At 66.6% G+C, this 56009-nt stretch carries 51 protein-coding genes and 1 riboswitch; of the genes, 23 read left to right on the top strand and 28 right to left on the bottom strand.

Annotation, left to right across the window (positions count from 1 at the left end; genetic code table 11):
• On the top strand, window positions 1-855 hold the full coding sequence (locus CBM2594_RS20250; RefSeq protein ID WP_116358578.1) for a mechanosensitive ion channel family protein: 855 nt from the start codon (window positions 1-3) through the stop codon (window positions 853-855).
• 20 nt (window positions 856-875) lie between these two features.
• Here the strand turns inward: CBM2594_RS20250 and CBM2594_RS20245 are convergent, their stop codons facing one another.
• The gene (locus CBM2594_RS20245) at window positions 876-2099 is read right to left on the bottom strand and encodes a Bcr/CflA family multidrug efflux MFS transporter (protein WP_116358577.1); all 1224 of its coding nucleotides are present in this window, start codon (window positions 2097-2099) and stop codon (window positions 876-878) included.
• A gap of 388 nt (window positions 2100-2487) precedes the next feature.
• Here CBM2594_RS20245 and CBM2594_RS20240 point away from each other — a divergent pair, with 388 nt between their 5' ends.
• Window positions 2488-3075, top strand: a complete 588-nt coding sequence (locus CBM2594_RS20240) for a hypothetical protein (RefSeq protein WP_116358576.1) — start codon at window positions 2488-2490, stop codon at window positions 3073-3075.
• 109 nt (window positions 3076-3184) lie between these two features.
• Here the strand turns inward: CBM2594_RS20240 and mdoH are convergent, their stop codons facing one another.
• The 3 genes from mdoH to CBM2594_RS20225 all read right to left on the bottom strand — a co-directional run bounded on the left by mdoH (window position 3185) and on the right by CBM2594_RS20225 (window position 8122).
• Window positions 3185-5812, bottom strand: a complete 2628-nt coding sequence (mdoH, locus tag CBM2594_RS20235; protein WP_116358575.1) for a glucans biosynthesis glucosyltransferase MdoH — start codon at window positions 5810-5812, stop codon at window positions 3185-3187.
• Window positions 5785-7383, bottom strand: a complete 1599-nt coding sequence (locus CBM2594_RS20230) for a glucan biosynthesis protein G (RefSeq protein WP_116358574.1) — start codon at window positions 7381-7383, stop codon at window positions 5785-5787. The genes mdoH and CBM2594_RS20230 overlap by 28 nt, the downstream gene beginning before the upstream one ends.
• 367 nt (window positions 7384-7750) lie before the next feature.
• The gene (locus tag CBM2594_RS20225) at window positions 7751-8122 is read right to left on the bottom strand and encodes a hypothetical protein (RefSeq protein WP_116358573.1); all 372 of its coding nucleotides are present in this window, start codon (window positions 8120-8122) and stop codon (window positions 7751-7753) included.
• 198 nt (window positions 8123-8320) lie between these two features.
• Between CBM2594_RS20225 and CBM2594_RS20220 the strand changes: the two genes are divergently transcribed.
• Window positions 8321-8749, top strand: a complete 429-nt coding sequence (locus CBM2594_RS20220) for an RT0821/Lpp0805 family surface protein (protein ID WP_116358572.1) — start codon at window positions 8321-8323, stop codon at window positions 8747-8749.
• A 35-nt stretch (window positions 8750-8784) separates the two neighbouring features.
• Here CBM2594_RS20220 and CBM2594_RS20215 read toward each other — a convergent pair whose 3' ends face one another.
• Window positions 8785-9354: a surface-adhesin E family protein gene (locus CBM2594_RS20215; protein WP_116358571.1), complete on the bottom strand. Its 570-nt coding sequence runs from the start codon at window positions 9352-9354 to the stop codon at window positions 8785-8787.
• 104 nt (window positions 9355-9458) lie between these two features.
• Window positions 9459-10166 (bottom strand): 3,4-dihydroxy-2-butanone-4-phosphate synthase, encoded by a 708-nt coding sequence (gene ribB, locus CBM2594_RS20210; RefSeq protein ID WP_147310438.1) that lies wholly within the window; start codon window positions 10164-10166, stop codon window positions 9459-9461.
• 174 nt (window positions 10167-10340) lie between these two features.
• A riboswitch (FMN riboswitch) is annotated at window positions 10341-10499 on the bottom strand.
• Window positions 10500-10751: 252 nt separating this feature from the next.
• Between ribB and CBM2594_RS20205 the strand changes: the two genes are divergently transcribed.
• Window positions 10752-11381, top strand: coding sequence for an acyloxyacyl hydrolase (locus CBM2594_RS20205; RefSeq protein ID WP_116358569.1), 630 nt, complete (start codon window positions 10752-10754; stop codon window positions 11379-11381).
• Here CBM2594_RS20205 and CBM2594_RS20200 read toward each other — a convergent pair.
• Window positions 11356-12249 carry a helix-turn-helix domain-containing protein gene (locus tag CBM2594_RS20200; protein ID WP_116358568.1) on the bottom strand — a complete coding sequence of 298 codons (894 nt, stop codon included), beginning with the start codon at window positions 12247-12249 and terminating at the stop codon, window positions 11356-11358. The two genes, CBM2594_RS20205 and CBM2594_RS20200, sit on opposite strands and share 26 nt — an antisense overlap.
• A 191-nt stretch (window positions 12250-12440) precedes the next feature.
• Here CBM2594_RS20200 and CBM2594_RS20195 point away from each other — a divergent pair, with 191 nt between their 5' ends.
• The 3 genes from CBM2594_RS20195 (at window position 12441) to CBM2594_RS20185 (ending at window position 15658) form a co-directional block, all read left to right on the top strand.
• Window positions 12441-13754, top strand: coding sequence for a hemolysin family protein (locus CBM2594_RS20195; RefSeq protein ID WP_116358567.1), 1314 nt, complete (start codon window positions 12441-12443; stop codon window positions 13752-13754).
• 311 nt (window positions 13755-14065) lie between these two features.
• Complete coding sequence (locus CBM2594_RS20190; RefSeq protein WP_116358566.1) at window positions 14066-15382, top strand: GGDEF domain-containing protein; 1317 nt, start codon at window positions 14066-14068, stop codon at window positions 15380-15382.
• 144 nt (window positions 15383-15526) lie between these two features.
• On the top strand, window positions 15527-15658 hold the full coding sequence (locus CBM2594_RS20185) for an entericidin A/B family lipoprotein (RefSeq protein ID WP_010814145.1): 132 nt from the start codon (window positions 15527-15529) through the stop codon (window positions 15656-15658).
• Window positions 15659-15729: 71 nt separating this feature from the next.
• On the opposite strand, the gene CBM2594_RS20180 is transcribed toward CBM2594_RS20185, so the two are convergent.
• Genes CBM2594_RS20180 through CBM2594_RS26885 form a run of 4 tightly spaced genes read right to left on the bottom strand, consistent with a single transcriptional unit; the run spans window position 15730 to window position 18832 of the window.
• A complete protein-coding gene (locus tag CBM2594_RS20180; RefSeq protein WP_116358565.1) occupies window positions 15730-16374 on the bottom strand; it encodes a bifunctional 4-hydroxy-2-oxoglutarate aldolase/2-dehydro-3-deoxy-phosphogluconate aldolase in 645 nt (214 codons plus the stop codon).
• A gap of 46 nt (window positions 16375-16420) precedes the next feature.
• Window positions 16421-17356, bottom strand: coding sequence for a sugar kinase (locus CBM2594_RS20175; protein WP_116358564.1), 936 nt, complete (start codon window positions 17354-17356; stop codon window positions 16421-16423).
• Window positions 17357-17369: 13 nt separating this feature from the next.
• On the bottom strand, window positions 17370-18638 hold the full coding sequence (locus tag CBM2594_RS20170) for an alanine racemase (RefSeq protein ID WP_116358563.1): 1269 nt from the start codon (window positions 18636-18638) through the stop codon (window positions 17370-17372).
• 8 nt (window positions 18639-18646) lie between these two features.
• The gene (locus tag CBM2594_RS26885; protein WP_147310437.1) at window positions 18647-18832 is read right to left on the bottom strand and encodes a hypothetical protein; all 186 of its coding nucleotides are present in this window, start codon (window positions 18830-18832) and stop codon (window positions 18647-18649) included.
• A gap of 36 nt (window positions 18833-18868) precedes the next feature.
• Here CBM2594_RS26885 and CBM2594_RS20165 point away from each other — a divergent pair, with 36 nt between their 5' ends.
• From CBM2594_RS20165 to fghA, 10 genes are all read left to right on the top strand, one after another.
• Window positions 18869-19774, top strand: a complete 906-nt coding sequence (locus CBM2594_RS20165; protein WP_116358562.1) for a MurR/RpiR family transcriptional regulator — start codon at window positions 18869-18871, stop codon at window positions 19772-19774.
• Between the two features lie 2 nt (window positions 19775-19776).
• Window positions 19777-21231, top strand: coding sequence for an N-acyl-D-amino-acid deacylase family protein (locus CBM2594_RS20160; RefSeq protein ID WP_116358561.1), 1455 nt, complete (start codon window positions 19777-19779; stop codon window positions 21229-21231).
• A gap of 55 nt (window positions 21232-21286) precedes the next feature.
• On the top strand, window positions 21287-21679 hold the full coding sequence (locus tag CBM2594_RS20155) for a RidA family protein (RefSeq protein ID WP_012355941.1): 393 nt from the start codon (window positions 21287-21289) through the stop codon (window positions 21677-21679).
• 233 nt (window positions 21680-21912) lie between these two features.
• Window positions 21913-23274 (top strand): GntP family permease, encoded by a 1362-nt coding sequence (locus CBM2594_RS20150; RefSeq protein WP_116358560.1) that lies wholly within the window; start codon window positions 21913-21915, stop codon window positions 23272-23274.
• A gap of 218 nt (window positions 23275-23492) precedes the next feature.
• Window positions 23493-23699, top strand: a complete 207-nt coding sequence (locus CBM2594_RS20145) for a type II toxin-antitoxin system VapB family antitoxin (protein ID WP_116358559.1) — start codon at window positions 23493-23495, stop codon at window positions 23697-23699.
• Window positions 23696-24076 carry a type II toxin-antitoxin system VapC family toxin gene (locus CBM2594_RS20140; protein WP_116358558.1) on the top strand — a complete coding sequence of 127 codons (381 nt, stop codon included), beginning with the start codon at window positions 23696-23698 and terminating at the stop codon, window positions 24074-24076. Before CBM2594_RS20145 ends, CBM2594_RS20140 begins: the two co-directional genes overlap by 4 nt.
• Window positions 24077-24162: 86 nt before the next feature.
• On the top strand, window positions 24163-25080 hold the full coding sequence (locus CBM2594_RS20135; RefSeq protein ID WP_116358557.1) for an aldo/keto reductase: 918 nt from the start codon (window positions 24163-24165) through the stop codon (window positions 25078-25080).
• A 12-nt stretch (window positions 25081-25092) separates the two neighbouring features.
• The gene (locus tag CBM2594_RS20130) at window positions 25093-26475 is read left to right on the top strand and encodes an NTP/NDP exchange transporter (RefSeq protein ID WP_116358556.1); all 1383 of its coding nucleotides are present in this window, start codon (window positions 25093-25095) and stop codon (window positions 26473-26475) included.
• Window positions 26476-26629: 154 nt separating this feature from the next.
• Window positions 26630-27736, top strand: a complete 1107-nt coding sequence (locus tag CBM2594_RS20125) for an S-(hydroxymethyl)glutathione dehydrogenase/class III alcohol dehydrogenase (RefSeq protein ID WP_116358555.1) — start codon at window positions 26630-26632, stop codon at window positions 27734-27736.
• 13 nt (window positions 27737-27749) lie between these two features.
• Window positions 27750-28592 (top strand): S-formylglutathione hydrolase, encoded by an 843-nt coding sequence (gene fghA, locus CBM2594_RS20120; protein ID WP_116358554.1) that lies wholly within the window; start codon window positions 27750-27752, stop codon window positions 28590-28592.
• A gap of 8 nt (window positions 28593-28600) precedes the next feature.
• Here the strand turns inward: fghA and CBM2594_RS20115 are convergent, their stop codons facing one another.
• Window positions 28601-29614 carry an AraC family transcriptional regulator gene (locus CBM2594_RS20115; RefSeq protein ID WP_116358553.1) on the bottom strand — a complete coding sequence of 338 codons (1014 nt, stop codon included), beginning with the start codon at window positions 29612-29614 and terminating at the stop codon, window positions 28601-28603.
• Window positions 29615-29766: 152 nt separating this feature from the next.
• On the opposite strand from CBM2594_RS20115, the gene CBM2594_RS20110 reads away from it, so the two are divergent.
• The 6 genes from CBM2594_RS20110 to CBM2594_RS20085 all read left to right on the top strand — a co-directional run bounded on the left by CBM2594_RS20110 (window position 29767) and on the right by CBM2594_RS20085 (window position 36079).
• Complete coding sequence (locus tag CBM2594_RS20110) at window positions 29767-30900, top strand: acyl-CoA dehydrogenase family protein (RefSeq protein ID WP_116358552.1); 1134 nt, start codon at window positions 29767-29769, stop codon at window positions 30898-30900.
• Between the two features lie 40 nt (window positions 30901-30940).
• Window positions 30941-32464 carry a CoA-acylating methylmalonate-semialdehyde dehydrogenase gene (locus CBM2594_RS20105; protein WP_116358551.1) on the top strand — a complete coding sequence of 508 codons (1524 nt, stop codon included), beginning with the start codon at window positions 30941-30943 and terminating at the stop codon, window positions 32462-32464.
• Between the two features lie 119 nt (window positions 32465-32583).
• A complete protein-coding gene (gene mmsB, locus CBM2594_RS20100; protein WP_116358550.1) occupies window positions 32584-33489 on the top strand; it encodes a 3-hydroxyisobutyrate dehydrogenase in 906 nt (301 codons plus the stop codon).
• Window positions 33486-34256 (top strand): enoyl-CoA hydratase, encoded by a 771-nt coding sequence (locus tag CBM2594_RS20095; protein ID WP_116358549.1) that lies wholly within the window; start codon window positions 33486-33488, stop codon window positions 34254-34256. Before mmsB ends, CBM2594_RS20095 begins: the two co-directional genes overlap by 4 nt.
• Before the next feature lie 9 nt (window positions 34257-34265).
• Window positions 34266-35399: an enoyl-CoA hydratase/isomerase family protein gene (locus CBM2594_RS20090; protein WP_116358548.1), complete on the top strand. Its 1134-nt coding sequence runs from the start codon at window positions 34266-34268 to the stop codon at window positions 35397-35399.
• Window positions 35400-35413: 14 nt separating this feature from the next.
• Complete coding sequence (locus CBM2594_RS20085; RefSeq protein ID WP_116358547.1) at window positions 35414-36079, top strand: Crp/Fnr family transcriptional regulator; 666 nt, start codon at window positions 35414-35416, stop codon at window positions 36077-36079.
• Window positions 36080-36092: 13 nt separating this feature from the next.
• On the opposite strand, the gene alaC is transcribed toward CBM2594_RS20085, so the two are convergent.
• The 16 genes from alaC to hpaI form a co-directional block, all read right to left on the bottom strand.
• A complete protein-coding gene (gene alaC / locus CBM2594_RS20080; RefSeq protein WP_116358546.1) occupies window positions 36093-37322 on the bottom strand; it encodes an alanine transaminase in 1230 nt (409 codons plus the stop codon).
• A gap of 145 nt (window positions 37323-37467) precedes the next feature.
• Window positions 37468-37818, bottom strand: a complete 351-nt coding sequence (locus tag CBM2594_RS20075; protein WP_373457614.1) for a hypothetical protein — start codon at window positions 37816-37818, stop codon at window positions 37468-37470.
• Window positions 37819-37935: 117 nt separating this feature from the next.
• Window positions 37936-38763: an SIP domain-containing protein gene (locus CBM2594_RS20070; protein WP_198048177.1), complete on the bottom strand. Its 828-nt coding sequence runs from the start codon at window positions 38761-38763 to the stop codon at window positions 37936-37938.
• A 78-nt stretch (window positions 38764-38841) separates the two neighbouring features.
• Window positions 38842-39555 (bottom strand): PadR family transcriptional regulator, encoded by a 714-nt coding sequence (locus CBM2594_RS20065; protein ID WP_116358543.1) that lies wholly within the window; start codon window positions 39553-39555, stop codon window positions 38842-38844.
• Between the two features lie 125 nt (window positions 39556-39680).
• Window positions 39681-41042 (bottom strand): capsule biosynthesis protein, encoded by a 1362-nt coding sequence (locus CBM2594_RS20060; RefSeq protein ID WP_116358542.1) that lies wholly within the window; start codon window positions 41040-41042, stop codon window positions 39681-39683.
• Between the two features lie 134 nt (window positions 41043-41176).
• On the bottom strand, window positions 41177-43297 hold the full coding sequence (locus tag CBM2594_RS20055; protein ID WP_116358541.1) for a capsular polysaccharide biosynthesis protein: 2121 nt from the start codon (window positions 43295-43297) through the stop codon (window positions 41177-41179).
• Window positions 43281-44243, bottom strand: coding sequence for a KpsF/GutQ family sugar-phosphate isomerase (locus tag CBM2594_RS20050; RefSeq protein ID WP_116358540.1), 963 nt, complete (start codon window positions 44241-44243; stop codon window positions 43281-43283). Before CBM2594_RS20050 ends, CBM2594_RS20055 begins: the two co-directional genes overlap by 17 nt.
• A gap of 158 nt (window positions 44244-44401) precedes the next feature.
• On the bottom strand, window positions 44402-45010 hold the full coding sequence (locus tag CBM2594_RS20045) for an acyltransferase (RefSeq protein WP_116358539.1): 609 nt from the start codon (window positions 45008-45010) through the stop codon (window positions 44402-44404).
• Between the two features lie 13 nt (window positions 45011-45023).
• Window positions 45024-47264 carry a capsular polysaccharide export protein, LipB/KpsS family gene (locus CBM2594_RS20040; protein ID WP_116358538.1) on the bottom strand — a complete coding sequence of 747 codons (2241 nt, stop codon included), beginning with the start codon at window positions 47262-47264 and terminating at the stop codon, window positions 45024-45026.
• Between the two features lie 2 nt (window positions 47265-47266).
• Entirely contained in the window at window positions 47267-49021 is a 1755-nt protein-coding gene (locus CBM2594_RS20035) for a polysaccharide biosynthesis/export family protein (RefSeq protein WP_116358537.1), read from the bottom strand.
• A gap of 3 nt (window positions 49022-49024) precedes the next feature.
• The gene (locus CBM2594_RS20030) at window positions 49025-50158 is read right to left on the bottom strand and encodes a chain-length determining protein (RefSeq protein WP_111520271.1); all 1134 of its coding nucleotides are present in this window, start codon (window positions 50156-50158) and stop codon (window positions 49025-49027) included.
• Entirely contained in the window at window positions 50155-50817 is a 663-nt protein-coding gene (locus tag CBM2594_RS20025) for an ABC transporter ATP-binding protein (RefSeq protein WP_116358536.1), read from the bottom strand. The genes CBM2594_RS20030 and CBM2594_RS20025 overlap by 4 nt, the downstream gene beginning before the upstream one ends.
• Window positions 50814-51605: an ABC transporter permease gene (locus CBM2594_RS20020; protein WP_116358535.1), complete on the bottom strand. Its 792-nt coding sequence runs from the start codon at window positions 51603-51605 to the stop codon at window positions 50814-50816. The genes CBM2594_RS20025 and CBM2594_RS20020 overlap by 4 nt, the downstream gene beginning before the upstream one ends.
• Window positions 51606-52496: 891 nt before the next feature.
• On the bottom strand, window positions 52497-53585 hold the full coding sequence (locus CBM2594_RS20015; protein WP_116358534.1) for an MBL fold metallo-hydrolase: 1089 nt from the start codon (window positions 53583-53585) through the stop codon (window positions 52497-52499).
• 143 nt (window positions 53586-53728) lie between these two features.
• Window positions 53729-55174 carry an FAD-binding oxidoreductase gene (locus CBM2594_RS20010; protein WP_116358533.1) on the bottom strand — a complete coding sequence of 482 codons (1446 nt, stop codon included), beginning with the start codon at window positions 55172-55174 and terminating at the stop codon, window positions 53729-53731.
• A gap of 26 nt (window positions 55175-55200) precedes the next feature.
• Complete coding sequence (gene hpaI, locus CBM2594_RS20005) at window positions 55201-56007, bottom strand: 4-hydroxy-2-oxoheptanedioate aldolase (protein ID WP_116358532.1); 807 nt, start codon at window positions 56005-56007, stop codon at window positions 55201-55203.
• Window positions 56008-56009 lie beyond the last annotated feature (2 nt).

The raw sequence follows: 56009 nt of genomic DNA, 5'->3' as shown, positions 1-56009 counted from the left end.
ATGGACGCCTCTACCTTCGAAAACCTCAAAGCCCTGGTGGTCGCCTACGCCACCGAATTCGGCGTCAAGATCCTGGCGGCCCTCGCCTTCTGGGTGGTCGGCCGCTGGCTGATCCACGTTGTGGTGCGCATGGTGCAGAACGCGCTCGGCAAGCAGAAGGTCGATCCCACGCTGCTGCGCTATGTCGGTTCCATCGTCACGGTGACGCTGAACGTGGTGCTGGTGATCGGCATCCTCGGCTTCTTCGGCATCCAGACCACCACCTTTGCCGCGCTGATCGCCGCGGCCGGCGTGGCCATCGGCATGGCCTGGTCGGGGCTGATGGCAAACTTCGCCGCGGGCGCGTTCCTGGTGGTGCTGCGGCCGTTCAAGGTGGGCGACTTCGTCACCATTGGCGGCGTGACCGGGACGGTGCGCGAAATCGGCCTGTTCGCGACCACGCTGGACACGCCGGACAATGTGCAGACCGTGATCGGCAACAACAAGATCTTCAGCGACACCATCCAGAACTTCACCGCCAATGCGTTCCGGCGCGTCGAACTGAAAGCGCAGCTCGCCGGCAGCACCGACGTGGCCGACGCGGTCGCGCTGCTGAAGGCCCGCATCGCCGAGATCCCCAACGTGCTGGCCGAGCCGCCGGTCGACGTCGAAATCCTGGAGTTCACGCTGGTGGGCCCGGTGCTGGCGGTGCGGCCCTATTGCCACAACGACCATTACTGGCAAGTCTATTTCGACAGCAACCGCATCATCCGCGAGTGCTTCGGCCAGGCCGGCTACGCCGCGCCGATGCCGGCCCACATGGTGGTGGTGCAACAGGCCGCGGCGCAGCAAGCCGCCGCGCAGCAGGCCGCCTGAACTGCCGCGCCGCGGCGCTTTTAACGGGCGACCGGGCGCGCGCTTGCGCCCGAGCGCCCGTAATGGCGCATCAGCACCGCGCCGGCGCCGCACGCCGCCATCACCACGCCCAGCGGCAGCGCGCTGCCGTCGCGCCACACGCTGACCGCGGCGCCGCCGAGCGTGCCGAGCGAAAACTGCAGCGTGCCCATCAACGCCGAAGCCGTACCGGCACGATGCCCCTGGTGCGCGAGCGCCAGCGCCGAAGCATTCGGCGAGACGCAGCCCAGCGCGCCGATAAACACGAAGAAGCCTGCCAGCAGCACCGGCAGCACCGCCATCCCCGCCAGCGCGGCCACCGCCAGCACCACTCCCGCGGCAAGCGCCGCCAGCAGCGTGGCGCCCAGCACCTGGTCGAGCGAACGCCCGCGCACCAGCCGCGCATTGAGCTGAGACATCATGATCAGCCCCGCCGCATTGGCCCCGAACACCAGGCCATAGTGCGACGGCGCGATGCCGTGCAGTTCGATCAGCACGAACGGTGAACCCGAGATATACGCGAACATGCCCGCCGAGCCGAAGCCTGCCGACAGCGAGTATCCCAGGAACTCCCGGTCGCGCAGCAGTTCCGCATAGCTGCGCGCCACGGTGCCGAGCCGCAGCGGCGCCGCATGGCCGCGGTCCAGCGACTCTTCCATGCGCAGGTGGACCAGCAGCAGGATCAGCAGGCCGGCCACCGCCAGCACCCAGAAGATCGCGCGCCAGCCCGACACGGTCAGCACCGCGCCGCCGATGATCGGCGCCAGGATCGGCGCAACGCCCATCACCAGCATCAGCGACGAAAACGCCCGCGCCGATTCATGCGCCTCGAGCCGGTCGCGGATCACCGCCCGTGCCATCACCATGCCGGCGCAGCCCCCCAGTGCCTGCAGGAAGCGCCACAGCATCAGAGACTCCACGTTGCGCGCCAGCGCGCAGCCCACCGCGGCGATCACGTAGAGGCAAAGCCCGACATAGAGCGGCGGCTTGCGCCCGAAGCGGTCGCTGAACGGACCGTAGAAGGCCTGTCCCAGTGCCAACCCGACCAGGAAGGTGCCCAGCGTCAGCTGGACCCGGCCGATGTCGACGCCCAGGTCGCCCGCCAGTGTCGGGAAACTCGGCAGGTACATGTCGATCGACAGCGGCGCGATCGCCATCAGCGAGCCGCAGATCAGCAGCCAGGCAGGAAAACGCGGCGTCGAGGCGGCGCTTGGAGAGTGAGGCATGAGGGACGGTATCCGAGGGCAATGGCGCTGCCCTGCGCGGCCGTACCGCACGGGGAGCCCATGGAAAGACGCAATTGTTGCACAACATAACCAATACAGCCGGAGCCGGCGGAGCTGGCTGGCAGCAAGTCGCGCAGAAGAGCCGGGCTGCCAGATTTGTTCGCCGGAGTCGGCTCCGGCAGAGCTGGCAAACCTGGCGGGATTGGTGAATAGTGATGTCAGGCCCTGGTGTTCAAGGACCTTGCACGGCGGCAACGCGACCACGCTTGCGGAGCGCGGCTTTCATGCGCGCCGGGGTGGAGGGTACAATGCCAGCCTGTCGGCGTAAGACTCGCCGTCGGCCTCGCAGAGAGGGACGATAGTACAGGTCCCCGCAACATTAGCCTGCATGAGAATACGACAAACGCCGCTTTCCGCTTCGCTAGGCACCGCCGCTCTCGCGGCCGTGCTGCTGCTGCCGCTGCCGCTGATGGCCAGGGCGGCGCCGGCGCAGGTGCGCAATGCCAGCGTGCCGTTGCTGGTTCCCGCGGCCGATGACGCCGACCCGGTAGCGCGCATGCTCAAGGGTGCGGCCACCGGCCAGAACACCGGCGCCGCCGGCGTGCCCGAACTGCTGCGCAACGCCACCCGCCCCGACAACGTGCTGGCGCGCGCCTGCCGGCAGCTCAACGACGCCCTGCCGATCGAGATCGATGCCGAGACCCGCCTGCGCCGCTGCCAGTCGGTTCCGGGCAAACACGTATTGTTCCAGCTGGAACTGACCAACTATCGCGGGCCGATGCTGGACCTGGCCAGCTTCGAGGTCAACTACGCCGCGCCGCTGCAGCGCAATATCTGCGCGAACCGCGATGTCGAGATCCTGACCAAGCTGGGCGTCAGCATGTTGTTCCGCTACATGACCCGCAAGGACCGCGGCGAGCGCCGCATCGGCGACGTCTATATCAACGGCCCGATCTGCAGCGCGGCGCTGCGCTGAGTCACGCGCCAGTGCCAACAAGAACGGCCCGCTGATGCGGGCCGTTCTTCTTTCAAGTCAACGCGTTTCAGGCAACGCGTTTCAGGCAACGCGTTTCATGCAGCGCGTTTCATGCAGCGCGCGGGCGCAGCGGCACCACGTTGGCGGCGCGCCGTACCAGCACGCGCGTGTCCTTCCAGCCGGCGTCGGCCAGCGGCGAGCCCCACACCAGTTCATGCAGGCGCGCCAGCGCGATCGGATTGCCCAGCAGCACGTGCTTCTGCGCCGGCGTAAGTGCGCGCGGCCCGTGCGTCAGCGCATGCTCGACCAGGCTTTCGTGGCGCTTGCGCGCCGATTCCGGCTGCACCACGCGCGGCGTCGCGGTGGCGCACATCAGCGCATTGGTGACCGGGTCTACCACGGCGTCGACGAAGTTCGGCGTTTCGGCGGCGTTCTCGACATGCTGCTGCGTTTCGACGATCTCGCGCGGCACCAGCGTTTCCTCCGGGATCATGAACAGCCCCGCGTTGCGCGAAGCGCGCCCCAGCGACACCCGCGACAGCATCACCGACAGCGGGATCGACAGCGCCAGCGAACCGACGATCGGCAGCAGCCACAGCACATAGGACGGGTTCAGCCAGTACACCAGCCCGCCCCACGCCAGCCCCAGCGCGGTATGCCAGCCGTGGCGGCGGAACGCTTCGCCCCAGGTGGTCTCGGCATCTTCACGCGGCGGCGATTTCCACGAGATGCCCCAGCCGCTGTACGCCGCGACCACGAACTTGGTATGGAACAGCATGCGCGTCGGCGCCAGCAGCGCGGACAGCAGCACTTCGATCAGCATGCTGGCAAACAGCTGCACCGCGCCGCCGTAGCGCCGCGCCTGCTTCATCAGCAGCGCCACGCTGGCGAGCTTGGGCAGGAACAGCAGCGTGGCCGTGGCCGAGAACAGCGCCAGCGCCTTTTCCGGATGCCATTCGGGCCAGGTCGGGAACAGCTGGTATTGCTGCGTAAAGTACTCCGGCGGCACCAGCGCGTGCTTGGCCAGCATCGCCGTGGACAGCAGCAGGAACAGCAGCCACAGCGGCGCCGACAGGTACGCCATGATCCCGGTCAGGAACACCGCGCGGTGCACCACGTGGAAGCCCTGCTTCAGCCACAGCCGGAAGTTCATCAGATTGCCCTGGCACCAGCGGCGGTCGCGCTTGACCTCGTCGAGCAGGTTGGGCGGCAGTTCCTCGTACGATCCTTCCAGGTCGTAGGCAATCCAGACGCCCCAGCCGGCGCGCCGCATCAGCGCGGCCTCGACGAAGTCATGCGACAGGATCTCGCCCGACAGCGGACCGCGGCCGGGCAGCGGCGCCAGCGCGCAGTGTTCGATGAACGGCTTGACGCGGATGATGGCGTTGTGGCCCCAGTAGTGCGACTCGCCCAGCTGCCAGTAGTGCAGACCGGCGGTGAACAGCGGCCCGTACACGCGGGTGGCGAACTGCTGCACGCGCGCATACAGCGTTTCGCGGCCCACCGCCAGCGGCGCGGTCTGGATGATGCCGGCGCCGGGGTTGGCTTCCATCAGCCGCACGAGAGTGGCCAGGCAGTCGCCGCTCATCACGCTGTCGGCGTCGAGCACCACCATGTAGCGGTACTTGCTGCCCCAGCGGCGGCAGAAGTCGGCGACGTTGCCGGTCTTGCGCTTCACGCGGTGGCGGCGCCAGCGATAGAAGATGCGGCCGAAGCCGCCGACGGCGCGGCACAGTTCCATCCAGGCATCGTGCTCTGCGGTGCGCAGGTCCGGATTGCCGCTGTCCGACAGCACGATGAAGTCGAAATTGGACAGGTGCGGCGTGCGTGCCAGCGATTCGTAGGTGGCGCGCAAGCCCGCGAAGACGCGGGTCACGTCTTCATTGCAGATCGGCATGATGATCGCGGTGCGGGCCTCTGGGGCGATCGGCGCGTCGGGCCGGTCCGGCACCGCCGAGCGCGAGATCAGATGCTTGTCGCCGCCCTTGGCCAGCACCAGGAAGCCCATCATCGCGGTCCAGAAGCCGGCCGACACCCACGAGAACAGGATCGCGAACAGCACCAGGATGGCGATCTCGAGCGGATCGGCACCGTGGTACGGCAGCACGTTGGTCATGAAGTACGTGGCCAGCACGGTCTGGACGGCGACCAGTGCCAGCAGCACCCAGCGCCGGTGCGAGCCGGCGGGATGCCATGTGCCTTCGGCGTCGGGACCGTCGTGCAGGGTGTCCCAGGACTCGGGCACCGGCGGGCGGCCGAGCATGCGCCGCCACGTGTTGCGCAGCCAGCCGGTGACGATATGCGGCGGCCACTGGCGCGGCACCATCGAGCTGCGCTCGGGCGCGGGGCCGGTATCCACCTTCACGGTGCCGTCCTCGCGCCGCCGCAGCAGCGGCGCGCCGCCAACCTGCGGATTGCCGTAAGCCATGGTAAAGCGCCGCTGCACCGAGGCGTAGGCGCTGCTGCCGTATGCCGGCGGCGTGTCCTTGCCGGCCAGGCGCGACTGCAGGCGCGTGATGGCCTCCTGCGCGTCGCGGCCGTCGGTCGTGACCGGGATCACCGGCGTCACGGAAGCCAGCGGCGTGTGCGGTGCCGCCGCGGCGGCAGTCATGCCGGCGCTATCGGCCAGCAGTTCGCTGCGCGCTTCAGGCGATACCGGCAGGCGGTCGAGATAGCGCTCGCATGCCGCCGCCTGGGCCGGTCGCTGCTTTAGGCGGGGGGTAAGATGTAGCTCCACGTCTCGGACAGGGTTGTATTGCCGTTGCGAAGATAGCCGCGCAACTCTACCGGCTTGGTTTCGTCCTTGCGGCGCATCAGCATGGTCATGCGCCAGCCGCCGGTCGCGTCATTGCGCTGCACCGACGTCTTCAATAGCTCGCCGTTGGCATCGGCCGAAACCACCGGGTCGATGCGCACGTCCGCCGGCAGCCTGCGGAAGGCCGGGCCTTCGAAGTCCACCACCAGCGAAAAGCTCGTGTCCTCCTTGCTGCGGGTCTGGCCCTGGCCCAGCCGGGTCTGGGTCACCCACGACAGCGGCGGCTCCTGCTCGCCGTCCTTCTGCCACAGCAGGCGGTACTCGTAGTCGAAGGCTTGCTTGGGCTTGGGCGGGTTGTCCGGCACCCAGTACGCCACGATGTTGTCGTTGGTCTCGTCCGGCGTCGGGATCTGCACCAGCTCCACCCGGCCCGAGCCCCAGTTGCCGCGCGGCTGCACCCAGCCGCTGGGCCGGCGCTCATACCACGCGCCGATCTCCTGGTAGCTGTTGAAGCTGCGGTCGCGCTGCATCAGCCCGAACCCCTGCGGATTGGTCGCGGCGAACGACGTCACCAGCAGCCGCTTGGGATTGACCAGCGGACGCCAGACCCATTCGCCGGTGCCGAGGTGGATCGACAGGCCGTCCGAGTCATGCACCTCCGGGCGGAAATCCTGCGCGGGCGACGGCTGGTTCTCGCCGTACAAGTACATGCTGGTCAGCGGCGCGAGGCCAAGCTTGGTCACGTTCTCGCGCAGGTAGAGGCGCGACTTGACCTCCATCGCGGTCTCCGCGCCGGGCTTGATGGTGAAACGGTACGCCCCGCTCATGCGGCGCGAATCCATCAGCGCATAGATGGTGATTTCCTTGGCGTTGGCGCCCGGGCGTTCGATCCAGTATTCGACGAAGCGCGGGAATTCCTCGCCGGAGTTGAGCGCGGTATCCACCGCGAGGCCGCGGGCCGAGAGCCCGTACCACTGGTCCTTGCCGAGCGCGCGGAAGTAGCTGGCGCCAAGGAACGAGGCCAGCTCGTCCTTGCGCTTGCTCTGGTTCAGCGGATACAGGATGCGGAAGCCGGCGTAGCCCAGCCCCTTCAGCTTGGCGGCATCGACCTTGTGCGGGCCGTAGTTGAACGCGGAGGGGTCGAAGCGGAATTCCCGCACGCTGTTGCCCACCACTTCATGGATGCGCACGGGCTGGTCGAACACCATGCCCTCGTGGAAGAACGACAGCTCGAACGGCGAACGCGTGCCGCGCCAGGCGAAGCGCTCGGGCTTGTACTCGATCTCGCGGTAGCGTTCGTAGGTCAGTTCGCGCAACTCGCGCGGCAGGTTCTGCGCGGGCGCCTTGTAAGGCGAAGCCGCCAGCTGGCGCGCGCGTGCCGCGACGGTGTCGAAGTCGAATGCATGGGCCGCCATCGCGCACAACGCCAGCGCCCCGCCGCCGAGCCAGGCCGCGATCCGTGCGCCGGCCCGCGCTGCGCGGCGACGGGCACCCGGCCCGGCAGCGGGCAAGGTAAACGGTTGGGCTATGCGTGGCGCGGCGATCTGTGACATGTATGCCAGGGTGAGCGGTTGAATCGGAGCGGCCGGCATCGGCGGCCTGAACGAAGAAGGACACGGCAAGAGATGAGCCCGGCGCCGAGTGGCGAGGCCCTGACGCGGGGCAAGCTGCCCGCGGGGCACCGTGTCCGGTTTGTTGCGATGCGCAATAAACCATAGCAATTCGAGACGCAAAAGTCACGTTTCGATCACGCAAGGTTTGAAACAAAATGTTGGCGAGGTAGCCCGAAAGCCGCACCACGCGTGGCTTTGCGGGCGACGGGGTCACATCCGCGCAAGCGTCGGCCGTCGCGGCGACCCCCGGCGGCCGCGACCGCTCCCCGAGCCAGGCCGGAACATGCCCGGCCCGTTTAATACACTGTTACTTTTTGGCGCCTTCGCTGTAGGGATCGAACTTGCCGCTCTTGGCGCCTTCGGAATAGGGATCGAACTTGCCGCTGTTCATGCCGCCCTGGCTGAACGAGTCGAACGACTTCTGCGCCCCGCCCTGGATCGGTTCCATCTGGTCGGGCCTGGCGCCCGGGTTCAGCGCGGTCACGTTGTCGCTTTTCGCGCCGTCGGTGTACGGGCTGAACTTGTCCTGCTTGGCGCCGTCGGTGTAGGGATTGAACTTGTCCTGCTTGGCACCGTCGGTGTACGGATTGAATTGGTCAGCCTTGCCAGCGGTCTGGGCGTGCAGCGTGCCAAAGGCACAGGCGGCGGCCAGGCCGATTGTGAGATAGCGCAGCGTCATGGGGTCTCCTCTCGCAGGAATGGGCGCCCGTCGTGCGCGGCACGAGGGGGCAGAAATCAACGCTAGGTCAGCGGCAAGCACGTGTCAACCGCGGTCCGGTTGACGCGATTGGCGAGCCGCGCCGGCAAGGGCCATCATTGCCCCGCATTGCGCTTACAATGCCACTCGAACGCCACCATGAAGCCACAAGGAACCGTCATGCTGCCTCGGCCCACCACCCCCAACGCCGGCCTTGCCCGCCCTGCCCTGCGTGCCGCATTCGCAGGCGCGCTGGGCGCCGCGCTGCTGTTCGCCACCGCTCCGGCGCAGGCGTACTTCGACAACTACCTGAGCGGCACCATCATCGGCACGCTCAACGACAAGGAAGGCGCGTCGCTGGCCAAGTCGGTGCGTACGGCGCTGAACGATACGGCCGACGGCCAGTCCGTGGACTGGACCTATCCGGCCGCGGGACGGCGCCAGCAGATCGACGGCACCATCACCCCGATCGAAAGCAAGACCGACAAGGGCCAGCCTTGCCGGCGCCTGAAGTCAGACCTCAAGCGCGGCAGTGCCGAAGAACACTGGAGCGGCTGGTTCTGCAAGCAGTCCAACGGGCAATGGAAGTCGCGCCACGTGGGCGATTAAGCCAGCCGCAACAGACTGTGCCGCGCGGCGCCGGCTCAGCGGCATAGCTTGCGCAGCAGTTCCCCGGCGATGGTGCCGGGGCCGGCCACCTGGAAGGTGCCGGATTGCGGCGCGCGGATGGTGTAGAGCGATTCACCGCGCGCGAAGCGCTTGCTGTAGAGCGTCTGCTCGACCACCGCATACATCGACGTGGCGCAGTTCAGCACCATGCGCTTGAGCGAAGACCGGATCGGTTCGCCGCTGGCGGTGCGGATCACGCCTGACGGCGAATTGCGCATCACCACCACGCCAACCTGCGTGCCCTGGCGGCGCACCGCCGACTGGTCGAAATAGGAAATCACACCATTGGCGCCCATCAGCGGCAGCCAGCGCTGCGGATCGGGCGCGCCGGGATCGGGCGCGGCCACCATGCGGCAGCCTTCCTTGGGCGTCGAGCGGAACACGGTACCGGTGCCGGGAACCTGGCACTCGTAGAGGCCGGCGGCAGCGGCGGGCCGGGATGCGGAGGCCGGCGCGGCGCCGTCATCGGCATGCGCCTGCGGCAGGGCCAGCCCGAACACGCAGCCAGCCAGCGCGGCTGCGTGCCGAAACATGCGGAACATCATGGAATTACCCTCATGTAGACGGGAAAAATGCGATCCGCATTGTCGCACAGGATGCATGCATTGCGGCGCGCGGGCACGCCCTGATCCATGCATCCCGGTGGGCTTCAGCCGTGCCGGCGTCGCCAGGCGACCAGGTCCTCGATGGTCAGCACCGGCAACCGGTACATCTCGGCAAAGGCCAACGCTTCCGCGCGCCGCGCCATGGTGCCATCCGGATTCATCAGCTCGCACAGCACGGCGGCGGGCGACAGCCCGGCCATGCGCGCGAGGTCGACGGAACCTTCGGTATGGCCGCGGCGCTCGAGCACGCCGCCGTCGCGCGCCACCAGCGGGAACACATGGCCGGGGCTGACCACGGCTTCGGCGCCCGCGTCCTCGGCAATGGCCGCGCGGATGGTGGTGATCCGGTCGGCGGCGCTGACCCCCGTGCTGACGCCCTCGCGGGCTTCGATCGACACGGTGAAGGCGGTGCCGTACTGGCTGCGGTTGTGCTCGACCATCGGCCGCAGGCCCAGGCGCCGCACCTTGTCCGTCGGCAGGCACAGGCACACGATGCCGCTGCATTCGCGGATCATCATGGCCATGTTGGCCTGGGTCAGGCGCTCGGCGGCCAGGATCAGGTCGGCCTCGTTCTCGCGGTCGTCGTCATCGAGCAGCACCACGGGCCGGCCTTCGCGCATGGCCTCGAGGGCCTGCTCGATGCGCAAGTCCAGCGCGCGCGGGTCGGCGTCGGCCATCGTATCGATCGTGGCATTGACGAGGGAATCCGCGGACGCCGCGGGGGCAATGGCTTCGGTGGAAAAGCTAGACATGAAACGCTCCTGGTTCAGCATCAATGGGCGTTCCAGGGGAAGGGTCAACGGAACTGCAAGGCCCGCACGCCGTGCTGTCGGCACGCGCACGAGCCCGCCGCGCCCTGCGCGCGCGCGCAAGGCTCGGCAAACCACAGGGCGAGGCAGAGATGCCAGGCCACGCGGGCAAGCTCCGTTCATCTTCTTTCATCCGGACTATGACCGTCGGCCCTGGCCTCTCACCAGGTCTGCTGACCTCGCACGGGAATGCGAGCGCTCGCGGGCTCGCCGGACGCGCGCTGCGCGTCGCGGCATACCGCCGGTGGGGACTTCCACCCCGCCCTGAAGACGTAACGTAACCGGGCCGGCCTGGCGGCCGGCACCGGCCCGCGCATGTTAGCACGATTGTCCCGGGTCACTGCCAGCCCCGCGCGCAGCCCCTATCCTGGTGCGGCCCGCGCAGTGGTGCCGGTCACGTTCGGTCTCGGCAACGTGCCTTCCGGTGTACTACAAATAGGGTAAGGAGGCAGCGCCCGGGGAGCTGCAAGCAACCGTTCTCCCATGGCTTGCCTGACAACAACGCAGCATCTTTTCAGCGTGCTTCCCATGCTCCAGCCAGACCAAGAAGCCAGACGAGACAGCCATGCGAGTTGCATCCCTTTCCTTCCAATCTTCTCCGCGCGGCACTGGCGCCGGCCGCGCCGCGCCGCCCTTGCGGCGCTGCTTGCGCTTGCCGGATCCCTGAGCGCAGCCGCGCGCGCGGCGCCCGCGGTCCAGCTGGGCTACGGCTTCGACGACAGCCATCACGTGCAGAAGGCGGAGATCGCCATGCTGTGGGATTCGGGCCTGGCGTGGGGCAACCCGCAAGGCTGGCAGGTGGACCTGCAGTGGGAAATCAACGTGGCGCGCTGGCTCAGCGACAGCAACAACAATCCGAACGACCTGTGGGAGTTCGGCGCTTCACCGGTGGTGCGGATCGGATGGTGGCGGCACACGTGGGTGCCGTTCCTTGAGCTGTCGGTGGGTCCGCGGCTGCTGACCGGCACGAGGACCTCGGATGACCACGTCATTTCCACCGCGTTCCAGTTCTCCGAGTACGCGGGGCTTGGCGTGATGGTCGGCAAGGACCGCAACTTTACCGCGGGCTACCGCATCCAGCATCTGTCCAATGGCGGCATCAAGGAGCCCAATCCTGGCACCACCTTCCACGTCATTTACCTGCGCTACCGCTTCTGACGGACCGCTCATGCGCCCCGCCCTGCGTTTCAAACAGGCTGCGGGTGGCATCGTCGGCCGGGAAGAAGCATTCGATGCGCAGCTCCTGCAGCGTGACGTCCTGCGGAATGCCGAGCGTGGTCAGCGTCGAGAACAGCGACGCGCGGAACGCACCCGCATGCAGCACCACGGGGAGCAGCGGCGGCGGCGGGCCGTCGCTGCCGTCATCTTCGGGCAGCAGCACGCCGCCGGGGCCCACCATGTCCGGATGCCAGCCGGCGATGCGCGCGAACAGCGCGCGCGCGGTCTGGTCGTGCGCCTGCACCTGCAGCTCCTGCCAGACCCGCCGCAACAGGTAGCGGCCGACCTGGCGCGCATTCTCGATGACCGGCCACAGGCCGTCGGGATCGAACACGGTCAGCATCAGGTTGATCCGGTGCGGGTCGTCGTCAAGCGATGCCGGCGGGCGGCCGCCCAGCAAGGTATCGAACATGCGGCGGTACGCGGCATTGGCGTCGACCAGGTTCCAGAAGCGGTCCAGCACCACGGCCGGGTACGGCTCCTGCTTGGCCAGGATCAGTGCGATCGCCTGCTGCACCATTTGCAGCGGCGGCGCGCTCAGCGCGTGTTCGCTGTAGGCCGGGGCGAAGCCGCTGGCCAGCAGCAGCCGGTTGCGCTGGCGCAGCGGCACGCCCAGGCGCTCGGCCAGGGCCAGCACCATCTCGCGGCTGGGGCGGGCGCGCCCGGACTCGAGGAAGGAGATGTGGCGCTGCGACACGCCGGCGGCGAGCGACAGCGCCAGCTGGCTGTAGCCGCGCTTGCCGCGCCAGTAGCGCAGCAGTCCGGGGAAGTCGAGCGTGGACTCGGAGGCAGGGGTCAGCGTTTCCATGCCGGCTATTACAGCATGGCGGCGGCCGCGCTGCGAATACCTGGCAGGTAATCGCAGCGATGCAGGCCTTGGGCGTGCGTCAAAGAAAGCCGGCATTTGCGGCGGGCGCATCACAGCGGCGCCGTCGTGTAACAGGCGAATGGTATGCTTGATCTTTTCAGACACCCGGCGCGCAGAGGGCGCGCACCCTGATGGAAATTGCCATATTACTGGCGCTGATCCTGCTGAACGGCCTGTTTGCGATGTCCGAGATTGCACTCGTTACAGCCCGCAAGGCACGTCTGCAACGCCATATCGAGAACGGCGACCGCGGCGCCATCGCGGCGGTGAAGCTGGGCGAGGACCCCACCCGCTTTCTCTCGACCGTGCAGATCGGCATCACCTCGATCGGCGTGCTCAACGGCGTGGTCGGCGAATCGACGCTGGCGCAACCGCTGGGCCTGTGGCTGCAGGGTTTCGGCATCTCGGAAACCACCGCCGGCTATATGGCCACCGCGATCGTGGTGGCGGGCCTGACCTATTTTTCCATCGTGCTGGGCGAATTGGTGCCGAAGCGCCTGGGCCAGATGGCGCCCGAGCTGATCGCGCGGCTGGTGGCGCGCCCGATCGGCTGGCTGGCAGTGGCGTCGACCCCCTTCGTCAAGCTGCTGTCAAGCTCCACGCGGCTGGTGCTGCGCCTGCTTGGCACCAAGGTTGACCGCGGCCCCGGCGTGACCGAGGAAGAAATCCATGCGCTGCTGGTGGAAGGCTCCGAAGCCGGCGTGATCGAGCAGCATGAGCACACCATGGTGCGCAACGTGTTCCGGCTCGATGACCGCCAGCTGGCCTCGCTGATGGTGCCCCGCGGCGACGTGGTCTACCTGGACGTGGAAGCTACGCTGGACGAAAACCTGCGCCGCATCGAAGAATCCGACCATTCGCGCTTCCCGGTGGTGCGTGGCGGCATGCACGACATCATCGGCGTGGTCAGCGCGCGCCAGTTGCTGGCGCGCCGGCTGCGCGGCGAAGAGACCGACCTGCAGGCCGCGGTGCAGCCCGCGGTGTTCGTCCCCGAAAGCGTGACCGGCATGGAACTGCTGGAAAACTTCCGCGCCTCGGGCGGGCAGATCGCCTTTGTCATCGACGAGTACGGCGAGGTGCTGGGCCTGGTCACGCTGCAGGACCTGATCGAAGCCATCACCGGCGAATTCAAGGCCGAGGCCGCCGGCGAGGAGTGGGCGGTCCAGCGCGACGATGGCTCGTGGCTGCTCGACGGCCTGATCCCCATCCCCGAACTGAAGGATCGCATCGGCCTGCGCCAGGTGCCCGAGGAGGAAAAGGAGCGCTACCACACGCTGTCCGGCATGCTGCTGTTGCTGCTGGGGCGCCTGCCCCAGATTGCCGACACGGTGCAATGGGGCGACTGGCGCTTCGAGATTGTGGACATGGACGGCAAACGCATCGACAAGGTCCTGGCCGAGCGCCTGCCGCCGCAGGAGGGACCCGAGGAAGAAACCACCGGCTGAGGACCGGAGGCCGACGCCGCCGGCCGATCCGCGGCATCAACCGCGTCTTCCATTGGAAATTGGATGGCGCCGCATTGATCCAAATCAAATGCAGTTGCGACTGAATCACTTTGGCGCAATCTGCAACGCCCCTTCCCAATTCCCTTCGCTTATGATCGGGCTGCGCGGCCAGCATGCGGCCGCGCCACGCATGGCTGCACCAAGGGCACGGCTGCTACGGCACCGTTGCTGGCGGCCTGCCGAAGAACCATTTCAGACACGGGGAGACGCGTGCGCCGCAAGCCATTTCCCAGCGGCCCGCAAGATCATGCATGGATCATGATGCCGACGACATCGTCGCGCGCGCTGCCCGGGGCGGCGACGGCGCGATGCAACCGTCCGCGCTGGTGAGCGCGCTGAGCGCGCGCCGCGCCCAGCCCGGGAAGCCGGCCGCGATCCTGGCGATCCGGCTGGACCGCTTTGCCAGCGCCTGCGAAACGCTCGGGCCGCACCGCTCGGCCAGGCTGCGCGGCATCGTGCAGGCCCGCATCGCCTGCCTGCTGCCGCCGGGCGCGTTGATGCACTGGATTGCCGCTGCCGACCTGGCGGTCATCACCACGCTGCCCGCCGGCGTGCCGGATCCGGGCCAGATTGCCAGCCGCGTGGCCGATGACCTGTCCCGGCCGTTCGCACTCGATGGCTTCGAGCTGCATCTGTCGTGCAGCATCGGCGTGGCCAACGACCATGCCGACATCCCGGCCGAGCGCAGCCTGCAGCAGGCGTTCGACGCGATGCTGCGGGTCAACCGCCAGGGCGGCGCTGGCCTGGCGCGCGCCGACAAGCCGGCCCCGCCGCCCGCGGCCCCGTTGCTGGCGGCACTGCCCGACGCACTCGAGCGCGGCGAGCTGAGCCTGCAGCTGCAGCCGCGTGCCGACCTGGCCGGCGCCGCCGTCAGCGGCTATACGGTGCGGCTGCGCTGGCAGCATCCCGTGCTCGGCCGCGTGGCGCCGCAAGACTTCCTGCCCGGCGTCGAAACGCTCGGACTGGTCGGCCGCATCGGCAACTGGCTGCTGGAAAACGTGCTGCCGCTGGTGCGTGCGGCCGAGACCATCGCCCCGCTGCAATTCACCCTGCTGGCCTCGAGCGCGCAACTGCATCGCCCGCAGATGGTGGAGGCGCTGGCGCAGGCGCTCGATGCGGGCGGCATCGCGCCGGAGCACTTGTGCATCGAACTGCCGGCCAGCACGGTGCCGACCGACGACGACCTCATCGACCGCTTTGCCGCGCTGCGCCGGCGCGGGCTGCAGCTGGCGCTGGGCGATTTCGACGACAGCCCCGCCTGCCGCGAGGCGCTGGCGGCGCTGCAGCCCGACGCCGTCACGCTGGACGCACGCGGCCTGGGCCACGCGCGCGAGCTACGCAGCCGCACCGACAGCCTGCGCGAAGCCTGCCGCGCCGCGCGGCGCGCCGGCGCGTCGGTCTGCGCCAAGGGCATCGAAACCCGCCAGCAGCTCGATGCGGTGCGCGCCTGGGGCTGCCACAGCGTGCAGGGTTACCTGCTGGCGCAGCCGTTCCCGGCCGTGTGGCTGCTGCAGACCCATGCGGCGATCCAGCAGCGCGCCCGCGCCTTGCTGGCGCCGCAGGCCTGATCGACGGATGCCCGCCGCGCCGTTGCAGGATTTACAAATTGCGACATACCCGCTATCAAAGCTGCGCGCAGCGGCGGTAAAATCCGCGTCAATCCGTAACTCGACGAATCTCTCGATTCTCAACCCTATAGAAAGGAGCCCGGCGTGAAGAAAGGTTGGATCTGGTGCGTTTTGTTTGCCACTCTGTTGGCGGGTTGCAACACGATGGCGGGGCTCGGCCAGGACATTCAGCGCGGCGGCCAGAAGCTGGAAAGCTCGGCAGACCGCCACAAGTAACCCGGCCAGGGCTGCATCGACAGCAGAACGGCACGCCATCGGGCGTGCCGTTTTGCTTTGCACAGGACAGTTCAGGGCCTGGCGCGCAGGGCCCTGGCCTGTTCGGCCAGCGCGCGGATGCGGCCCCAGTCGCCGGCGGCGACGGCATCCTTCGGCACCACCCACGACCCGCCCACGCACACCACATTGGGCAGCGCGAGGTAGGACGGCGCCAGCGCGGCATCGATGCCGCCGGTCGGGCAGAAGCGCAGCTGCGGCAGCGGCCCGCCCAGCGACTTCAGCATCGGCACCCCGCCCGCCGCCTGCGCGGGGAAGAACTTGAGGAAAGTGAAGCCGGCTTCCAATGCCGCCATGGCCTCGCTGGCGGTGGCAACGCCGGGCAGCAGCGAGATCCCCGCGCCTTGCGCGCCCGCGGCCAGCGCCGGCGTCAGGCCGGGCGAGACGGCAAACTGCGCGCCCGCGTCGCGCACCGCATGCAGTTGTTCCAGGTTCAGCACCGTGCCGGCGCCGACGCACGCCTGCGGCAACGCAGCGGCGACGGCGCGGATCGCTTCCAGCGCCACCGGGGTGCGCAGCGTGATCTCCAGCAGCGGCAAGCCACCGGTGACCAGCGCCTCGCTGACGTGCAGGGCCTCGTCGACCGAGTGGAATTCCAGCACCGGGATCACCGGCACATCGGCAAGGCGTGGAAGCAGCGGGGAAGTCTGGTTTGACATGGCGATCTCGCGGTAGGTCAGGAAAACATCAGCTCACGTAAGCGGCTCAGGCGATCACCGAGACCGACTGCGCCAGCCGCGCCAGCACGGTCTGCGCATCGGGAATCGGCGCCACCGCGCCATAGCCGGTGGTCGACAGCGCTGCCGCCACATTGGCATAGCGCGCCGCCTCGAACGGATCGGCGCCCGCGGCCAGCCGCGCGACGAAGCTGCCGCCGAAGCAGTCGCCCGCGCCCGTGGCATCGACCGGCGTGACCGGATAGGCCGGCACCAGGCTGCGGGATTCCGGCGTTGCGATGTACGAGCCCTCCTCGCCCAGCTTCAGCGCGACCAGGCCGATGCCGCAGCCGAGCAGGTAGTCGGCGATGGCATCGCGGTCATCGAGCCCGGTCAGCACCGTGATGTCGTCCCAGCTGGGCAGGCACACGTCGGTCATGCGGAACGCTTCGCGCATGATGCCGCGCGCGCGGGCCAGCGACCACAGCCGCAGCCGCAGGTTGGTGTCCAGCGTGACTTTGGTGCCGGCCTTGCGCGCGTGCTCCATCGCATCGAGGCCGGCGTCGCACGCGCTCGTGCTGATCGCCAGGCTGATGCCGGACAGGTGCAGGTAGCGCGCCGCGGCGATCGCGCCCAGCGGCAGTTGCTCGTGCTGGTAGCGGCTGGCGGCGGAGCCTTCGCGCAGGTAGTCGAAGCGGTGGCCGTGGTTGTCGTGCGAGACAAAGTAGACGCCGGTGGGCGCGCTGGCGTCGACGTGCACATGCCGTGTATCGACCCGCTCCTGCGTCCACAGTGCGCGCAGGCGCTCGCCGAAGGTATCGGCGCCGACCGCGCAGATATAGCCGGTGCTTGCGCCCTGGCGCGCAGCGGCAATGCAGAAGTTTGAAGTATCGCCGCCAAAACCCTGCAGGTAGCGCGACGGATCGTCCGGCTGCTGGTTGAATTCCACCAGCGGCTCGCCATAGGCGAGGATATCGATGCTCATGGGGCCGTTTGCCTCAGAAGAAGGTTTGCACGATGTCGATCACGCGCAGGTCGCGATCCAGCACCGGGATATGGCGCCACTTGTCGAAGGTCAGGCACGGGTGCGAGATATCGAAGGCGATCATATCCCCGACCTGGATGTCGTCGCCGGGCCGGATCTGCAGGTAGGCGTGCTGGTCCATCATGCCGGTGACCTCCCAATGCGCGGGCACGTCCACCGGCGCCTCGGTGCCGGGCCGGTAGCGGCGCGCCGGAATCGGCATGCCGGCGTCGAAGGCGGCATCGCGCTTGCCCATGCCGATGATGACGCGGTCGGGCTCCGGAATCGACTGGACATAGGCCCACAGCTGCAGCGCCGGCAGCAGACCCTCGCGCATTTTCTGCGCGACCGGGTTGCTTGCCAGGATGCGCTGCTGCGCGGCGCGGTAGATGCCGACGTCGTGCGTCAGGTAGCAGCCGGGGCGCAGCACGATGTCGATCGGCGCGCCGATGTCGGTGCGCGCGAATTCCTCGGCCACCACGTCGTACCAGGCCGAGCCCGCGCCCGACATCACCACCGGGCTGCGGCCGAAGCGCCCTTGCGCGGCCAGTTGCCGCGTGACCGCGACGGTGCGCTGCAGGAACTTGCGGATATCGGCCTCTTCCTTCAGCACGCCCTCGTAGATTTCCACGCCGGCCAGAGACAATGCGTCGGGCCAGCGCGCCAGTGCGTCGAGCACGGCCTGCTGCTGCGCGTCGTCACGCACGCCGGTGCGCCCGCCTTCGACGCCCAGCTCAAGCAGCACCTGCAGCTTCTGTCCGCGCTGGCGGAAGAACCGGCCGAGCTGGTCGACCAGCGCGGCCGAATCCACCAGCGCGAAGAATTCAAAGTCCGGATCGCGCAGCAGGTCCGCGATGATTTCCATGTTGCGGCGGCCGACCAGCTGGTTGGCCATCAGCACCCGCTTGACGCCGTGCGCATGCGCGGCGGCGGTCTGGTGCGCGGTGGCCAGGGTGATGCCCCACGCGCCGGCATCCAGTTGCCGGGCAAACAGCTTGGGCGCCATGGTGGTCTTGCCATGCGGCGCCAGCTGCACGCCGTATTCGTTCATAAAGCGGCGCATCCATTCCAGGTTATGCGCGAGACGGTCTTCATAGAGCACCGCGGCCGGCAGGCTCAGTTCTTCCTGCAACAGGCGCCAGCCGGTCTGGCCGGCCGCGTCCGGGGCAATGGGAGCCTCCATCCGGCCCAGCGCCTTGTTGAGCGGATCGATCACGCCAGCCTGATACTTTATTTCACGCATGCCTGTCATCACCCTGAAAAAATCTGATTGACGTAATGATAGCCCTGAAAATAAGATATTTCATCACTGTTATAAAGTAACACACAACGCGACAGCGGCAGCATCGTGCCTCCAGCAAGGGCGCTCGCCATCGGTCGCCAGTCACTGTTATAGCCCCTGCCCGCGCCGACTGCAGATTTCGTCACATCAAGCATCGCACCCCTTACGCCACCCTCGCCCCGCCACCGAACATGACCGCGCCCTTCGACATCCTGACCCGCATCGCCGAACGGGGCCCCGCCCTGCGCCTGGCCGAGCAGAAGGTGGCGCAGGTGGTGCTGGAAGACCTGGCCGGCGCCGCGGCCGCGAGCATCAACGAGCTGGCCCGGCAGGCCGGCGTCAGCGAAGCCAGCGTGACGCGCTTTGCCAAGGCGATCGGCTGCCGCGACGTGCGCGACCTGAAGCTGCGCCTGGCCCAGGCCGCGGCGGTGGGCGCGCGCTTTCTGCAGCTCGGCAACGTTCCCGCCGCCGACGCCGCGCCCGCGACGCTGGCCGACAGCATCCACGCCGACATCCTCACCGCGCTGGAAGCCAACCGTGGGCTGCTGGATACGCAGCGCATCGAGCAGGCCGCGCGCCTGTTGCTGGGCGCACGCATGGTCTACGCTTTTGGCATGGGCGGCGGCTCGTCGTTCATGGCCGATGAAGCGCGCCACCGGCTGGCGCGGCTGGGCTTGCCGGTGGCCAGCTACCAGGATGCGCTGCTGCAGAAGATGGTGGCGGCCACGCTGGGGCGCGACGACGTGGTGCTGGCCTTCTCGGCCAGCGGCCGTGTGCCGGAGATGCTGGCCAGCTGCGATATCGCGCGCGAATACGGCGCCCGCCTGGTGGCCGTGACCGCGCTGGGCTCGCCGCTGGCCGCGCGCGCCGACGTGCTGCTGCCGGTGCGCACGCTCGAGACCGATTTCATTTTCAAGCCATCGGCATCGCGCTACGCCATGCTGATGGTGCTGGACGTGCTGGCTACGCAGTGCGCGCTGCTGCAGCCGGACCAGAGCAAGGAGCGCCTGCGCCGGCTCAAGTACGTGCTGGACAGCCATCGCGGCGACAGCGGTCCCGGCAAGGGCCCCGACAGCCGCCAGCCGCTGGGAGACTGACCATGCCACACCTGTTCGATACCCTGATCCGCTGCGTGACGCTGATCGACGGCTCCGGCGCGGCCGCGCGCCTGGCCGACGTGGCCTTGCGCGATGGCCGCATCGCCCGCATCGATGCCCCCGGCGCGATCGACCCCGATGCGGCCGCGCACGTGGTCGAGGGCGACGGCCTGGTGCTCGCCCCCGGCTTTATCGACGTGCATACGCACGACGACACCAACGTGGTACGCCAGCCCGAGATGACGCCCAAGCTGTCGCAGGGCGTCACCACCGTGGTGGTCGGCAACTGCGGCATCAGCGCCGCGCCGGTCACGCTGGCGGGCGAGCCGCCCGACCCGATGAACCTGCTGGGCCATGCCGACGCCTTCCGCTATCCGGATTTCAAGGCCTATGTCGATGCGGTCGAGGCCGCGCGGCCCGCGGTCAATGTCGCCGCGCTGGTCGGCCATACCGCGCTGCGCAGCAACCATATGGACCGCTTCGATCGCGCCGCCACGCCGCAGGAAATCGCGGCGATGCGCGCGCAGCTGGAAGAAGCGCTGCAGCACGGCGCGCTGGGCCTGTCCACCGGCCTGGCCTACGCCAACGCCTTCAGCGCGCCGACCGAGGAAGTGCTGGCGCTGGCCGAGCCGCTGGCCAACGCCGGCGCGCTCTACGCCACCCATTTGCGCAGCGAATTCGCCGAGATCCTCGATGCCATGGACGAGGCCTTCCGCATCGGCCGCCATGCGCGCGTGCCGGTAGTGATCTCGCACCTGAAATGCGCCGGCGTGGCCAACTGGGGCCGCAGCACCGAGGTGCTGGATGCGCTCGACGGCGCGCAGCGCTGGCAGCCGGTCGGCTGCGACTGCTATCCCTATACCGCCAGTTCGTCCACGCTGGACCTGAAGCAGGTCACCAGCGACTTCGACATCATGGTGACCTGGTCCGAAGGCGCACCGGAAATGAGCGGCCGCCTGCTCGCCGACATCGCCGCCGAATGGCAGGTCGACCTGAACCAGGCCGCGCGCCGGCTGATGCCCGCGGGCGCGGTCTACCACTGCATGGAAGACGCCGACGTCGACCGCATCCTGAGCCACCCCGCCACGGTGGTCGGCTCGGACGGCCTGCCCAACGACCCGCTGCCGCACCCGCGCCTGTGGGGTGCGTTCCCCCGCGTGCTGGGCCACTATGCGCGCGACCGCGAACTGTTCCCGCTGACCGTGGCCGTCAACAAGATGACCGGCATGTCGGCCGAGCGCTTCGGCCTGCGCCAGCGCGGCTTCGTGCGCGAAGGCTACTGGGCCGACCTGGTGCTGTTCGACGCCGCCACCATCCGCGACGCCGCCAGCTTTACCGATCCCATGCAACCGGCCGAGGGCATTGCCTCGGTCTGGGTCAACGGCGAGCTGTCATGGCAGCAGCGCCAGAGCACCGGCGTGCGCGCCGGCCGGTTCCTGCCCCGCGGCGCGGCCTGACCCGCGCGCAGCGCCGCGACTTCCTTCCCCTATCCATCTCATTCCAGGAGTACCCATGGACATCAAACGATTCGGCGTCGAAGGCGGCACCGGTACCGGCGGCCAGCACATGCCCTTTGCCCGCGCAGTGGCGGCCGATGGCTGGCTCTATGTCTCCGGCCAGGTGCCGATGGTCAACGGCGAGGTCATCGACGGCGGCATCGTGCCCCAGACCCACCAGGCCATCAAGAACGTGCTGGCCATCCTGGCCGAGGCCGGCTACGGCCCCGAGCACGTCGTGCGCTGCGGCGTGTGGCTGGACGACACGCGCGACTTTGCCTCGTTCAACAAGATCTTCAAGGAATACTTCGGCGCCAACCCGCCCGCGCGCGCCTGCGTGCAGTCGAGCATGGTGGTGGACTGCAAGGTCGAGGTGGACTGCATCGCCTACAAGAAGCCGGCGGCGTGAGCCTGCTGCGGGCTTGATTCCTGATCGCCGGCTGAGGGTTTGCTCCCCTCTCCCATGAAATGGGAGAGGGGCGGGGGTGAGGGCGGGAGCCTCCACGAAGCCAGCACCTTCATGCCTGGCAAGCGCCCGCCCTCACCCCCTGCCCCTCTCCCGCACGCGGGAGAGGGGAGCAAACCAACGACAAGCCTGACATCTGCCGCCACAAGCGGCCTTTTTCCACGCAAGGAGACAACATGGGTCCCGTCACAGGAACCACGCTCTTGGTGTATGCGCTGATCGCAGTGATCGCACTGGTGGTGCTGATTGCGCGCTACAAGCTCAACCCGTTCATTACCCTGGTCGTCGTTTCGGTGCTGCTCGGCTTTGCCGTAGGCATGCCGATGAGCGAGATCGTCAAGTCCTTTGAAGCCGGTGTCGGCGGCACCCTCGGCCATATCGCGCTGGTGGTGGGCCTGGGCACCATGCTGGGCAAGATGATGGCCGAGTCCGGCGGCGCCGAGCGCATCGCCAACACGCTGATCGATTTCTTCGGCGCGAAGAACGTGCATTGGGCGATGGCCACGATCGCGTTCATCGTCGGCCTGCCGGTGTTCTTCGAAGTGGGTTTCGTGCTGCTGGTGCCGATCGCCTTCAACGTCGCCAAGCGCACCGGCACGTCGATGGTGCTGGTCGGCATCCCGATGGTGGCCGGGCTGTCGGTGGTGCACGGCCTGATTCCGCCGCACCCGGCCGCGCTGCTCGCGGTGACCGCCTATGGCGCCGATATCGGCAAGACCATCATGTATGCGCTGATCGTCGGCATCCCCACCGCGGCGCTGGCGGGCCCGCTGTTCGCCAGGCTGATGGACCGCTACGTCAAGCTGCCCGACTACAACCCGCTGGCCGTGCAGTTCACCGAAGAGGACGAGCGCGTCAAGGAATCGCACCAGTTGCCGGGCTTCGGCATCACGGTGTTCACCATCCTGCTGCCGGTGGTGCTGATGCTGATCGGCAGCTGGGCCGACCTGTTCACCACGCCCAAGACCTTCGCCAACGATTTCCTGAAGCTGATCGGCAACTCGGTGATGGCGCTGCTGATCGCCGCGCTGGTGAGCTTCTACACCTTCGGCAAGGCGCGCGGCTTCAATCGCGAAACCATCCTCAAGTTCACCAACGAATGCGTGGCGCCCACCGCCATCATCACGCTGGTGGTCGGTGCCGGCGGCGGCTTCGGCCGCATCCTGCGCGATTCTGGCATCTCCACCGCCATCGTCGACGTTGCCACGGGCGCCAACGTGTCGGTGCTGGTGCTGGGCTGGCTGGTCGCGGTGATGATCCGTATCGCCACGGGCTCGGCGACGGTCGCCATGACCACCGCCGCCGGCATCGTCGCGCCGATTGCCGCTAGCGTGCCCGGCACCCGGCCCGAACTGCTGGTGCTGACCACCGGCGCCGGTTCGCTGATACTGTCGCACGTGAATGACGGCGGCTTCTGGCTGGTCAAGGAGTACTTCAACATGACCGTGGCCCAGACCTTCAAGACCTGGTCGGTCTGCGAAACCATCATCTCGGTGGTGGCGCTGCTGCTGACGCTGGGCCTGGCCACGCTGGTCTGACGGCGGCCCCGTCGGCCTGCATGCCATCGCCGGCCGGGAATGCGACGCGTCTCATCGACGCCCTGGCACCCGCAGCCAATACTGCAAGCGTTATCGGTCACTGGCGAGCGGGTCGCCACCCGGCGTATCGCCGGCGGTCGGCGCCGCAATCGATCAGGCCTTGCCTTGATTCCGTTTTTGATGCACATTACCATCAAACCTGATTCAAGGAGCCTGCGATGCGCACGACAGTCACGGTCGATGACGCCCTGTATGAACAAGCACTGGAAATGGCGGACCCCGGCATGGACAAATCAGACCTCTTTCGCGAAGCCATCAAGACCTTCGTTCGGGTGCAGGCGGCCAAGCGCCTCGCGGCCCTCGGCGGCGCGGCCCCCGACATGCAAGACGTGCCGCGTCGCGCTCCCGCACCCGAGGCCAAATGAGCGTGCTCGTCGACACGTCGGTGTGGGTGGGCCATTTCCGGCACCGCAATGAAGCCCTGGTTAGCCTGATGGAGGCTGACCAGGTGCTGACCCACCCCATGATCGTGGCTGAGCTGGCCTGCGGCACGCCGCCGTCGCCCCGGGCACAGACGCTCGGCGACATCGGGCTGTTGCAGCCTGCCAGGCAGGCAACGCTGGCCGAGGTCATCGCACTGGTCGAGCGCGAGAGACTGTACGGGCTGGGCTGCGGCCTTGTGGATGTCACCCTGCTGGCTTCGACGCTGATTACTCCCGGCGCCCGGCTCTGGACGCTGGACCAGCGCCTGGGGGAATTGTCCGTCCGGTTTGGCGTGGGATACCGCGCTCGCCTGCACTAGGGGATTTCCGCTGCGCACGCGACGGTTTACATGGCGAAGTCCACCGCCTAAGGTCAACCAGTCAGTGACTCGCCGGAGGCCCGCCCATGTCGATCGACCGTCGCTCATTCCTCGGCCTGGCCGCCGGGCTGGCCGCCACAGGGTTCGGGCCCGCGCCGCCGTCCCATGCCGCCACCGTCGCCGCGCCCCTGCGCCGCACCATTCCTGGCACTACCGAAGCCCTGCCCGTGATCGGCATGGGCACCGCCGACACCTTCGACGTCGGGGCCGGCGCCGACGAACGCAAGCCGCTGGCGGAGGTCATGGGGCTGTTGCTGCAGACCGAAGGCTCGGTGGTCGATACCGCGCCCAGCTACGGCAGTGCCGAAGCCGTGACGGGCGACCTGCTGCGCGCGGCCAATGCGCGCAACCGGGTTTTCCTGGCCACCAAGATCTCGGCCCGATCCGGCGCGCCGGCGCAGGCGCAATGGGAACGCTCGCTGGCAGACCTGCATGTGGACAAGGTCGACCTGCTGCAGATTCACAACCTGATCGACTGGCAGGGCAACCTGCGCTGGCTGCGCCAGTTGAAGGAACAGGGCCGCATCCGCTACCTCGGCATCACCCATTACCGCGACGACGCGCACGAGGCGCTGGAAAAAATCGTGCGCGCCGAGCGCGTGGACTTTGTCCAGATCAACTACTCCGTGGGCGAGCGCAATGCCGAGCGAACGTTGCTGCCGCTGTGCGAGGCGCGCGGCGTGGCGGTCCTGGTCAACCGGCCGTTCCAGGACGGCCGCCTGTTCCGCGTCGTCAAGGACCGCGCGCTGCCGCCATGGGCCGGCGACATCGACTGCGGCTCTTGGGGCCAGCTGTTCCTGAAGTTCGTCGTCAGCCATCCGGCCGTGACCGCCGCCATCCCGGCGACCTCCAAGCCGCGCAACATGGCCGACAATCTCGGCGCCGCGCTGGGCCGCATGCCCGATCCCGGCCAGCGCGAGCGCATCGCCGCGCTGCTTCGCTGAGCCGCGCCGGCCGTGGACGAGCCCGCGCACGACGCGCCTGCCGGCCGCCTGGCCCGACTGTGGCACGGCTTCGGCGTGCGCAGCGGCGAAGGCGGCGCCGTGGTGGCCGGCTTCCTGTTCTTCTTCTGCCTGTTCGCCAGCTATTTCATGCTGCGCCCGGTGCGCGAGACCATGGGCATCGCCGGCGGTGTGAAAAACCTGCAATGGCTGTTCACCGCCACCTTTGTCGTGATGCTGGCCGCGATCCCGCTCTACGGCGCGGTCTGCGCCTGGCTGCCGCGGCGCCGCTTCGTGCCGTGGGTATACGCCTTCTTCATCGCCAACCTGCTGGCCTTCGCACTGGCCACGCGCGCGCTGCCCGACAACGTCTGGCTGGCGCGCGTGTTCTACGTGTGGCTGTCCGTGTTCAACCTGTTCGTGGTGTCGGTGGCCTGGAGCCTGATGGCCGATGTGTTCCGCCCCGAGCAGGCGCGCCGGCTGTTCGCGCTGCTGGCCGCCGGCGCCAGCGCGGGCGGACTCGCCGGGCCGGTGCTGGGCGGCTGGCTGGTGCCGCACATCGGCCTGACCGGCCTGATGCTGCTGTCGGCCGCATTGCTGGCCGCCACGCTGCCGGGCGTGGGCTGGCTGTTCGGCTGGCGCCGTCGTGCCGGCGCCGGCGTCGGGCCGCCGGGCCAGCGCGTTGCCGGCGCGGCCGAGGATCCGGCCAATCCGATCGGCGGCGGACTGCTGGCCGGGCTGTCGCTGCTGCTGCGTTCGCGCTACCTGCTCGGCATCGCTCTGTTCGTGATCCTGCTGGCCACCGCCAGTACCTTCCTCTACTTCGAGCAGGCCCGGCTCGTCGCCGAGGCCTTTCCCGAGCGCACCCGCCAGACCCAGGTGTTCAGCGCGCTGGATGCCGTGGTACAGGCGCTGACCATCCTCGTGCAGCTATTCTTCACTGGCAGGATGGCGCGCCGCTACGGCGTCACCGTGCTGCTGACCGCGGTGCCGCTGGCCGTTGCCGCTGGATTCCTGGTGCTGGCGCTGCTTCCAACCTTCGGCGTACTGGCCGGCGTCATGATCCTGCGGCGCGTGGGCGAGTATGCGCTGCTGCGCCCCGGCCGCGAGATGCTGTTCACCGTCGTCGATGCCGAGACCAAGTACAAGGCCAAGAACGTGATCGACACCGCCGTCTACCGCGCGGGCGATGCGGTCAGCGCGTGGGTCAAGACTGCGATCGATGCGCTGTCGGGACATCCCGCGACGGTGGCATTGGCGGGAGCGCTGCTGGCGGTGGGGTGGGCCGGACTGGGTTGGTGGCTGGGGCGGCGGCATGCGGGACAGTTGCGGCCAACGGGTGAAGAACCTGGCAGTGATGTCGACCATGGGGTGGAACTCGCGGCCCGCAGACGCTGACCGCTGATCGGCCAACGCTGGCCTCATGCCGCAGGAAGACCGTATAGTCATGTCCTCGGAGCTGACCGGCTTCGGCATCGCGCCAGCCTTTCGCCGCGCAACGCCCAAGCCACGTAAGACGCCCCCCATATTCCTGATCCCGGAGGACTTCCCCATGAAAACCAAAGCCGCCATCGCCTGGAAAGCCGGCGCCCCGCTGACCATCGAAGACGTCGACCTCGACGGCCCGCGCGCCGGCGAAGTGCTGGTGGAAGTGAAGGCCACCGGCATCTGCCACACCGACTACTACACGCTGTCCGGCGCCGACCCGGAAGGCATCTTTCCCGCCATCCTGGGCCATGAGGGCGCCGGCATCGTCACCGACGTCGGCCCGGGCGTGACCTCGCTCAAGCCCGGCGACCACGTGATCCCGCTGTACACGCCGGAATGCCGCCAGTGCAAGTTCTGCCTGTCGCGCAAGACCAACCTGTGCCAGGCCATCCGCGCCACCCAGGGCAAGGGCCTGATGCCCGACGGCACCTCGCGCTTCTCGATCGATGGCAAGCCGATCTTCCACTACATGGGCACCTCGACCTTTGCCAACCACATCGTGGTGCCGGAGATCGCGCTGGCGAAGATCCGCCCCGATGCGCCGTTCGACAAGGTCTGCTACATCGGCTGCGGCGTCACCACCGGCGTCGGCGCGGTGCTGTTCACCGCCAAGGTGGAAGCCGGCGCCAACGTGGTCGTGTTCGGCCTGGGCGGCATCGGCCTGAACGTGATCCAGGCGGCGAAGATGGTGGGCGCCGACAAGATCATCGGCGTCGACCTGAACCCGGGCCGCGAAGCGATGGCGCGCAAGTTCGGCATGACCCACTTCATCAACCCGAAGGATGTGGACAACGTGGTCGACCACATCATCCAGCTGACCGACGGCGGCGCCGACTACTCGTTCGAATGCATCGGCAATACGCAGGTCATGCGCCAGGCGCTGGAGTGCTGCCACAAGGGCTGGGGCAAGTCGATCATCATCGGCGTGGCCGAGGCCGGCGCGGAGATCTCGACGCGTCCGTTCCAGCTGGTGACCGGGCGCGAGTGGAAGGGTTCCGCTTTCGGCGGCGCGCGCGGCCGCACCGACGTGCCGAAGATCGTCGACTGGTACATGGAAGGCAAGCTCAATATCGACGACCTGATCACCCACACGCTGCCGCTGGAGCGCATCAACGAAGGCTTCGACCTGATGAAGCGCGGCGAGTCGATCCGCTCGGTGGTGCTGTACTAGGAGCCGCGCCGACATGGAACTGATCTCGCAACACGGCTGCCACGGCGGCGTGCAGCGCTTCTATCGCCATGACTCGGTGGCGATCGGGCTGCCGATGCGTTTCTCGGTCTACCTGCCACCGCAGGCGCAGGCGGGCGCACGCGTGCCGGTGCTGTTTTACCTGGCCGGCCTGACCTGCACCGAAGAGACCTTCATGATCAAGGCCGGCGCCCAGCGTTTTGCCGCCGAGCACGGCCTGATGCTGGTGGCGCCCGACACCAGCCCGCGCGGCGCAGGCCTGCCGGGCGAGGCGGATGCATGGGACTTCGGCGTGGGCGCGGGGTTCTATGTCGACGCCGCCGAGGCCCCTTGGCAGAAGCACTGGCGCATGGAGAGCTACGTCGCGGAAGAACTGTTCGAACTGGTGACCACCGCGTTGCCGGGGGATGCCGCGCGCGTCGGCATCTTCGGGCATTCGATGGGCGGGCACGGTGCGCTGGTGCTGGCGCAGCGCCATCCGCAGCGCTTCCGCTCGGTGTCGGCGTTCGCGCCGATCGCCGCGCCGTCGCGCTGCCCGTGGGGCGAGAAGGCCTTTACCGGCTACCTCGGCAGCGACCGCGCCGCGTGGGCCCAGTATGACGCGAGCGAGCTGATGGCGCGCCAGCAAGGGGCGCCGTTCCCGGCCGGCATCCTGGTCGACCAGGGGCTGGACGACCAGTTCCTGCAAAGCCAGCTGCATCCGGAGGCCTTCGCCGCGGCGTGCCAGGCCGTCGGCCAGCCGCTGACGCTGCGCCGGCACAGCGGCTACGACCACGGCTACTACTTCATCACCAGCTTTATCGCCGACCACATCCGGCACCACGCCACGCAGCTGTAGCCGCGCACTCAATCTTCCGCCAGCCGGCGGTAGGCCCCCGGGCGCGATCCGGTCCAGCGCCGGAACGCGCGGTGGAACGCGCCGGGCTCGGCAAAGCCGAGCTCGGCCGCGATATCCGCCACCGGGCGCCCCGAATGGCTGAGCGCCTCGATCGCCAGGTCGCGCCGCAGCGCATCCTTCAGGTCCTGGTAGCTGACGCCCTCCTCCATCAGCCGGCGCCGCAACGACGATGCCGACAGGTTCAGGCTGACGGCCAGGTCTTCGAAGGTCGGCCATTGATCGGGACGCTGGTTGCGCAACAGCCGGCGCACGCGCGCGCCCATGCTGCTGCGGTCTGAATACTTGACCACGACGTTGTGCGGAGCGTCGCGCAGGAAGGCCTTCAGGCTGCGCTCGTCCTGGCGCACCGGCTGCGCCAGCAGCGCCGCGTCGAACACCAGCGCCGTGGCCGGCTGCGCGAACGCCAGCTGGCGCGAATACATGACGCGATATTCCGCGCTGTAAGGGGGCTCGGCATAGTCGAACGCCGCCAGCCGCACCGGCACGCGCCGCCGCAGCAGCCAGCTCATCAGCCCATGCAGCATGATCAGCATGGTTTCCTGCGCGAACACGCCGGGCTGCCGCCCCAGGTGTGCGCGCGGCGCGGTCAGCACCAGCGCGGCCTCGTCGCCATGCCGCTCCAGCCGCACGCCGATATCGTCGAGCAGCAGCCGGAAGTACCGCGTGATGCGCTCCAGCCCCTGCGCCAGCGTGCGGCTGCCCGCCACCGCATGGCACAGCATGGCAAAGCTGCCGCACTTCATGCTGCGCGAATCCTGGCCGAAGAACTCATCATCCAGCGCCGCCGCCACGGCCAGCCACAGTTCGCTGTAGCTGGCGGCCGAGACCCGCGCCTGCGGCACCGCCAGCAGCGCCGGGGCAATGCCGGCGCCGCGCAGCACCGGATCGGGGTCGATGCCGCGCGCGCGCAGGCCGGCGATGGCGTGGTGGACGAAACAGATGGCGACACTGCCTTTTTCCATGGCGCTGGCGGGTGGCAAACGAGTTCACGAAGATTGGCGGATTTTGGCATAGGAGCCAGCCCCGGGCGTTCCTACACTGCCCGCAGGTCAAACGCCGAGCGCGCATTCTGCCTGAGTTGCCGCGCGGCTCCAAACGCCCACCCAGATCTGCCATGCACAGCGACTACACCGAAGAGCAAACCATGATCCGCGACAGCGCGCGCGCCTTTGCCACCGAGCGGCTGGCCGGCGGCGCCGCGCAATGGGACCGCGACGGCCGGCTGCCCGACGACGTTGTCGCCGAAATGGGCGCACTGGGGCTGCTGGGCATGATCGTGCCCGAGGAATGGGGCGGCACGTACACGGACTACGTCGCCTACGCGCTCGCCATCGAAGAAATCGCCGCCGGCTGCGCCGCCTGCGCGACGATGATGAGCGTGCACAACTCGGTCGGCTGCGGGCCGATCCTGCACTACGGCACCGATGCGCAGAAAGAGCGCTACCTGGCTCGGCTTGCCAGCGGCGAACTGATCGGCGCCTTCTGCCTGACCGAACCGCAGGCCGGATCCGAGGCGCACAACCTGCGCACCCGCGCCCGCTTCACCGACAACGGCTGGGTGCTCAACGGCAGCAAGCAGTTTGTCACCAATGGCCAGCGCGCCGGCGTCGCCGTGGTGTTCGCCTCGACCGAGCCCGAGCGCGGCAAAAAGGGCATCTCAGCCTTCCTTGTGCCCACCGACACTCCGGGCTTCATCGTCCACGCGCCCGAGAAGAAGCTCGGCATCCGCGCCTCCGACACCTGCGCGATCACGCTGGAAGACTGCACCGTACCGCACGATGCACTGCTGGGCGAGCCCGGCGAAGGCCTGCGCATCGCGCTGTCCAACCTGGAGGGCGGACGCATCGGCATCGCCGCGCAGGCGATCGGCATCGCGCGTTCGGCGTTCGAGGCCGCCTGCCGCTACGCCTCCGAACGCATCCAGTTCGGACGCGCGCTGCGCGAGCATCCGCCCATCGCCAACATGCTGGCCGACATGGCCACCGAACTGAACGCCGCGCGGCTGCTGGTGCACCGCGCCGCGCGCATGCGCAGCGATGGCGTGCCGTGCCTGTCCGAGGCTTCGCAAGCCAAGCTGTATGCGTCGGAGCTGGCCGAGCGCGTGTGCTCCAAGGCGCTGCAGATCCACGGCGGCTACGGCTACCTCGAAGACTACCCGGTCGAGCGCCACTACCGCGACGCCCGCATTACCCAGATCTACGAAGGCACCAGCGAGATCCAGCGCATGCTGATCGCGCGCAGCCTCTGACCCTTCTTCCCCTGCAGAACAACACCCTCCGGAGACAACCATGAATGCCGTGCCCATGACCGACAATGCCGTGCCGACCGTACCGCTGCTGATCAACGGCGAATGGGTGGACTCGTCCGCCACCGAATTCCGCAACGTGGTCAATCCCGCCACGCAGGAAGTGCTGGCGCGCGTGCCGCTCGCCACCGCGAGCGAAGTCGCGGCAGCAGTTGGCGCTGCGCAGCGCGCCTTTGCCACCTGGCGCCACACCCCGATCGGCGCGCGGCTGCGCGTCATGCTGCGCTTCCAGGCGCTGATCCGCGAGCACACCAAGCGCATCGCCGCGATCCTGACCGCCGAGCAAGGCAAGACCCTGGCCGATGCCGAAGGCGACATCTTCCGCGGGCTGGAGGTGGTCGAGCATGCGTGCTCGATCGGCACGCTGCAGCAAGGCGGCTTTGCCGAGAACGTCGCCGCCACCGTCGACACCTACACGCTGCAGCAGCCGATCGGCGTTTGCGCGGGCATCACGCCGTTCAACTTCCCCGCGATGATCCCGCTGTGGATGTTCCCGATGGCGATCGTCTGCGGCAATACCTTCGTGCTCAAGCCGTCCGAGCAGGATCCGCTGTCCACCATGGAGCTGGTCAAGCTGGCGCTGGAAGCCGGCGTGCCGCCGGGCGTGCTGAACGTGGTGCACGGCGCCAAGGACGTGGTCGATGCGCTGTGCACGCACCCGGATATCAAGGCGGTGTCGTTCGTCGGCTCCACCGCGGTCGGCACCCACGTCTACAACCTCGCCGGTGCGCACGGCAAGCGCGTGCAGTCGATGATGGGCGCGAAGAACCATGCGGTGGTGCTGCCCGACGCGCACAAGGAACAGACCCTGAACGCGCTGGCGGGCGCCGGCTTCGGTGCGGCCGGCCAGCGCTGCATGGCCACTTCGGTGGTGGTGCTGGTGGGCGCGGCGCGTGACTGGGTGCCCGACCTGGTGGCACGCGCCAAGACGCTCAAGGTCGGCGCCGGCGCGGAGCCGGGCACCGATGTCGGCCCGGTGGTTTCGGTGGCGGCAAAGGAGCGCATCCTGGGCCTGATCGCCGCCGGCGAACGCGAAGGCGCCACGCTGGCGCTGGACGGGCGCGGCGTGGAAGTTGAGGGATATCCGCAGGGCAACTTCATCGGCCCGACCATCTTCACCGACGTGAAGACCGACATGTCGATCTACACCGAAGAGATCTTCGGACCGGTGCTGGTGGTGATCGGCGTCGACACGCTGGACGACGCCATCGCGCTGGTCAACCGCAACCCGTTCGGCAACGGCACCGGCGTATTCACGCAGAGCGGCGCCGCGGCGCGCAAGTTCCAGAGCGAGATCGACGTCGGCCAGGTCGGCATCAACATCCCCATCCCGGTACCGGTGCCCTACTTCAGCTTCACCGGCTCGCGCGGCTCCAAGCTGGGCGACCTGGGGCCGTATGGCAAGCAGGTGGTGCAGTTCTACACGCAGACCAAGACGGTGACGGCACGGTGGTTTGACGATGCGACGGTGAATGATGGGGTGAATACGACGATTAGTTTGAAGTAAGCGAGACGAAAAAGCCTGACGCCGGACGCGAACCGCTTGTTTGCTCCCCTCTCCCGCACGCGGAAGAGGGGAGCAAACCGAGCAGGATTCAAAACTTCCTTCATCGACGGAGACACCCCATGCATATCGCCTTCATCGGCCTGGGCAACATGGGCGCGCCCATGGCGCGCAACCTGCTCAAAGCCGGCCACACGCTCACCGTATTCGACCTTAACGCTGCTGCAGTGGCTTCGCTGTGCGCCGAAGGCGCAGCGTCGGCTGATTCCGCCCGCAAGGCCGTTGCCGAAGCGGAGTTTGTCATCACCATGCTGCCCGCAGCCGCCCATGTGCGCAGCGCCTACCTGGGGCCGGAAGGCGTGCTGGCCGGCGTGCGCCCCGGCGTGCCGCTGGTCGACTCCAGCACCATCGACCCCGCCACCGTGCGCGAACTGGCCGCCGCGGCCGAGGCCCGCGGCAACGCGCTGGCCGATGCGCCGGTCTCCGGCGGCACCGTTGGCGCGCAGGCCGGCACGCTGACCTTCATGGTCGGCGCCACCGAGGCGCTGTTCGCGCAGGTGCGTCCGGTGCTGGCAGGCATGGGCCGCAACCTGGTCCATTGCGGCGGCACCGGCACCGGCCAGGTCGCCAAGATCTGCAACAACCTGATCCTCGGCATCTCGATGATCGGCGTTGCCGAGGCGATGGCGCTGGGGGTGAAGCTCGGCATCGACGCCAACGTGCTGGCGGGCATCGTCAATACCTCGACCGGGCGCTGCTGGGCGTCGGACACCTGCAACCCCTGGCCCGGCGTGATCGAGACCGCGCCGGCCAGCCGCGGCTACAGCGGTGGCTTTGGCGCCGACCTGATGCTCAAGGACCTGGGCCTGGCCGCGGACGCCGCACGCAGCGTGAAGCAGCCGCTGTTTCTCGGCGCGCTGGCGCAGCAGGTCTACCAGGCCGTGAACCATGCCGGCGACGGCCAGCTCGACTTTTCCGGCGTGATTCGCCAGTACCTGTCCGCCGCGGACAAGGAGCCCAAGCAATGATCGAGTTCGCCCTGCACGGCCATGTCGCCACGCTGACGCTGAGCCGTCCGCCCGCCAACGCCTTCACCGCCGAAGGCCTGCAACAGTTGCGCGAGCTGGTGGCAAGGATCGACGCCAACCCGGAAGTGCGCGCCGTGGTCGTCACCGGCGCCGGCGAGAAATTCTTCAGCGCCGGTGCCGACCTGAACGGCTTTGCCGACGGCGACCGCGCCCACGCGCGCGTGATGGCGCAGCAGTTCGGCAGCGCCTTCGAAGCGCTGCAGAACGCGCGCCCGGTGGTGATTGCCGCGATCAACGGCTATGCCATGGGCGGCGGGCTGGAATGCGCGCTCGCCTGCGACATCCGCATCGCCGAGGAGCAGGCGCAGATGGCACTGCCCGAAGCCGCCGTCGGCCTGCTGCCGTGCGGCTGCGGCACGCAGACGCTGCCGTGGCTGGTGGGCGAAGGCTGGGCCAAGCGCATGATCCTGACCAACGAGCGCATCGACGCGGCCACCGCGCTGCGCATCGGCCTGGTGGAACAGGTGGTGCCGCGCGGCCAGGCCCTGGCGACGGCGCTGGCGATGGCCGAGCGCGCCTGCGGCGTCAGCCCGCGTGCCGCCGCGCACAGCAAGCGGCTGGTACACCTGGCGCGCCAGGGTGTGCCGCGCCAGGCCGCGCTCGCGCTGGAGCGCGAGCGCTTTGTCGACCTGTTCGACGATGCCGACCAGCGCGAGGGCGTCAACGCCTTCCTCGAGAAACGCGCGCCGCAATGGCGCAACGCCTAGGAGCCCGCCATGCGACTGACCGAAGAGATCAAGGCCGCCAACCTGGATGTGGCCGAGCCGGAGGTTGTGTTCCAGGTGGTCAACGGCGTCGGCATTGCCACGCTGAACCGGCCGCGCCAGCTCAATGCGCTGTCCTACCCGATGATCGTCGCGCTGGGCGCGCGGATGGAAGCGTGGGCGAATGACGATGCCATCCGCGCAGTGGTGCTGCGCGGCGCGGGCCCCAAGGCCTTCTGCGCCGGCGGCGATATCCGCGCGCTGACCGACAGCTACCGCGACGGCACGCCGCTGCACCGGCGCTTCTTTATTGACGAATACACGCTGGACTACCGCCTGCACCGCTATCCCAAGCCGCTGGTGGCGCTGATGGACGGCATCGTCATGGGCGGCGGCATGGGGCTGGCGCAAGCCGCGCACCTGCGCCTGGTCACCGAACGCTCGCGCGTGGCCATGCCCGAGACCGGCATCGGCCTGGTGCCGGACGTGGGCGCCAGCCATTTCCTGTCGAAGCTGCCGGTGCCGCTGGCGCTCTACCTGGGCTTGACGGGCGTCAGCATCGGCGCCCCGGACGCCTTGCTGTGCGGGCTGGCCGATGCGGCAGTCGACAGCGGCACGCTGGCCGGGCTTGAGCAAACCCTCGCCGGCATCGACTGGGGCCATGACACGCTGGCGGACCTGCGCCGTGCGCTGGTGCGCGAGCCCATTGCCAGCGCCGCGGACGCCCCGCTGCTGCAAGTGCTGCCCGCCCTGCTGCAGCATTTCCCGGCGCACGCAACCCTGCCGGAGATCCTTGCCGGACTGGCTTGCCAGGACGACTCCGCCTACACCGCGTGGGCCACCCGCACCATCGACGTGCTGCGCACGCGCTCGCCACTGTCAGCGTGCGCCACGCGCGAGCTGCTGCTGCGTGGGCGCAGGATGGACCTGGCCGAGTGCTTCCGCATGGAACTGGCGGTAGTGGTCAACACCTTCGCGCGAGGCGACTTCGTCGAGGGCGTGCGCGCGCTGATCGTCGACAAGGACAACGCCCCGCAGTGGCGCGTCACCAGTTATGACGCGGTGGATGATGCCGACGTACAGGCGCTGTTCCGGCCGTGGTGGGCGCCGGGCGAGCAGCCGCTGCCCCTGGCTCCGTTCGCCTGAATGGAAGCCGTGCCGTGAGCCTCGACGCGCTGCTGGCACGCAGCCCCTGGGCCGCGGCACTGACGCCGGCGCAGCGCGATCGCGTGCGCAACGAACTGCGTGAGCGCGCGGTGCCGCAGGGCGCCTACGTTATCCGCAAGGGCGACCTGGCCGACAGCTGGCTGGGCGTCGCCGAGGGCCTGGTCAAGGTGCATTGCGCCGCGCCCTCCGGCAAGCGCGCCACGCTGACCGGCGTGCCGGCCGGCGGCTGGCTCGGCGAAGGTTCGCTGCTCAAGCGCGAGGCGCTGCGCTATGACGTGGTGGCGCTGCGCGATTCCCGCATCGCGTACATGCCCGGTGCCACCTTCCGCTGGCTGCAGGAAACCAGCCTTCCCTTCAACCGCTACCTGCTGGACCAGCTCAACGAACGGCTCGGCTTGTTTATCGCCACCGTCGAGCACGAACGGCTGCATGGCATCGAAGGACGCGTGGCGCGGGCGCTGGCGACGCTGTTCCATCCGGTGCTATGCCCGGGCCTGGGTCCGGCGCTGCATCTGACGCAGGAGGAAGTCGGCCTGCTGGCGGGGATTTCTCGCCAGCGGGCCAATGCCGCGCTCAAGGTGCTGGAGAGCGAAGGCTTGCTGGCGGTCGAGCACGGCGCCGTGCATGTGCTCGACCTGGAGGCGCTGCGCCGCTACTGAGCGCGGCGCTCGTTCATGCCTGTGCCGGCGCCGACGGCTTCACCAGCCCGTCCGCGCGGAACATCGCCTTGATGCCGCGCACCGCCTGCCGGATGCGCGATTCATTTTCGATCAGCGCAAAGCGCACGTACTCGTCGCCATAGTCGCCAAAGCCGATGCCCGGCGACACCGATACCTTGGCCTTGGCCAGCAGCTGCTTGGAGAACTCGAGCGAGCCCAGCGCGCGGTATGGCTCAGGAATCCGCGCCCAGATATACATCGACGCCTTCGGAATCTCCACCGGCCACCCGGCCTCGATCAGCCCGCGCGCCAGCACGTCGCGGCGCGACTGGTATTGCGCGGCGATCTCGCTCACGCATTGCTGGTCGCCCTCCAGCGCGGCAATGGCCGCGATCTGCAGCGGCGTGAAGGTGCCGTAGTCGTGATAGCTTTTGATGCGCGTCAGCGCCGCCACCAGGTCCGGGTTGCCGACCATGAAGCCCACGCGCCAGCCCGCCATGTTGTAGCTCTTGGACAGCGTGAAGAACTCCACCGCGATGTCCTTGGCGCCGGGCACCTGCATGATCGACGGCGCCTTCCAGCCATCGAAGACGATGTCGGCGTAGGCCAGGTCGTGCACCACGAAGATATCGTGCTTGCGCGCCAGCGCGATCACGCGCTCGAAAAAATCGAGCTCCACGCATTGCGCCGTCGGGTTCGACGGAAAACCCAGCACGATCATCTTGGGCTTGGGATAGCTGCCGCGGATGGCGCGCTCCAGCTCGGCAAAGAAGTCGATGCCCGGCACCAGCGGCACTGAGCGGATATCGGCCCCGGCGATGACCGCGCCGTAGATGTGGATGGGATAGCTGGGATCCGGCACCAGCACCGTGTCGCCGCGGTCCAGCGTGGCCAGCATCAGATGCGCCAGGCCCTCCTTGGAGCCGATCGTGACGATGGCCTCGGTATCCGGATCGATCTCGACGTCATAGCGTTCGCGGTACCAGTGCGAGATCGCGCGGCGCAGCCGAGGAATGCCCTTGGATGCCGAATAGCCGTGCGTATCGGGCCGCTGCGCCGCTTCGGTAAGCTTGGCCACGATATGCGCCGGCGTGGCGCCATCCGGGTTGCCCATGCTCATGTCGATGATGTCCTCGCCACGGCGGCGGGCGGCCATCTTCAGCTCGGCGGTGATATTGAAAACGTACGGGGGAAGGCGATCGATGCGCGCGAAGCGGCGCTTGCCGGAGGAAGCGGCAGTCATGAGGAAGTCCTTTACGTAAGCGCCCGGAACCGTCCGAGCGACGTCGGCAGCGTCTGTCCTTTATCGAACTGGTCGGCTGCCGGGGACTCATGTTAGCGGGGATGCGGCGATTGCACAACGGCCATGTGCGGCCGTGCGCAACGGATCAGAGCAGCTTGCCGCCCGGCGGATGCGTCGGCCGCTCCGCGGGCAGGTTGCGCACGATGCAGTCCAGCGCGCGCGAATCCGACTTGCCGCCAAGCGCCGCGCTGACCGACTCGCGATACTGCGCCGCAGAGATGCGCCGGTAATACAGCCGTGAGGTCTGGTCCAGCCAGTAGACGTAGTTGTCATCGTCCCGGCTGCCGCTGGTGCGCAGCCACTCGCTGATATTGCTGGAGCCGACGACCATATTAGGGCACGCGGCCTGCAGCGAATCGAGATAGGCGTTGAAGCCTCTGGCCTCGATATTGCGCACCGAATCCGGCGCGCACGCGGCCAATACAACGAACGACATCGCCGCGGCGGCGATGCGCAATGGCTTGATGGCAAACGGCACGGCGCTGCTCCTGGCGTTGGCGATGCCGCCATCTTATGGCATGCCCGCGCCCGCGTACACCGCGTTGCCGCGCACTCAGTCGTCCAGCGTCTCGTGCACCGCCGACGCCCCGCGCTTCCAGTAGGCCGACGCGCGGATGCGCTTCTTGTCGATGCCGCGTTCCGTCACCAGGTACTGGCGCACGGCCTTCATCGCGGCGCCCTCGCCGGCGGCCCACACATAGCCCTCGCCACGCGGCAGCGCCAGCTTGCGCAGCGCGCCTTCCAGCAGGCTGCCTTCCGGCGCCTCGCCGCGATGCAGCCAGTGCACGTCGACCTGCGCCGCGCTCGGCAGCGCGATCTGCGCGGCGGCATCGGCCACCTCTACCACGACGATGGCCTGGGTGCCGGCGCCAAGCTCTTCCAGCCGTCGCGCGATCGCCGGCAGCGCCGTATCGTCGCCGATCAGCAGGTGCCAGTCGAACGCTGTGGGCACCACGAACGAGCCGCGCGGCCCGCCCACGCCCAGGAACTGGCCCGGCCGCGCCTGCGCCGCCCAGGTCGACGCAGGGCCGTCGCCATGCAGCACGAATTCGAGGTCCAGCTCCAGCTTCGCCGCATCGTAGCGGCGCGGCGTGTAGTCGCGCGCCGCCGGGCGCGGCTGGCCTTCCGGGAAGACAACGCCGTCCGCGGTGACCTGCGGCAGCACCGGCTTGTCATCCCCCGCAGCCGGGAAAAACACCTTGACGTGATCGTCGAACGACGCCGAGACAAAGTCCTGCAGATCTGCACCGCCCAGCGTCACGCGCAGCAGTTGCGGCGAAACCTGCGTGGTGCGCAGCACCTGCAGCAAGCGCATCTTCAGCGGATGGCGCACGCGCTCGACGGTCAGGTTGCGTGCGGGTTCAGTCGTGTTTTCGGTCATATCGGGATTCCTTGTGTGCGCCCCCTGCACCTGCCGGGCGCGATTGCCGAAGGCCGATGCCAGGGTCAGCGCCATGGTTCAGGCCTGCGGGCCCGCTTCAATCTCCGCCGCTGCGCGCGCCAGGATCGCGGCAATGCGGCGCTGCTCATCGGCACCCGCTTCGCTGCGCATCACCAGCGCCTGCTTCAGCGCCGCGCGCGCCTGCATCAGTTCCGGCAGCCAGCCGCCCTGCTCCGGCTCGGGCTGCTGCTCGCCCCGCATCGCCCGGCGCATCCACTCCATCTTGCGCGCCACGTGGCGCAGCCGCGCCACCATCACGTCGACACGCTCGCGGTTGGCAGCCAAGTGCGCCTTGCCCGTTTCAGACAACTGGTAGCGCTTCTTGTTGCCTTCGGTGTCGACCGTGGCATAGCCGACTTCCTCCAGGTAAGTCAGCGCGGGATAAACCACGCCGGGACTGGGCTTGTAGAAGCCGTTGGTGCGCGTCTCCAGCGCCTTGATCAGTTCGTAGCCATGGCTGGGTTTTTCTTCGAGTAACGACAGCAGCAGCAACTGCAGGTCGTCGGCACTGAACTTGCGGCCGCGGCGCCAGCTTTCTTCGTCGAAGCCGCCGGGGCTGCCGGGGCCGAAGCTGTCGTCGTCGCGGCCGCCGCCCCAGAAACCGCTGCCGTGGCCGCGGGCCATGGCGTGATGAACCAGGTGGGGGGCAAAGCGCAACATGAGATGGCGGGCCCGGCCGAAAAGGTCGGGATGTTGGCCATAACCGTCGTGGTGCGGGTGGTGGTGATGCATGAGGCTCTCCTGTATGTCGCTAGACATATCTTACGATATATATCGTACGAGCTAAAGTCAAGTTCGCCTCTGCGACAAGTCCTTTCCCTCTTGCTGCGCGCAGCAGGCCACGCCTGCGCGTGTGCTTATTCGATCAGAAGCATGGCCAGCACGTTCAAGGCCGAGGCGATATCCCAGGCGCGACCGCTATAGGCGTCGGCAGTCACCAGTCCCAGAGCGAACAGCAGGCGCGCCAGCGTTCTCCATTGAAGCGCCTTGCGGCCCCGCTCCGGGACCGGCGCCAGCATGTCGTCCGCATAGAATGACGAATTGATTTGCGACACCCGCACGAGGTAATTGCGGAAGCGCGTGTAGACGCGCATATCCGCGGCACCAGGATCATTCCAGAAGGCGTCGAGCGGCCCCTGGTAGGTCAGGCCTGGCTTGGCATAGAAACAGCGGCCGAGCGCAATGACGGGAACGCGGTGAAACAAGGCCTGCAGGCCGGTCGTTGAATTCACCGTCACCAGCCCGATGCATCGGTGCAGCAGCGACGGCAGATGAGCATCGTGGATATAGACGATACGGCCCTCGGCGCTGAAGCGTTTCGCACATGCGTCGACCAAGGCAGCGTAGTCGGTATGCCCCCGATCCATCGGATGGTGCTTGAACACCAGCACGCTGTCCGCCGGCGCATGCTGCGCGAAAGAATGCGCGGTCCATTCGATAAAATCCTCGATCCTGCGCCACGGGCTATGCGTCCGGATCTGACTGTCGTTGTAGACCTGTAGCGGAACCAGGAAAAAATGGGGGTGGTCGTTCGCCAGCAGTTGCTCCCGCAGCGGCCTCTCTTGCCAGCGATAGACCTGCTTGCGGTATGCCGCCCGTATCCATTGCCCAAGCTCGGGCAAACCGAATGGCTTGTGATGCCGGTAGTGCGGATAGCGACGCGCGCCTGCCATGCCGCCGGCAAAGTACACGAACGAGTACAGCGCCATCTTGCGGAAGGCATGGGGGAATCTGCGAGGCTTTGCCGGCGCCTTGACCGTCGGGATTTCCGCAATGGCAAGCGTGGCAAGCGGAGAATCCGCATTCACGCCGCCGCACTCCAGGGTGATGTAGTCCGGACGCACATAGCCCTCTTCGAACGCCCAGAACGCAATGCCCAGGGCCTCGGCCACGCGCGCGGCAAGGCGGTGGTGTTGGCGACTGGTGCCGAATACCACGATGGCGTCGGTCCGGCGCGCCGCAACCAGGTTGCGCAGCGTGGCCTCCCACAGCACCATCGGCTGCATGAACCGGACAACGTCGCCGCGCCGATAGAAGATATCGTCGCCGCCATTGAAATTGACCTTGGTGACGTGGCAGCCCTTGGCTGCGAGCAGGTCACGCAGGCGCGCGAAGAACGGGCCGTTCGGTCCTTGCAGCAGCAGAATGCGCCGATGCCTGGCAATCTGGTCCAGTGATGCCGGCTCCGGCGCGACTGGCGCGGGCGCCTTCTGCGGCATGGCCTCTGCGCCTCCCTGCAACCGGCTGGAGGTGTCGATGCTTCCGGATGGCTCCCTGAACGACAACATTGCGACGACCTTCTTGTGGCTCTCGTATCCCGTTGCTTGTGATTCTGCCCTTGTCCGCCAGCGGCCTATTGTTCTGGCGCAGACAGCTTTCGACGCACGGCACGACTCGGTGGACCGTTCGAAGCGGCATTGCCGGCCCCTCTGGTCCTGTGGCCGTCCCGCATGGCAGCGGCATCGCGCCAGCGAGACCACAGTTCCAGCAGTGGCAGGATCAGACGGCGTCGGCATCCGGAAGCACGGGCTGGCGCCTCGTCGCGCCACGAGAGCAGGTAATCCACGACGATTTCCGGCGTCGCAAAGCCGCTCCGCCCATCGCGCAAGACATAGCGGGGATACAGAATCAGCGCGCCCGCGACGAGCATGTCCAGCGAAAGACGGCGATGCCGGCGCGGAATTTCATAGCGGTCGTCAGTGAGGCCCCAGCCAGCATAGAACGGCGCGCCGTGCGTCGTGACCGGCTTGCTCCGTAGCAGGGCCTCGAACCCGGCGAGAGAGGTCAGGACATGGACGCCATCGACCGCGGCGATAAGCCGGTCCATCGGGCAGTCCAGCACCAGTTCGTCGCACAGTGCGGCAAGCGCCTTCTCCTCGTCGCGGTTGCCGCGCAAGCCGGTCATGACATCGGGATGTGGCTTATAGACCAGATGCGCGTCCGGCGCCTCGGCGCGGACCGCCTCGAGCAGCGCCCGGTTGGTGCGGATACCCGGGGCGCCAAAGCGCAGAGAGGCATCCGTCTCCACCTGGCCAACCACCAGAATGACGCGGCCAACCCCCGCGGGCCGGATCCAGTTGCCTGACCCGACGTTGTACTTGGTCAGCCCGCTCCGGATGATGGCTTCGCGCAATCGCGCCGCGCGCGCGAGGATGGCGGCGTCAAATTCGGTATTGGCCAACAACCGTTCAAGGTCGGACTCCCCGGTCGCGTCGTAATAGATGCCGGAACGATCGAAGACCCACGACAGCGGGCGGACCAGTTGCGCGCCAAGGCCGACAGATCGCAGAAAGCCATCCTCCACCGTGATCATTGAGAGATCTCGGCGCACCGTGGGGTCGATACGCTGGCCCCAGCGCAGCACCGTCGCGCCTTGCGGCACAGTGCGCAGGTTGCGGTGAAAGATGACCGCGTGACCTTGCACGAAGTCCTTCAGGACCTTCCGTTTCCAGCGGGTAAAGCCGATCGCATGCAAGCGCCGCGGAAACTGCTGGCACATCCTGCGCTGCAACGCCAGGTAATCGATGGCGTCCTCCACCTCGCAGCGATGGCCCGTATGCGGCTGGACATAGCGCGTGTATCGGACCAGCGCGGCAAACGCCAGTTGCTCCACCGCGACGGCATGTCGCCTGCCAGGGGGTGGCAACGCGTCTACCGTCAGGCCCCAGCCGGCATAGAAAGGCATTCCAAACGTATGAACTGTCTTGCCATGCAGCAGTGCTTCAAAACCAACCTGCGAGGTGACCGCGAAGACCGCGCGCGCGCTGCGGATCAGCGGCACTACGTGAACGTCGTCCCGGATCCGCTCCACGCGCGGATAGCCGCCATGGTCGAGGATCTGGCTGAGATAGCCGCACTTACGCCCGAGCGCAACCTCGGGATGTTCCTTGACCAGGATCTTGCTATCCGGATAAGCCTGCAACGCAGACTCGAGCATGCGACGGAAACTGCCGCCGTCCGCCTGTCCGAACTGCACCGAGGCATCGTTCGCGGTCTGGTCAACGACCAGTACATAAGGCTGTGCCGGCAGCGATGCCGGGGGCGGCGCATAGTTGTACTTGGAGATGCCCGATTCGCGCCACTGTTCGATCAGTTGCCGCGCCCTTGCCTGCTCTGCCGGCACCAGCGGCATGGAGACCAGGTCCTCCAGTCGGGACGGTTGCGAGGCATCGTAATAAATTCCGCGGTCATCGACCACCAGCGCGCAGGTCTGGGACGACGCCCCTGGATACAGCGAGCGCAGGAAACCGTCTTCGAGACACAGGAAGCGCTCGATGCCGCGGGATTGCGCGAATGCTCGCGCCTTGCGCGCGGTGGGCCGCCGGCCCCACGCGGCAACGCCGGACAGCGGTACCGCGGCGCCTCGCCACGGATGCAAGGGGACCACCGGCTCGCCCAGAAAGGCGCAGAGATGTTCAATACGGCGAATGCCATGGGAAAGAACGCCGATCGCGCCCTCAGACGGCAGGCTCATCACTTCCCAGATCGTGGATTTGCAGGATGCCGACGACCCGGTCCGCTTCATCCTTCACTACCAGTGCGCCAATCCTGGCGGCATGGATCCGCGCTTCCGCATCGGCGAAGCGCTCGCCCGGCGCTACGGTCTTGGGATCGGCGGACATAATGTGCCTGGCCACGATCGCCTTGTAGTCGCGCTCGGAGTCGAAGGCGCGGCGCACATCGCCATCGGTGATAACGCCTTGCAGCTGGCCGCCTTCCATCACCAGCGCCATGCCAAGGCGGCCGCGGTTGATGACATGCACCACGTCGCGGAACGATGCGTCCGGGCGGCAAACCGGCAGGTTCTCCTTGTGCATGACATCCGCCACACGGGTCAGCAGCTTGCGGCCCAGGCTTCCGCCCGGGTGGAATCGTGCGAAATCCTCGGGCTGGAAATCCCGTTTGAGGGAGAGGACCATGGCAAGCGCATCGCCCATTACCAGCGTAGCGGTGGTGGAACTGGTCGGCGCCAGGTTGTTGCTGCACGCTTCGCGCTCGACCGAGATGTCCAGCACCACGTGCGCCTGTCGTGCCAGGGTGGAATCCACCTTCCCGGTCATGGCGATCACGGGGTTCTGCTGGTGCTCAAGAAACGGCAGGATGCGGATCAGTTCTTCCGTCTCGCCGCTGTTCGAGATCATCAGCACCACATCGATCGGCTTGATCATGCCGAGATCGCCATGGAAGGCTTCGCCCGGATGCACCGAAAACGCCGGCGTCCCGGTCGACGCCATAGTCGCGGCAATCTTCTTGCCGATCAGGCCGGACTTGCCCATGCCGACCACCACCACGCGGCCGCGCGCTCTCAAAATGATCTCGACCGCCTTTTCGAATCCCGCGTCGATCCGCCCCGACATGCGGTCCAGCGCCTGGATCTCGGTGGCGACGACGTTACGTGCCAATGCAATGACTTCAGTCATCGTTCTCTCACTTTCCGTACTTATTACACGCGCACGTCATTGTGCGCCGATGATATCTCGCAGGCATGCAGTGCGAGATCGCGCGGCACCAGGACGTTGATGCGCCGAGACAGTACCAACGGGAGTGCATTACCATCGGAAAAATATTGACCAATTAATCAACCTAGCAATGGCCGCCGCCAACTGATACCGGACCGCAGCTTCCTGGCCGGCGCCCCACCAATAACAAGACCCGGCTCATAGAATTTCTCGGTCACAACCGACCGGATTGACACAACGCTGTCGCGACCGATATGAGAGCCTTTTAGAATTGTTGCGTGCGCGCCGATCCAGACATGATCCTCGATAACGATATCCGCAGCCGGATTGATTCTTTCCCCCGTAGCAACATCGATGATGGCATGAGAGTCGGTGGTTCTTACCTCAAGGTTCCACGCCAACATGCAATCACTGCCAATCGATATGGAGGAACCCTCGCCGCAGATGAAGTTGCAGCCACCAATAGTGGTGCCGGCCCCAATCACAATCGAATTATTGTCCACCTGCTTCATTATCAGGGCTGCAGTTATTCGGCACCCTGGGCCGATTTCAACACGATTCCCATTGCTCAGCAGTTGCATCCTGACGTTGACAAGGGTCGCTCCCTGACCGATAACGATCCTGTTGTGATCCCCGCTGACTATAATCTCGCTGTTAACAAACTGTTCCGCGCCGGACAGGTCCACCACGTTATCAAGTCCGGCGTCCTTCAGATTGAGCCCTTCCATCTCCGCCCCCGAACTATTTGACGATTACGCGATTTCCGAGCGCCCGGAATACCGCATGCCTCGAATCGCGAAGGAACATGACAGGATTGCTCATCAACTTCTTCGCCTTTCTTCGCCACGAAGGCTTGGGCTTTACCGGTGCAGGTTTTGGCTCTACCCGCACTGGCCTCGGAGCCTCAGCCCGAGCCGCGACGGGCCTCGCTACCACTTCCTTGCTCGCCTTTGCCGCCGCCGGGGCCTTCTCCGCTGTCACCGCCCGCGCGGAAGCAGCGCGATAGCGGTCGAACAGGACCGAATCAGATGAGACCTCGACCACTTCCCGGAGGGTCCTGGCCATTTCCGGGCGGCCAGGAAAGCGAATCTTATAAAAATCGATTGCAGTTGTAGCGGTCATAAGCGATCCGTCATGCCATTTCACTTTCCTGGTCTTGAATTTTCCGAAGGAATAAAAATCATTAATCAGGTAACTCAAAAATCGCAGCGACTTCTCAAAATCGGGCCTGAAGCTCTTCAGCGCCTCGACCACATCATCCTCGTCCAGCACTTGCCGACTTAGGCCAGGCGCGCCATAAAACGCCTGGCCACAATGAAGGACCGGCTTTCCAAATGCCAGCCCAAGCACACCAACACCGGAGTTCACTGCGATCATTGCATCGCATAAATCCAGCAGATCCTTGGTGTTGCATTGATCGACATTCATGGCGCCTGGAATGCTGACCACTTCCGTCTCCAGCGGATGCTGCTTCACGAGCAACTCCCAATCCTGCCGCAACGCGAACGGAAGCCTGGTCAGCAAACGGAGGAAATTTTCGTAAGCCCCCATCGGACCCATGAAGTTTTCAATCACGGTATCCGTAGGACGCTGCAAAAAGGCAACCAGCACCTTCTTGCCACGGCCGATATTGAGCTTCCTGCGCAGGGATGCGGCCCCGAGCCTGGCCGACTGCTCCTCCAGCGATTCGTCGTCACTGACGGCACTCTGGATATACTGCAGTGTGGCGGCCCTTTTTTCTTCGGAAAGTTCCCGGTCCCATCTTTCCGGCAGATAGCTGGCACTGTCCGCGTTGAAGCCGCAAGGGTCAAAGAACACTGAATCCGGCAATGCTCCGCGTTCCACCACCAGAAACGGAAACTGGTTTGCACGAACGAGGTCATAGAGAGCTTTCACGCGGGGGTTGGCATACGGGTTGTGGAACACCACGCGGTCGAAACCTGACTCGGCGAGGAAGGCCATGAAGGTTTCAGTCGGCAAATAGTCCTCTCCGATATGGACGATCTCGCCAAGAAATGGCGCAATCCAGCGATTCGTTACCCACGGATTGTTTCTCAGTACGAGCGACTTTCCGCTTCCGTACATTGGCAGCGGATCCGGCTCAAGCTCTTTGTCCCTAAAGTCAGCGAGCTTCTTCTCAAACAGCTGGCGGTTCCGGGCCTTCGCCGCCATATAGTCACTCTTGTGTTCGACCGGATGCCAGGCATGAAACAGCACCATGCCTTTCTGAAACGTCATGTCGCCAAAGAGGCGATAAATGCTCTTCCAACCCTTGTACTCGACAATGGACTGGAAATTCCGATAGTCCAGGGCAAACTCCGACGGCAAAGGAAACTTCTTTCTTCGCCGAATCGCGCGGCACGCGTATTCCAGATCTTCATAGCCCCAGCCATTGAAATCCGGATCATTGCCGCCGGTAGCGAGGAAGTAGTCGCGCCGCCAGACGGTCACCGAAGTCCCGGTCGAAAATTTCTCGATTGCCGATTGATCGTTCTGCAGCAGCAGCTGAATATATTTTTGCCGCCGCAAGCCTGGTGCCATCTGGCGAAAGTCGTGCGTAGCGGATTCCGTCAGGTAAATCACGCCGAACATCAGGAAGTTGTCGACAGATTCATCAAGACCATTGATGACCGCTTCGCGCAATACATCGCGATAGAAGCCGACATAGGGCATGAGATCGACGTCCTGAAACATGATGTAGTCGGATGGGCCGCACTGAGCCGCCGCGTTCCTCGCACGCCCTATCGAAAACGGCAAATGCTCGGTTCCAAGGCGGTGGTAGCCATAGCCATGCCTTTGGCATTCAGCTTCTAGCCGATGCGCAAGATCCTGCGGCGAACCTTCGTCGATCACCAGGATCTCGACCTCATCGGGAAGATCGGTATCCATCCTGGCGAACGTCAGGCGATCGAGGAGATCTGAACGTTCGTTCGCCCAGCGGACCGGTATCGCAACAGTGAGTTTCTTTTCGTTTGCATGCATTCTTATAGCCCCAGCACGACCTTCGCACTAATCGCAATCTGATAAAGAATCTGGAATACATCCTTGGCAAACTGCCGGGTCTTGAAATCAACCCTTGGCAGCACCATGATCTCGTCGCCCGCCCTCACCGCATCATCCTTCTTGCCATCCGAGAAACTCCCATCCCGATGCGCAATGATGATTCGCGAGGTATCCGCGTTCTGCGAGAACCCGCCGGCCTGCTGGATAAAGTCATCCAGGTCCAGACTCTTGTCATAGGCCACGGCATTGGGGAACAGCACCTCCCCGCTGACCAGCACCAGCCCGTCCTTGACCGGCACGCGCAGGATGTCGCCGTTCTCCAGCAGCAAGTCATTGCGGCTGGCCGATTTCGCGATCAGCGTCTGCCCTGAAGGCTCTATCTTTTTGGCGCGTTCCACCCACTGCAGCACCAGCGCGGCTTCTTCCTTGCGCAACTGGGCTTCCTCGGCTGTACCGGATCGCGCGGTCAGCACGCTGGATTCCAGGCTCTTGAGCGTGGTACCCAGCAGCGTCTTCTGCCGCGCCTTCACGCTCTGGCGGAACAGCTGGATGCTTTCGATATCGGACTCTTGCGTGAAATGCACCTGGCTCAGCAACTGACCCATGCGGCTGCCATACGGCAGCACGTATTCCTGCTGGCCGGTGTGTTCGCCTTCGACGCGGACGGTGATGGTGCCGGGCCGTTTGTCGGCAGTGAATTCGATTTCGTCGCCGTTGCGCAGCTCGATTTGGTTGCCCTGAGAGATCGGGAAGTACTCGACATTGCGCACCGTTCCGGTATTGCGCACCACGCGGACGTTGGTGGCTTCGGGCAGCGGCTTGGCCAGATGCACGATCTGGTCGAGCCTTGCCTGTTCGCCGAGGAACTCGAAGCGCTTGGCGTTCTCGGCGAGGCCACTGACCTTGATTGTCTTCTTGCGCGACTGGACGAAGATGACGTCGCCATTGTTCAGCTGCCGCGAGGTCAGGTCGCCCTTGAGCAGGAAGTCATAGAGATTGACGACTTCCAGCGTCTGGTTGCCGCGCTTGATCGAGACGTCCAGAAAGGAGCCGCGGTCAGGGTCGATGCCGCCGGCCTGGTCGAGGTAGCGCAGCACGCTGTCGCTGGAGGTGCCGTCGTACATGCCGGGGCGGCGCACCGCACCGGTAACGTAGACCCGCACCGGCTGCGCGGCCAGCAGGCTGGCATAGATCGACACCTTGCTGGCGAACACGCGTCGCAGTGCGTTTCCGATGGCGGTCTGCAGATTGCCGTTGGTGATGCCCTGCACGCGGAACGGCCCGATTTCCGGCAAGACAATGTTGCCGCCGGCGTCAACGGTCAGTACGGTGTCGACGTTGTATCCGTTCCAGATGCGCAGCTGGATGCGATCACCGACGGAGATGACATGGCTGGGATTGAAGACGGAAGCGCTGTCGCGGCTGAACGCACCGGTGAACAATTGCGCGCCAAAGGCGTCGCTTGCCATGTTGGCGGTGTAGTCGTTGTTCTGCGGCGCGCTGTCAGGCAGCGGCGTTTCCGCTCGTGCCGGTATGGTAGTCGCAACGCCCGGCGCGCCGGGATTGCTGATGACTGCGCCACTGGGGGTGGTAGCGCCCTGCGCCGCCAGCGCGGCGTATTCCATCGAGCCGACGGCCGCCGATTGCGGCAGTCGCATGCCGCCCTGGGCATGCGCGCCGTGGGCGCCGGCCAGGCTGGCCGCAGCGACCGCGATAGCAAGAATTCTTCGAAGCATGGATTAGTCTCGGTGGTCGCGGATGATGGCGCTGAGCAGTTGCACGACGCCTGCCAGCATCAGCGTCATCAGGACGAACACCACGATGTTGTAGATTCGCCGGGGCTGGAGCGGATACTCCGGCCGGGTCGGGCTCTGCACGACCGCTACGTTCTTGAGCTTGCGCGTGGCCTCGATGCGCGCCTTCTCCAGCGCGCCGATCGCGGTCTTGTAGATGTCGAAGGCAAATTCGGCGGCAGCCTGCAGGCGGTCGTGTTCTTCCACCACGCGGTTCAGGCCGCGGCCCTTGGTCGAAACCATGCGGCCGCGCTGCTCCGCCATCTGGCGCTCCACTGCGGCGATCTGCGCATCGATCTGCTGGATCGCCGGCGACTGCGGCGTGAAGACGTCCTTGAGCGAATTGCGCTTGACGTGCAGTTCGGCCAGCGTCGCCTCGGCATTGGCGACGACGGTGGACAGGCTCTCTACCTCGCCGCGCGGCGACACCAGGCCGTTGGCGTTCTGGTAGGCCACCAGCGCCTGGCGGGCCGCCTTCAGTCGTTCGCCCTGGTCATGTACCTGTTTCTCGATGTAGACCACCTGCTCGCTGGCGATCCGGTGCGTCATCTCGTTCATGAAGCGCTCGCCGTCGGCGACCAGTTCCTGCGCGATGGCATGCGCCATCTCAGAGGTGTAGCCCTGCACCCGGATCACCAGAACGCGCGCGAAGTCGTCGTATTCGACGCTGACGCGTTTCAGGTAGTAATCATGGAAACGCTCGAGCGAGGCATCCTCGAACCACAAGCGCGACAGCGGATCGCGGCCACTGTCCGCGTAGTGCTTGCGCAGCCCAAGCTTGGCGTCGAGCTTCTTGAGCATGTCCGCCGACAGCAGGTACTCGCGCAGCAGCAGCAAATCCTGGGGCGCGGTATTGCCGACCAGTAGCGATGTGAAATCCGCCGCGCTGGCGCCCACACCGTCGCTGCGCTCCACCACGACCCGCGCCTCCGACACATACAGGTCGGAAGCGATCACGCTCCAGTACACAACGGCAAGCAGGCAGGCGGCCACGGCCACCTGCCAGATCCGGTTCAGGGTGTTCACTCGTGTCAGTCGCCCGATCTGCCCTGCGGCGCCCGACGTAATCGTCTTCATCATGCTGGAATGCTGTCCCTGTACGCGCGCAGGGCCTCTTCAACGGAATCGAACCAGTGCGCCTGGCCCTGATGCAGCCAGACTGCCGACTGGCAGAAATTTTTAAGGGTAGATTCGCTGTGCGAGACCATCACCAGCCCTGCACGGCCGGCGAGGTCTTCGAAGGCCTTCTGGGACTTGTGTTTGAACGCTGCGTCGCCGACTGCCGTCAGTTCATCGACAAGATATGTATCGAAATCGAAGGCAAGCGACATGGCGAATGCCAGCCGCGAGCGCATGCCTGAGGAATAGGTCTTGACCGGCTCATCGAAGGCATCGTGAAGCTCCGAGAACTCGCGCACGAACTCGAGCCCCTCCGCCAGCGTGCCGTGGATGCCGTGAATGCGGCAGACGAACTTGGTATTCTGGCGCCCGCTCAGCGAGCCCTGGAATCCGCCACTCAGACCCAAAGGCCACGACACCCGGCAATTGCGGACGATGCTGCCGCGGTTGGGCTGATCGATGCCGCCTACCAGTCGGAGCAGCGTCGACTTGCCCGCACCGTTCGCGCCGATCAACGCCACCCGGCTCTTCGGTGGAATCTTGAGCGTCACGCCCTGCAGCACCCACTTAGAGCCGTGGGTGGTGCGGTAGCGCTTGTGGACGTCAGTGATCTCGATCATTGCGCGGTCAGCCGGGTTGCATACCGCATGTGCATGGCCAGACCAAGGAAAACAGTGGCCAGCGCCCAAAAGGCGAGATAGCCCAGACTGATATGAGCTTCGCCGTGGTAAGCGGCAAACCAACCACTGCGCATCGCTTCGAGGCCATGGGTGATCGGATTGACCAGCACCACGTTGCGCATGCCCCGCGGCATAGTGGAGACCGAATACATGACCGCAGAGAGGAAGTAGAGCGGCGTGAAAACGAGGCGTATGAGCTTGCCGAGGTTGGGCAGCAGCGTGCCGATGACCGAGAACATCAGGCCCAGACCCAGCCCGAACGTCCACAGTAGGAGTGCCGACCACATGACAAGCAGCGGATCTGCGGGCCGCACATCTATGCCGAGCAACGCCAGCACGGCGAGCAGCACGGCGCCGACGATGACATGCAGGAATGCTTCGACCGTAGCGCGCACCAGGACCGTGTCGACCGGCTGTACCTGTCGGTACGAGAACAAGGCATGATTGGCGTTGATGGCTTCCATGCCCCGTTGCGCGATATTGCGCACCAGGAAGAATCCCCACACCCCGACCAGGATGAACACTTCGATGTTCGCGTCCTGCCGGACCTGATGCCTGATCACACCGAACATCACCATCAGGAAAATGATGTGCGCCGCCGGCTCAAGCAGGATCCAGACCCAGGCGGCGCGCGCCCCTGCCAGGCGGGCACTGGCCTCGCGAAGGAACAGTGCTTGCCAGACCGACAGTGCGATGGAGACGTCCGACCGGACTGAAGTCCGGTTCATTGCGGGCTGTGGTTACAGCAAGGAATACCGCAGGGACTGTGGAGGGCCATGGCAGCGTCTTTGCGACGGCCACGCAGGGCGGTAGCGCTCCCGATGAAGGTACCGCGGTCACGGTGCGCCGTCCAAGCAGGGATGCCCGGCACACAGCGAAGCGTTCGAGTTGCCAGGCGGCCTTCCCCCAGGTGCGTTTCACTATTGCCGTTTATCACGCTCATTATTCGACTGTTCTGCTGGAGATTCTGGCTTACCGCCAATTTTGCAAAGCATTTATGTTAGCCCGCCATACTAAGCGGCACCATCAACGCTCACAATATCCAGCACAAAAATCAGAATTGCCTTAGGAACCAGGTTACATTTCCGGCACAATTCGATGTAGAAATCGCACCACATCGAGCTTATAGAGCGATTTCTCCCCTGCACCGCAAGGGCGCATGGGTTTATCAGTCAAACAACTAAATCGTTAAATCGTTATCAAAAAAAATCTGCTTTGCGAAAGCTCAAGGTTTCTCAAAAAATTTTCTGTGTCGCCATAAAATTGGGATCGCCCAGATGGACTTCGGTGCCAGAAGCCATTTGGACACGGCATCCTCTTCGCTTTATCGTCCGCGGAAAAATCGTCCAGGCGCAGTGCAGAGCCATCGCCAGCACGGGGAAAGGCGCAGCCACGCGATCGAAGCGCTCTACCAGGGAAGGAAAAGGGATGCGGCAGTGAGGGTTGCCGGCTGACTTGAGTGAGTTCAAGCCACGGCTGCGACGGCCGGCCATGGCCGAGCGCCACCATGCGGTTCGTTACCGCACGTCCCCCCCATTGCCCCATGGACTGTGCCCGCCAGAAGGGCCTAGGCAAAGTGGGATCGAGACTGTCAGCCCATAGGGACCGCAGCTACCGGGTCAACACATCCGGTACCAGTAGCATCCGTCTGCCCCTACTTCCCGCACCACCTCCCCCCGCGCCAGCAAGTAATTCAAATGCGCGACACTCTCCCCCGTCGCCATCCCCAGCAAACCACCACTCCCAGTGATCGGCCGCGAGAACAGTTCACCGAATACATCCACCGCCCGCTTCGGCGTCACCAGCGCCCCGCGCAACCTATCCAGCGCCTGCATCTGGCTAGCCCGCAGATAGTCGATCCGTGCATGCAACCCCCGAAACGGTTCGTTATGCGCCGGCAGCACCAGCACATCGTCCGGCACGGCGGCGCGCACCTTGTCGAGGGAGTCCAGCCAGTCGGCCATCGGGTCGGCGTCGGGCTCGGTCGGGAACACCGATACGTTGGACGAAATGCGCGGCAGCACCTGGTCGCCCGATACCAGCAGCTTCAGCGCCGGGCAGTACAGGCAGGCGTGTTCGGGGGAATGGCCGGTGCCGACGATGACCTGCCAGTCGTGCGCGCCGATGCGGACGGTATCGCCGTCGGACAGCCGGCGGAAGCTCTCGGGCAAGGCGTGGACATATTTGCCGAAGCCGCCGAAGCGGGTGCGGTAGACCTCGATCGCCTCGTCGTCCCAGCCGGCCTTGCGATAGAAGGCGATGGCGTCGTCCGGGGCGGCGCGGCCGGTATCGGCGGCGAGCACGCGGCACATCAGGTATTCCAGCCGCGTCATCCACAACTGGCAGTCAAACTTGCCGGTCAGCCAGCCGGCCATGCCGATGTGGTCGGGATGCATATGGGTCACGAACAGGCGGGTCAGCCCGCCGTCGAGCGCGCCGTCGTCGGCGAACAGTGCGCGCCAGGCCTGCGCGGTTTCGGGGGTCTGCAGGCCGGAATCGACGGCGGCCCAGCCGTCTCCATCGAGGATGGCCCACAAATTGATATGGTTCAGGCCGAGCGGCATCGGCATGCGCAGCCACAGCACGCCGGGGGCGACTTCCCGGGCCTGGCCGGGTTCGGGGGCGTCGCCGCAGGGATAGTCGAGTTCGGGTTTTTGCAGGGAGATGGGGGCAGCTGCGAGCGCGATGTCGGGGGATTGGGCGGTCATCGGTGTCTGGGCCGGTGGGCCGGCCATGCTGTGCGCCGTGACCGTGGGCAGCGATGCCCCGGCCCGGCGCGTTCTGGATAGCTGACACCTTAGCCCAGTTGGACGATTCCTGCCACGCGCGCCCTGCCCGCGCTCGGGGGAGACTAGCGCGCCGGGGTCGGCAGCACCTTGCCCGGATTGAGCAGGTTCAGCGGATCGAGCGCCTGCTTTACCTGCCACATCAGTTCCAGCTCCACCTGCGACTTGTAGCGCGCCAGGTCGTCGCGCTTGGCCACGCCGATGCCATGTTCGGCGGAAATCGAGCCGTTTTCCGCGTGCGCCATGCCGTCAACCAGCGCGGAGACCGGTTCATACCATTGCGCCAGGAAGTCCCGGGCGGGCTGGTCGCTGGGACGCAGCGGGTTGAAGTGGACGTTGCCGTCGCCCATATGGCCGTAGATCACCATGCGCGCTTCGGGGACCAGTTCCAGCACTTTGGCCGAGGCCTCTTCGACAAACGCGGCGATGCGCGACAGCGGCACCGAGACATCGCACTTGATGCTGCCGCCGGTGCGGGTCTGCGCGTCGGAGATCTCTTCGCGGATGCGCCAGAAGGTCTGCGCGTCGGACAGGCTGGTGGCGACGGCGGCGTCCAGCACCAGCTCCTGGCCAAAGCCGGATTCGAGGATCTCCATCAGCGTGGCGTTCAGGCTTTCCGCATCGGTGCCGGAGGTCAGCTCGACCAGCACCATCCAGTCGTGCCGGTCCTTCAGCGGCGACGCGACGTTGCCGAGGTATTCCAGCACGAGCTCCAGCGCGGGCCGCGAGATCAGCTCGAACGCTGTCACGGCCTGGCCGGACAGGCGCTTGGCTTCGCCGAGCAAGGCCACGGCAGCGCCGGGATCCGGCACCGCGACGAAGGCCACGGCACTGCTGCGCGGCTGGGGCATCAGCTTGAGCACGGCGCCGGTAATGATGCCGAGCGTGCCTTCCGCGCCGACGAACAGCTGCTTCAGGTCATAGCCGGTATTGTCTTTGCGCAGGCCGCGCAGCGACGAGTAGACGCGGCCGTCGGGCAGCACCACCTCGAGGCCCAGCACCAGGTCGCGCATATTGCCGTAGCGCAGCACCGCGGTGCCGCCGGCATTGGTCGACAGGTTGCCGCCGATCTGGCACGAGCCTTCCGAGCCGATGCGCAGCGGAAACAAACGCTGCTCGGCCTCGGCGGCGCTGCGTGCCGCGCTCAGCGTGACGCCGGCCTGCACGGTCATGGTGTCGTTGACGGTGTCGATGCCGAGTACGCGGTTCATGCGGCTCAGGTTGACGACCACGGCGGTGCCGCTGTCGTCCGGCACGGCGCCGCCCATCAATGAGGTATTGCCGCCCTGCGGCACCACCGGCACGCGCTGCGCGTGGCACCACTGCAGCACGCGGCTGACTTCTTCCGTCGAGGATGGCAGCACCACCACCTGCGCCTGGCCGCGATAGATGCCGCGGTAATCGGTGACGTAGGCCTGTGTATCGGCATCACCGCTGCGGCAGGCGCTGGCGCCAACGATGGCCTGCAGCGCGCGCAAGGTGGTGTCTGGGGTCGGTAGCTCGACGGTCATGGAGATAGGGTGAAGAATCAGTCGGGTCAGTACGCGGCGGAAGGCTTGTCGGCAGCGGCGTCCGCCTGTGGTTCACGGAACGAAGCGGCAAGCTTGCGCGCGGCGTTGGCGTACAGCATCACGTCAACGCCCGTGGCGACGAAGGTGCAGCCCAGGTCCAGGTAGCGGCGCGCGAGCGCGGGGTCCGACGTCAGCGTGCCGGCAGCCTTGCCGCTGGCGATGATGGTGCGCATCGCGCCTTCGATGGCGGCCTGCACATCCGGATGGCCGGGGCGGCCCCGGTAACCCATCGACGCGGCCAGGTCGGCCGGGCCGATGAAGACCCCGTCGACGCCATCGACCGCGCAGATCGCTTCCAGGTTCTGCAGCGCGGTGACGGTTTCGGCCTGCACCAGCAGGCAGATCTCGTCGTCGGCCACGTCGAGGTAATCGGTGCGCGCGCTCCACTGCGATGCGCGCGCGATGGCGCTGCCCACGCCGCGGATGCCCTGCGGCGGGTAGCGCGTGGCGCTGACCAGCGCGCGGGCCTGCGCGGCGGTATCCACCATCGGCACCAGCAGGCTGCGCGCGCCGATATCCAGCAGCTGCTTGATCAACGGCACTTCGCCGGCCACGGCGCGCACCACGGGCTGGACCGGATACGGCGCCACGGCTTGCAGCGCATGCAGGGTCGAGCGCAGGTCGTTGGGCGCGTGCTCGCCGTCGATCAGCAGCCAGTCAAAGCCTGCGGTAGCCGAAACCTCGGCCAGGTACGGCGTCGCCATCGACAGCCACAGGCCGATCTGCGCCTGGCGCGCGGCCAGTGCGGTCTTGAAGGGATTGTTTGCGGGCATGG

It is taken from the genome of Cupriavidus taiwanensis (assembly GCF_900249755.1).
GTDB lineage: Bacteria > Pseudomonadota > Gammaproteobacteria > Burkholderiales > Burkholderiaceae > Cupriavidus > Cupriavidus taiwanensis_D.
Note: the sequence above shows the minus strand (reverse complement) of the source record. Positions and strands in the feature narration are given on the sequence as shown.

Excerpts from the sequence above, each read along its gene's own strand:
- CBM2594_RS20250 (WP_116358578.1), top strand. The coding sequence starts at position 1 with ATGGACGCCTCTACCTTCGAAAACCTCAAAGCCCTGGTGGTCGCCTAC.
- CBM2594_RS20245 (WP_116358577.1), bottom strand. The coding sequence starts at position 2,099 with ATGCCTCACTCTCCAAGCGCCGCCTCGACGCCGCGTTTTCCTGCCTGG.
- CBM2594_RS20240 (WP_116358576.1), top strand. The coding sequence starts at position 2,488 with ATGAGAATACGACAAACGCCGCTTTCCGCTTCGCTAGGCACCGCCGCT.
- CBM2594_RS20230 (WP_116358574.1), bottom strand. The coding sequence starts at position 7,383 with ATGTCACAGATCGCCGCGCCACGCATAGCCCAACCGTTTACCTTGCCC.
- CBM2594_RS20225 (WP_116358573.1), bottom strand. The coding sequence starts at position 8,122 with ATGACGCTGCGCTATCTCACAATCGGCCTGGCCGCCGCCTGTGCCTTT.
- CBM2594_RS20220 (WP_116358572.1), top strand. The coding sequence starts at position 8,321 with ATGCTGCCTCGGCCCACCACCCCCAACGCCGGCCTTGCCCGCCCTGCC.
- CBM2594_RS20215 (WP_116358571.1), bottom strand. The coding sequence starts at position 9,354 with ATGATGTTCCGCATGTTTCGGCACGCAGCCGCGCTGGCTGGCTGCGTG.
- ribB (WP_147310438.1), bottom strand. The coding sequence starts at position 10,166 with ATGTCTAGCTTTTCCACCGAAGCCATTGCCCCCGCGGCGTCCGCGGAT.
- CBM2594_RS20205 (WP_116358569.1), top strand. The coding sequence starts at position 10,752 with ATGCTCCAGCCAGACCAAGAAGCCAGACGAGACAGCCATGCGAGTTGC.
- CBM2594_RS20200 (WP_116358568.1), bottom strand. The coding sequence starts at position 12,249 with ATGGAAACGCTGACCCCTGCCTCCGAGTCCACGCTCGACTTCCCCGGA.
- CBM2594_RS20195 (WP_116358567.1), top strand. The coding sequence starts at position 12,441 with ATGGAAATTGCCATATTACTGGCGCTGATCCTGCTGAACGGCCTGTTT.
- CBM2594_RS20190 (WP_116358566.1), top strand. The coding sequence starts at position 14,066 with ATGGATCATGATGCCGACGACATCGTCGCGCGCGCTGCCCGGGGCGGC.
- CBM2594_RS20180 (WP_116358565.1), bottom strand. The coding sequence starts at position 16,374 with ATGTCAAACCAGACTTCCCCGCTGCTTCCACGCCTTGCCGATGTGCCG.
- CBM2594_RS20175 (WP_116358564.1), bottom strand. The coding sequence starts at position 17,356 with ATGAGCATCGATATCCTCGCCTATGGCGAGCCGCTGGTGGAATTCAAC.
- CBM2594_RS20170 (WP_116358563.1), bottom strand. The coding sequence starts at position 18,638 with ATGCGTGAAATAAAGTATCAGGCTGGCGTGATCGATCCGCTCAACAAG.
- CBM2594_RS26885 (WP_147310437.1), bottom strand. The coding sequence starts at position 18,832 with ATGCTTGATGTGACGAAATCTGCAGTCGGCGCGGGCAGGGGCTATAAC.
- CBM2594_RS20165 (WP_116358562.1), top strand. The coding sequence starts at position 18,869 with ATGACCGCGCCCTTCGACATCCTGACCCGCATCGCCGAACGGGGCCCC.
- CBM2594_RS20160 (WP_116358561.1), top strand. The coding sequence starts at position 19,777 with ATGCCACACCTGTTCGATACCCTGATCCGCTGCGTGACGCTGATCGAC.
- CBM2594_RS20155 (WP_012355941.1), top strand. The coding sequence starts at position 21,287 with ATGGACATCAAACGATTCGGCGTCGAAGGCGGCACCGGTACCGGCGGC.
- CBM2594_RS20150 (WP_116358560.1), top strand. The coding sequence starts at position 21,913 with ATGGGTCCCGTCACAGGAACCACGCTCTTGGTGTATGCGCTGATCGCA.
- CBM2594_RS20145 (WP_116358559.1), top strand. The coding sequence starts at position 23,493 with ATGCGCACGACAGTCACGGTCGATGACGCCCTGTATGAACAAGCACTG.
- CBM2594_RS20140 (WP_116358558.1), top strand. The coding sequence starts at position 23,696 with ATGAGCGTGCTCGTCGACACGTCGGTGTGGGTGGGCCATTTCCGGCAC.
- CBM2594_RS20135 (WP_116358557.1), top strand. The coding sequence starts at position 24,163 with ATGTCGATCGACCGTCGCTCATTCCTCGGCCTGGCCGCCGGGCTGGCC.
- CBM2594_RS20125 (WP_116358555.1), top strand. The coding sequence starts at position 26,630 with ATGAAAACCAAAGCCGCCATCGCCTGGAAAGCCGGCGCCCCGCTGACC.
- fghA (WP_116358554.1), top strand. The coding sequence starts at position 27,750 with ATGGAACTGATCTCGCAACACGGCTGCCACGGCGGCGTGCAGCGCTTC.
- CBM2594_RS20115 (WP_116358553.1), bottom strand. The coding sequence starts at position 29,614 with ATGGAAAAAGGCAGTGTCGCCATCTGTTTCGTCCACCACGCCATCGCC.
- CBM2594_RS20110 (WP_116358552.1), top strand. The coding sequence starts at position 29,767 with ATGCACAGCGACTACACCGAAGAGCAAACCATGATCCGCGACAGCGCG.
- CBM2594_RS20105 (WP_116358551.1), top strand. The coding sequence starts at position 30,941 with ATGAATGCCGTGCCCATGACCGACAATGCCGTGCCGACCGTACCGCTG.
- mmsB (WP_116358550.1), top strand. The coding sequence starts at position 32,584 with ATGCATATCGCCTTCATCGGCCTGGGCAACATGGGCGCGCCCATGGCG.
- CBM2594_RS20095 (WP_116358549.1), top strand. The coding sequence starts at position 33,486 with ATGATCGAGTTCGCCCTGCACGGCCATGTCGCCACGCTGACGCTGAGC.
- CBM2594_RS20090 (WP_116358548.1), top strand. The coding sequence starts at position 34,266 with ATGCGACTGACCGAAGAGATCAAGGCCGCCAACCTGGATGTGGCCGAG.
- alaC (WP_116358546.1), bottom strand. The coding sequence starts at position 37,322 with ATGACTGCCGCTTCCTCCGGCAAGCGCCGCTTCGCGCGCATCGATCGC.
- CBM2594_RS20075 (WP_373457614.1), bottom strand. The coding sequence starts at position 37,818 with ATGTCGTTCGTTGTATTGGCCGCGTGCGCGCCGGATTCGGTGCGCAAT.
- CBM2594_RS20070 (WP_198048177.1), bottom strand. The coding sequence starts at position 38,763 with ATGACCGAAAACACGACTGAACCCGCACGCAACCTGACCGTCGAGCGC.
- CBM2594_RS20065 (WP_116358543.1), bottom strand. The coding sequence starts at position 39,555 with ATGCATCACCACCACCCGCACCACGACGGTTATGGCCAACATCCCGAC.
- CBM2594_RS20060 (WP_116358542.1), bottom strand. The coding sequence starts at position 41,042 with ATGCCGCAGAAGGCGCCCGCGCCAGTCGCGCCGGAGCCGGCATCACTG.
- CBM2594_RS20055 (WP_116358541.1), bottom strand. The coding sequence starts at position 43,297 with ATGAGCCTGCCGTCTGAGGGCGCGATCGGCGTTCTTTCCCATGGCATT.
- CBM2594_RS20050 (WP_116358540.1), bottom strand. The coding sequence starts at position 44,243 with ATGACTGAAGTCATTGCATTGGCACGTAACGTCGTCGCCACCGAGATC.
- CBM2594_RS20045 (WP_116358539.1), bottom strand. The coding sequence starts at position 45,010 with ATGGAAGGGCTCAATCTGAAGGACGCCGGACTTGATAACGTGGTGGAC.
- CBM2594_RS20040 (WP_116358538.1), bottom strand. The coding sequence starts at position 47,264 with ATGCATGCAAACGAAAAGAAACTCACTGTTGCGATACCGGTCCGCTGG.
- CBM2594_RS20035 (WP_116358537.1), bottom strand. The coding sequence starts at position 49,021 with ATGCTTCGAAGAATTCTTGCTATCGCGGTCGCTGCGGCCAGCCTGGCC.
- CBM2594_RS20030 (WP_111520271.1), bottom strand. The coding sequence starts at position 50,158 with ATGATGAAGACGATTACGTCGGGCGCCGCAGGGCAGATCGGGCGACTG.
- CBM2594_RS20025 (WP_116358536.1), bottom strand. The coding sequence starts at position 50,817 with ATGATCGAGATCACTGACGTCCACAAGCGCTACCGCACCACCCACGGC.
- CBM2594_RS20020 (WP_116358535.1), bottom strand. The coding sequence starts at position 51,605 with ATGAACCGGACTTCAGTCCGGTCGGACGTCTCCATCGCACTGTCGGTC.
- CBM2594_RS20015 (WP_116358534.1), bottom strand. The coding sequence starts at position 53,585 with ATGACCGCCCAATCCCCCGACATCGCGCTCGCAGCTGCCCCCATCTCC.
- CBM2594_RS20010 (WP_116358533.1), bottom strand. The coding sequence starts at position 55,174 with ATGACCGTCGAGCTACCGACCCCAGACACCACCTTGCGCGCGCTGCAG.
- hpaI (WP_116358532.1), bottom strand. The coding sequence starts at position 56,007 with ATGCCCGCAAACAATCCCTTCAAGACCGCACTGGCCGCGCGCCAGGCG.